Annotated in this window: 49 protein-coding genes and 1 tRNA gene (1 of these 50 only partly in view); 25 read left to right on the forward strand and 25 right to left on the reverse strand. The window is 67.2% G+C overall.

The features are described 5' to 3' along the window. Window positions 1-2 precede the first annotated feature (2 nt). The 4 genes from ACWDPV_RS07180 (at window position 3) to ACWDPV_RS07195 (ending at window position 4,825) form a co-directional block, all read left to right on the forward strand. Entirely contained in the window at window positions 3-2,453 is a 2,451-nt protein-coding gene (locus ACWDPV_RS07180) for a penicillin-binding protein (RefSeq protein WP_449742341.1), read from the forward strand. Between the two features lie 130 nt (window positions 2,454-2,583). Continuing rightward, window positions 2,584-3,525 (forward strand): metallophosphoesterase, encoded by a 942-nt coding sequence (locus ACWDPV_RS07185; RefSeq protein WP_449742452.1) that lies wholly within the window; start codon window positions 2,584-2,586, stop codon window positions 3,523-3,525. A 79-nt stretch (window positions 3,526-3,604) separates the two neighbouring features. Continuing rightward, complete coding sequence (locus ACWDPV_RS07190) at window positions 3,605-4,318, forward strand: haloacid dehalogenase type II (protein WP_449742453.1); 714 nt, start codon at window positions 3,605-3,607, stop codon at window positions 4,316-4,318. A gap of 96 nt (window positions 4,319-4,414) precedes the next feature. Next, complete coding sequence (locus ACWDPV_RS07195) at window positions 4,415-4,825, forward strand: DUF7144 family membrane protein (RefSeq protein WP_449742342.1); 411 nt, start codon at window positions 4,415-4,417, stop codon at window positions 4,823-4,825. A 236-nt stretch (window positions 4,826-5,061) separates the two neighbouring features. On the opposite strand, the gene ACWDPV_RS07200 is transcribed toward ACWDPV_RS07195, so the two are convergent. Then, window positions 5,062-5,511 (reverse strand): hypothetical protein, encoded by a 450-nt coding sequence (locus ACWDPV_RS07200; protein WP_449742343.1) that lies wholly within the window; start codon window positions 5,509-5,511, stop codon window positions 5,062-5,064. A 215-nt stretch (window positions 5,512-5,726) separates the two neighbouring features. Next, window positions 5,727-5,800 (reverse strand) — tRNA-Pro (locus tag ACWDPV_RS07205). Window positions 5,801-5,972: 172 nt separating this feature from the next. On the opposite strand from ACWDPV_RS07205, the gene ACWDPV_RS07210 reads away from it, so the two are divergent. From ACWDPV_RS07210 to ACWDPV_RS07220, 3 genes are all read left to right on the forward strand, one after another. Beyond that, window positions 5,973-6,392, forward strand: coding sequence for a DUF7144 family membrane protein (locus ACWDPV_RS07210; RefSeq protein ID WP_449742344.1), 420 nt, complete (start codon window positions 5,973-5,975; stop codon window positions 6,390-6,392). A 139-nt stretch (window positions 6,393-6,531) separates the two neighbouring features. After that, window positions 6,532-7,158 carry a lipocalin family protein gene (locus tag ACWDPV_RS07215; protein ID WP_449742345.1) on the forward strand — a complete coding sequence of 209 codons (627 nt, stop codon included), beginning with the start codon at window positions 6,532-6,534 and terminating at the stop codon, window positions 7,156-7,158. A 74-nt stretch (window positions 7,159-7,232) separates the two neighbouring features. Continuing rightward, window positions 7,233-8,273: an acyl-CoA dehydrogenase family protein gene (locus ACWDPV_RS07220; protein WP_449742346.1), complete on the forward strand. Its 1,041-nt coding sequence runs from the start codon at window positions 7,233-7,235 to the stop codon at window positions 8,271-8,273. A gap of 65 nt (window positions 8,274-8,338) precedes the next feature. On the opposite strand, the gene ACWDPV_RS07225 is transcribed toward ACWDPV_RS07220, so the two are convergent. The 12 genes from ACWDPV_RS07225 to ACWDPV_RS07280 form a co-directional block, all read right to left on the reverse strand. After that, on the reverse strand, window positions 8,339-9,703 hold the full coding sequence (locus ACWDPV_RS07225) for a M20/M25/M40 family metallo-hydrolase (RefSeq protein ID WP_449742347.1): 1,365 nt from the start codon (window positions 9,701-9,703) through the stop codon (window positions 8,339-8,341). Window positions 9,704-9,870: 167 nt separating this feature from the next. Then, window positions 9,871-10,416 (reverse strand): histidine kinase, encoded by a 546-nt coding sequence (locus tag ACWDPV_RS07230; protein WP_449742348.1) that lies wholly within the window; start codon window positions 10,414-10,416, stop codon window positions 9,871-9,873. Window positions 10,417-10,489: 73 nt separating this feature from the next. Then, window positions 10,490-11,032 carry a CbrC family protein gene (locus tag ACWDPV_RS07235; protein ID WP_449742349.1) on the reverse strand — a complete coding sequence of 181 codons (543 nt, stop codon included), beginning with the start codon at window positions 11,030-11,032 and terminating at the stop codon, window positions 10,490-10,492. Between the two features lie 144 nt (window positions 11,033-11,176). Further along, a complete protein-coding gene (locus ACWDPV_RS07240; RefSeq protein ID WP_449742350.1) occupies window positions 11,177-11,662 on the reverse strand; it encodes a Dps family protein in 486 nt (161 codons plus the stop codon). A gap of 94 nt (window positions 11,663-11,756) precedes the next feature. Then, window positions 11,757-12,188 carry an organic hydroperoxide resistance protein gene (locus ACWDPV_RS07245; protein ID WP_348806107.1) on the reverse strand — a complete coding sequence of 144 codons (432 nt, stop codon included), beginning with the start codon at window positions 12,186-12,188 and terminating at the stop codon, window positions 11,757-11,759. Between the two features lie 153 nt (window positions 12,189-12,341). After that, on the reverse strand, window positions 12,342-13,817 hold the full coding sequence (locus tag ACWDPV_RS07250; RefSeq protein WP_449742351.1) for a catalase: 1,476 nt from the start codon (window positions 13,815-13,817) through the stop codon (window positions 12,342-12,344). Window positions 13,818-13,955: 138 nt separating this feature from the next. Continuing rightward, window positions 13,956-14,411: a Fur family transcriptional regulator gene (locus ACWDPV_RS07255; protein WP_449742352.1), complete on the reverse strand. Its 456-nt coding sequence runs from the start codon at window positions 14,409-14,411 to the stop codon at window positions 13,956-13,958. 84 nt (window positions 14,412-14,495) lie between these two features. Next, a complete protein-coding gene (locus tag ACWDPV_RS07260) occupies window positions 14,496-15,155 on the reverse strand; it encodes a hypothetical protein (RefSeq protein ID WP_449742353.1) in 660 nt (219 codons plus the stop codon). A 75-nt stretch (window positions 15,156-15,230) separates the two neighbouring features. Beyond that, on the reverse strand, window positions 15,231-16,595 hold the full coding sequence (locus ACWDPV_RS07265) for a hypothetical protein (protein ID WP_449742454.1): 1,365 nt from the start codon (window positions 16,593-16,595) through the stop codon (window positions 15,231-15,233). A gap of 507 nt (window positions 16,596-17,102) precedes the next feature. Then, complete coding sequence (locus ACWDPV_RS07270; RefSeq protein WP_449742354.1) at window positions 17,103-18,389, reverse strand: lipase family protein; 1,287 nt, start codon at window positions 18,387-18,389, stop codon at window positions 17,103-17,105. Between the two features lie 100 nt (window positions 18,390-18,489). Next, window positions 18,490-19,878, reverse strand: a complete 1,389-nt coding sequence (locus ACWDPV_RS07275; RefSeq protein WP_449742455.1) for a GntP family permease — start codon at window positions 19,876-19,878, stop codon at window positions 18,490-18,492. Beyond that, window positions 19,878-20,411 (reverse strand): gluconokinase, encoded by a 534-nt coding sequence (locus ACWDPV_RS07280; RefSeq protein ID WP_449742355.1) that lies wholly within the window; start codon window positions 20,409-20,411, stop codon window positions 19,878-19,880. The genes ACWDPV_RS07275 and ACWDPV_RS07280 overlap by 1 nt, the downstream gene beginning before the upstream one ends. A 155-nt stretch (window positions 20,412-20,566) precedes the next feature. On the opposite strand from ACWDPV_RS07280, the gene ACWDPV_RS07285 reads away from it, so the two are divergent. Next, window positions 20,567-21,283 carry a FadR/GntR family transcriptional regulator gene (locus tag ACWDPV_RS07285; protein WP_449742356.1) on the forward strand — a complete coding sequence of 239 codons (717 nt, stop codon included), beginning with the start codon at window positions 20,567-20,569 and terminating at the stop codon, window positions 21,281-21,283. Between the two features lie 103 nt (window positions 21,284-21,386). After that, window positions 21,387-22,352: a glutaminase A gene (gene glsA, locus ACWDPV_RS07290; RefSeq protein ID WP_449742357.1), complete on the forward strand. Its 966-nt coding sequence runs from the start codon at window positions 21,387-21,389 to the stop codon at window positions 22,350-22,352. An 83-nt stretch (window positions 22,353-22,435) separates the two neighbouring features. Here the strand turns inward: glsA and ACWDPV_RS07295 are convergent, their stop codons facing one another. Genes ACWDPV_RS07295 through ACWDPV_RS07305 form a run of 3 tightly spaced genes read right to left on the reverse strand, consistent with a single transcriptional unit; the run spans window position 22,436 to window position 25,806 of the window. Further along, on the reverse strand, window positions 22,436-23,464 hold the full coding sequence (locus tag ACWDPV_RS07295) for a fused (3R)-hydroxyacyl-ACP dehydratase subunits HadA/HadB (protein WP_449742358.1): 1,029 nt from the start codon (window positions 23,462-23,464) through the stop codon (window positions 22,436-22,438). A 45-nt stretch (window positions 23,465-23,509) separates the two neighbouring features. Beyond that, on the reverse strand, window positions 23,510-24,538 hold the full coding sequence (locus ACWDPV_RS07300; protein WP_449742359.1) for an aspartate-semialdehyde dehydrogenase: 1,029 nt from the start codon (window positions 24,536-24,538) through the stop codon (window positions 23,510-23,512). Window positions 24,539-24,540: 2 nt separating this feature from the next. Further along, the gene (locus tag ACWDPV_RS07305) at window positions 24,541-25,806 is read right to left on the reverse strand and encodes an aspartate kinase (RefSeq protein ID WP_449742360.1); all 1,266 of its coding nucleotides are present in this window, start codon (window positions 25,804-25,806) and stop codon (window positions 24,541-24,543) included. A gap of 182 nt (window positions 25,807-25,988) precedes the next feature. On the opposite strand from ACWDPV_RS07305, the gene ACWDPV_RS07310 reads away from it, so the two are divergent. Continuing rightward, entirely contained in the window at window positions 25,989-27,305 is a 1,317-nt protein-coding gene (locus tag ACWDPV_RS07310; protein WP_449742361.1) for a hypothetical protein, read from the forward strand. A gap of 139 nt (window positions 27,306-27,444) precedes the next feature. On the opposite strand, the gene ACWDPV_RS07315 is transcribed toward ACWDPV_RS07310, so the two are convergent. Together ACWDPV_RS07315 and ACWDPV_RS07320 are read right to left on the reverse strand one after the other, a co-directional pair. Beyond that, entirely contained in the window at window positions 27,445-27,894 is a 450-nt protein-coding gene (locus ACWDPV_RS07315; RefSeq protein WP_449742362.1) for a hypothetical protein, read from the reverse strand. A 173-nt stretch (window positions 27,895-28,067) separates the two neighbouring features. After that, window positions 28,068-28,763, reverse strand: a complete 696-nt coding sequence (locus ACWDPV_RS07320; protein WP_449742363.1) for a TetR/AcrR family transcriptional regulator — start codon at window positions 28,761-28,763, stop codon at window positions 28,068-28,070. A gap of 208 nt (window positions 28,764-28,971) precedes the next feature. On the opposite strand from ACWDPV_RS07320, the gene ACWDPV_RS07325 reads away from it, so the two are divergent. The 8 genes from ACWDPV_RS07325 to ACWDPV_RS07360 all read left to right on the forward strand — a co-directional run bounded on the left by ACWDPV_RS07325 (window position 28,972) and on the right by ACWDPV_RS07360 (window position 39,249). Beyond that, window positions 28,972-30,507 carry an MFS transporter gene (locus ACWDPV_RS07325; RefSeq protein WP_449742364.1) on the forward strand — a complete coding sequence of 512 codons (1,536 nt, stop codon included), beginning with the start codon at window positions 28,972-28,974 and terminating at the stop codon, window positions 30,505-30,507. A 10-nt stretch (window positions 30,508-30,517) separates the two neighbouring features. Continuing rightward, entirely contained in the window at window positions 30,518-31,090 is a 573-nt protein-coding gene (locus tag ACWDPV_RS07330) for a nitroreductase family protein (protein ID WP_449742365.1), read from the forward strand. A 27-nt stretch (window positions 31,091-31,117) separates the two neighbouring features. Next, window positions 31,118-34,090: an ATP-binding protein gene (locus ACWDPV_RS07335; RefSeq protein WP_449742366.1), complete on the forward strand. Its 2,973-nt coding sequence runs from the start codon at window positions 31,118-31,120 to the stop codon at window positions 34,088-34,090. Between the two features lie 66 nt (window positions 34,091-34,156). Further along, window positions 34,157-35,146 (forward strand): ATP-binding cassette domain-containing protein, encoded by a 990-nt coding sequence (locus tag ACWDPV_RS07340; protein ID WP_449742367.1) that lies wholly within the window; start codon window positions 34,157-34,159, stop codon window positions 35,144-35,146. Then, window positions 35,143-35,964: an ABC transporter permease gene (locus ACWDPV_RS07345; RefSeq protein ID WP_348806124.1), complete on the forward strand. Its 822-nt coding sequence runs from the start codon at window positions 35,143-35,145 to the stop codon at window positions 35,962-35,964. Before ACWDPV_RS07340 ends, ACWDPV_RS07345 begins: the two co-directional genes overlap by 4 nt. A gap of 73 nt (window positions 35,965-36,037) precedes the next feature. Continuing rightward, window positions 36,038-37,369, forward strand: coding sequence for a hypothetical protein (locus tag ACWDPV_RS07350; RefSeq protein ID WP_449742368.1), 1,332 nt, complete (start codon window positions 36,038-36,040; stop codon window positions 37,367-37,369). A gap of 255 nt (window positions 37,370-37,624) precedes the next feature. Continuing rightward, window positions 37,625-38,143 (forward strand): hypothetical protein, encoded by a 519-nt coding sequence (locus ACWDPV_RS07355; RefSeq protein WP_449742369.1) that lies wholly within the window; start codon window positions 37,625-37,627, stop codon window positions 38,141-38,143. Continuing rightward, window positions 38,137-39,249 carry an HNH endonuclease signature motif containing protein gene (locus tag ACWDPV_RS07360; RefSeq protein WP_449742370.1) on the forward strand — a complete coding sequence of 371 codons (1,113 nt, stop codon included), beginning with the start codon at window positions 38,137-38,139 and terminating at the stop codon, window positions 39,247-39,249. The genes ACWDPV_RS07355 and ACWDPV_RS07360 overlap by 7 nt, the downstream gene beginning before the upstream one ends. Window positions 39,250-39,345: 96 nt before the next feature. Here the strand turns inward: ACWDPV_RS07360 and ACWDPV_RS07365 are convergent, their stop codons facing one another. Genes ACWDPV_RS07365 through ACWDPV_RS07375 form a run of 3 tightly spaced genes read right to left on the reverse strand, consistent with a single transcriptional unit; the run spans window position 39,346 to window position 43,050 of the window. After that, window positions 39,346-40,683 (reverse strand): glycosyltransferase, encoded by a 1,338-nt coding sequence (locus tag ACWDPV_RS07365; protein WP_449742371.1) that lies wholly within the window; start codon window positions 40,681-40,683, stop codon window positions 39,346-39,348. A gap of 7 nt (window positions 40,684-40,690) precedes the next feature. After that, window positions 40,691-42,094, reverse strand: coding sequence for a hypothetical protein (locus ACWDPV_RS07370; RefSeq protein WP_449742372.1), 1,404 nt, complete (start codon window positions 42,092-42,094; stop codon window positions 40,691-40,693). Then, entirely contained in the window at window positions 42,091-43,050 is a 960-nt protein-coding gene (locus tag ACWDPV_RS07375) for a glycosyltransferase family 2 protein (protein WP_449742373.1), read from the reverse strand. The genes ACWDPV_RS07370 and ACWDPV_RS07375 overlap by 4 nt, the downstream gene beginning before the upstream one ends. A gap of 752 nt (window positions 43,051-43,802) precedes the next feature. Between ACWDPV_RS07375 and ACWDPV_RS07380 the strand changes: the two genes are divergently transcribed. The 3 genes from ACWDPV_RS07380 to ACWDPV_RS07390 are packed head-to-tail and all read left to right on the forward strand — an operon-like array spanning window position 43,803 to window position 47,970. Further along, window positions 43,803-45,308, forward strand: coding sequence for a condensation domain-containing protein (locus tag ACWDPV_RS07380; protein ID WP_449742374.1), 1,506 nt, complete (start codon window positions 43,803-43,805; stop codon window positions 45,306-45,308). Continuing rightward, window positions 45,305-46,687, forward strand: a complete 1,383-nt coding sequence (locus ACWDPV_RS07385) for a condensation domain-containing protein (RefSeq protein WP_449742375.1) — start codon at window positions 45,305-45,307, stop codon at window positions 46,685-46,687. The genes ACWDPV_RS07380 and ACWDPV_RS07385 overlap by 4 nt, the downstream gene beginning before the upstream one ends. Next, window positions 46,687-47,970, forward strand: a complete 1,284-nt coding sequence (locus ACWDPV_RS07390; RefSeq protein WP_449742376.1) for a hypothetical protein — start codon at window positions 46,687-46,689, stop codon at window positions 47,968-47,970. Before ACWDPV_RS07385 ends, ACWDPV_RS07390 begins: the two co-directional genes overlap by 1 nt. A gap of 91 nt (window positions 47,971-48,061) precedes the next feature. Here ACWDPV_RS07390 and ACWDPV_RS07395 read toward each other — a convergent pair whose 3' ends face one another. Next, window positions 48,062-48,454, reverse strand: a complete 393-nt coding sequence (locus tag ACWDPV_RS07395) for a hypothetical protein (protein WP_449742377.1) — start codon at window positions 48,452-48,454, stop codon at window positions 48,062-48,064. A gap of 256 nt (window positions 48,455-48,710) precedes the next feature. On the opposite strand from ACWDPV_RS07395, the gene ACWDPV_RS07400 reads away from it, so the two are divergent. The 3 genes from ACWDPV_RS07400 (at window position 48,711) to ACWDPV_RS07410 (ending at window position 53,384) form a co-directional block, all read left to right on the forward strand. After that, a complete protein-coding gene (locus tag ACWDPV_RS07400; protein WP_449742378.1) occupies window positions 48,711-50,342 on the forward strand; it encodes an FUSC family protein in 1,632 nt (543 codons plus the stop codon). Window positions 50,343-50,752: 410 nt separating this feature from the next. Then, window positions 50,753-52,603 (forward strand): 2-isopropylmalate synthase, encoded by a 1,851-nt coding sequence (gene leuA / locus ACWDPV_RS07405; protein ID WP_449742456.1) that lies wholly within the window; start codon window positions 50,753-50,755, stop codon window positions 52,601-52,603. Window positions 52,604-52,973: 370 nt separating this feature from the next. After that, window positions 52,974-53,384, forward strand: a complete 411-nt coding sequence (locus ACWDPV_RS07410) for a DUF6325 family protein (protein ID WP_348808412.1) — start codon at window positions 52,974-52,976, stop codon at window positions 53,382-53,384. Between the two features lie 30 nt (window positions 53,385-53,414). Here the strand turns inward: ACWDPV_RS07410 and ACWDPV_RS07415 are convergent, their stop codons facing one another. Next, the gene (locus tag ACWDPV_RS07415; protein ID WP_449742379.1) at window positions 53,415-56,105 is read right to left on the reverse strand and encodes a LuxR C-terminal-related transcriptional regulator; all 2,691 of its coding nucleotides are present in this window, start codon (window positions 56,103-56,105) and stop codon (window positions 53,415-53,417) included. 172 nt (window positions 56,106-56,277) lie between these two features. Here ACWDPV_RS07415 and ACWDPV_RS07420 point away from each other — a divergent pair, with 172 nt between their 5' ends. Further along, a complete protein-coding gene (locus ACWDPV_RS07420) occupies window positions 56,278-56,433 on the forward strand; it encodes a hypothetical protein (protein WP_348806143.1) in 156 nt (51 codons plus the stop codon). Between the two features lie 43 nt (window positions 56,434-56,476). On the opposite strand, the gene ACWDPV_RS07425 is transcribed toward ACWDPV_RS07420, so the two are convergent. Continuing rightward, on the reverse strand, window positions 56,477-57,671 hold the 3' portion of the coding sequence (locus ACWDPV_RS07425) for a DUF2252 domain-containing protein (protein WP_348806144.1). It continues 224 nt past the right edge of the window; the window shows 1,195 of its 1,419 coding nt (coding positions 225-1,419); the start codon falls outside the window, past its right edge — the gene reads right to left on this strand; it ends in the stop codon at window positions 56,477-56,479.

A 57,671-nucleotide genomic window follows, 5' to 3' on the forward strand; every position in this document is an offset into this window, starting at 1 on the left:
TGGTGCCGATCTCGAAGAAGCTGGGGCCACTCGCCGCGGCGTGTGTGCTCGCCGGTGTGTTGGTCGCCGGACTCCTCTACCCCGTGGCCACCGGAATCGGAGTCGTCTCCAATCGGGCGGCGTCGGCGGTGGAGAACGTCTCCTCCGAACTGCTCAACGGCACCCTGCCGGAGGTCACGACGATGACCGACGCGGCGGGCAATCCCATCGCGCTTCTCTTCGATCAGTACCGCTATCAGGTCGGCTACAACGACATCTCGCAGAACATGATCGGCGCGATCATCTCGATCGAGGACCGCCGCTTTCTCGAACACGACGGGGTCGACTGGAAGGGCACGATCCGCGCGGCCCTGAAGAACTCGTCATCGGGCGAGGTGCAGCAGGGCGCGTCAACGCTGGACCAGCAGTACATCAAGAACTATCAACTGCTCGTGCTCGCCCGCACCGAGGCCGACCGGCAGGCCGCCACCGAGACCACCCCGGCCCGCAAGCTGCGTGAGGTGCGGATGGCGCTGACGATGGAGCAGTCACTGATCGAGCAGGCCAAACGCAAGGGCCTCTCGGACGCCGCCGCCAAGCAGGAGGCGAAGAAACAGATCGTCACCCGCTACCTGAACGTCGTCCCGTTCGGCAACAACGCCTACGGCATCGAGGCCGCGTCGCAGGTGTATTTCAACTCGCACGCCAAGGACCTGACGGTCGAGCAGGCGGCGCTGCTGGCGGGCATGGTGCAGTCCAGTAGCGCACTGAACCCGTACACGAATCCCGAGGCGGCGTTGGCACGGCGGAACACCGTGCTCGACACGATGATCCAGAACTTTCCGGATCGCCGCGACGAACTCATCGCCGCCAAGGCCAAGCCGCTGGGCGTGGTACCCAACCCGAACATCCCGACCCAGGGGTGCATCGGCGCCGGGAACAACGGTTTCTTCTGTGACTACGCGCTGCAGTTCCTGGCCGAGAACGGCATCTCGCGGGACTCGGTGATGCGCGGCGGCTACATCATCAAGACCACGATGGATCCGCAGGTGCAGCGGTCGGTGCAACGCGCACTGCAGACCCAGGCCAACCCGCAAGCCGACGGCGTCGCCAGCGTGATGAGCGCGATCCGACCGGGCACGACGTCGCACCCGGTGCTGGGCATGTCCTCGAGCCGCAACTACGGCCTGAACCAGAACGCCGACGAGACCGTGCAACCGCAACCGTTCTCCCTCGTCGGCGACGGCGCCGGGTCGGTGTTCAAGGTGTTCACCACCGCGGCGGCCCTGGAGAAGGGCGTCATCGGCACCGGCTCCAACATCCCGGTGCCCGCCTTCCTCGCCGTGCAGGGCATGGGTAACAGTGGTGGTTCGTTCGGGTGTCCGGCCAACAGTTACTGCGTGAAGAACGACGGCCGGTATCCGGCGACGATGTCGGTGTCCCAGGCGCTGGCGCAGTCCCCGAACACCGCGTTCGTCGGGTTGCTGCAGCAGACCGGGGTGAAACCGACCGTCGACATGGCGGTGCGGCTGGGTCTTCGGTCCTACAACACCCCGGGCACGTCGGGCAGTGGCGACAAGTCGATCGCCCAGTACGTCAAGGACGGCAACTTCGGTTCGTTCACCCTCGGGCCGTTCCCGGTCAACGGCCTGGAACTGTCCAATGTCGCCGCGACGCTGGCATCCGGCGGTGTGTGGTGCCCGCCCAATCCGATCGGGTCGATCAACACGATCAAACGCGACGAGAACCTCAACGCGGTCCCGGGACCGGACGGCAACCCGGTGCTCAACGCCGTGCCGTTCAACCCGCCGGCCTGTGATCGCGTCGTCGAGGAGGGGCTGGCCAATTCGCTGGCCGTGGCGATGGGCCAGGACGATCGTGGGGGCGGCACGTCGGCCGCCGCGGCCGGGGCCACCGGATGGAATCTGCCCGTCTCCGCCAAAACCGGTACCACCGAGGCGCATCGCTCCGCGGCATTCCTCGGCTTCACCAACAACATCGCCGGCTCGGTGTACGTCTACAGCGACGGACCCAACCCGGAGGGCATCTGCACCAGCCCGCTGCGGTCCTGCTACGACGGAAATCTGTACGGCGGTTACGAACCGGCGCGCACCTGGTACTCGGCGATGCTGCCGGTGGCCAACAACTTCGGCCCGACGGCTCTGCCGCCGTCGGATCCGCGGTACGTGGCCGGCACCAGCCGTGGCCGCATCCCGAACGTCACCGGACTGACCGCCAGTGACGCGACCTCGCGCCTGCAGGCCGCCGGATTCAAGGTCACCCAGCTCGAGGTCGACTCCGCCCGCCCGCAGGGCACCGTGCTCTTCACCGCGCCGTCGGATTCCGCGCAGCCGGGTACCACCATCACGATGTACGTGAGCAATGGTCGCGCCGAGGGCGGCAGCGGTGAGCCGACGCAGACCACCGTGCAGGTGCCCGGCGTCGGACCGGTGATCATCGACCTGCCCGGCTGAGGCGCGTGTCGGCGTGTCCGGTGAACACGCCGACCGGCGTGTCGGGCTTCGGGTGTGCGCGTATCGTGGGGTGATGCCCATCCTCGATGCGAACCTGGTTCGGCAGCTCGAACGCCACCTCCCGACGTCGATGACGGCCCGCTCGGTGGCAGCCGGCACCGGACTCGCGGCCGCCGGACTCTTCTACTCGACGGTGATCGAACGCAATGCGTTCACGCTGCGGCACACCACCATGTCGGTGCTCGAGCCGGGCGCCACGCCGCTGCGGGTGCTGCACATCAGCGATTTGCACATGATGCCCGATCAGCGGCTCAAGCAGGCGTGGGTGTCCGAACTCGATGCGCTCGAACCGGACCTGGTGATCAACACCGGTGACAATCTTGCTCACCCGCAAGCGGTTCCGGCGGTCATCCAGTCCCTCGGCGGGCTGCTGTCGCGGCCCGGCCTGTTCGTCTTCGGGTCCAACGACTACTTCGGCCCGAAGCCGAAGAACCCATTCAAGTACTTCCGGACCGAACACAAGCGGACCCACGGGGCGCCCCTGCCGTGGCAGGACCTGCGGGCCGCGTTCGTCGAGCGCGGCTGGCTCGACGCCACCCACACCGTGCGCGAACTCGAGGTCGCCGGCGTCCGGGTGGTCGCGGCGGGCGTCGACGATCCGCACATCGAACGAGATCGCTATGACACGATCGCCGGTCGCCCCAATCCGCTCGCGCAGCTGCGGCTCGGGCTGACCCATTCGCCCGAGCCACGGGTGCTCGACCGCTTCGCCGCCGACGGCTACGACCTCGTGCTGGCCGGGCACACCCACGGTGGTCAGCTCTGCCTGCCCTTCGTCGGCGCCCTGGTCACCAACTGCCACCTGGATCGTTCCCGGGTGAAGGGCCCGTCCAATTGGGGCTCGACGATGAAGCTGCACGTCAGCGCCGGCCTGGGCACCTCGCCGTATGCCCCGGCCCGGTTCTGCTGCCGTCCCGAGGCCAGCCTGCTCACCTTGACACCCGTCTCTCATGGGGACGCGACGTTCGACGAAGATCATTCCCTGCCCCAGTTGGCCACCGACGCGCACTGAGACGCCACGCGAACCGATCCGCCGACCCCCGACGACCCCGACCCCGACCCCGATCCCGACGACACTGGGTGTGACCATGATGAGCGGCGACGGCGCACTCGCCGAACAGATCTCGGTTCTCGCATTCGACACGTTCGGCACCGTCGCCGATTGGTTCACCGGTATCCGCACCGCGGTGGCCGAAGAGATCCCCGATGTCGACGCCACCGAGTTCACCCGAGAATGGCGACGTCGGTACGCTCCCATCCTGGCCCGCGTCGAGTCGGGTGAACTGGGCTGGCGGGGCCTCGACGACCTGCAGGCCGACACTCTCGGCGAGGTGGCCCGAGAGTTCGCCGTGGCCCTCGACCCGGCCGCCTCGACACGACTGGTGCACGCCTGGTGGACCATTCCCGGCTGGCCCGATTCCGCACCCGGCCTCGCTCGTCTACGCACCCGATTCACCGTGTGCGCGTTGAGCAATGGCAGTGTGGCGCTGCTGACCGCGATGGCCAAGCACAACGGGTTCGGCTGGGATGTCGTCGGCGGCTCCGATCTCTGGCGGCACTACAAACCCCACCCGGCGACCTACCTCGGAATTGCCGGTCTCCTGGAGGTGCGGCCCGATCAGGTGATGATGGTCGCGACCCATCAATCCGACCTCGATCACGCCCGTTCATGTGGCCTTCGCACCGCATTCATCGAACGTCCCCTCGAATGGGGCGATGCATCGTTGAAAGACGATTCCGGCTCGGTGCACAACGACATCCATGCACACGATATCCGTGATCTGGCAACCCAACTTGGCTGTTGATCGAATGAGTCAGTTCATCCTTTTCGGGCGATGCCCATCCCGGTGACCCGCCACGAGAATTCTCTTCGGAAACACGTTTACCGAAAGGGCATTGTCATGTCGGCACCCAGACCTGTTCAGGACCAGCATCCGGTTCGCCAGGGATTCGCGGGCGGAGCCACCATCGGCGCCGCAACTCTGCTGCTCGTCGCCGGTGTCCTCGGCTTTCTGTCGGGACTCTCGGCCATCGTCAACGACAAGCTGTACGTCGCCGGACCCGAGTACATCTACCAGTTCGATCTCACCACATGGGGCTGGGTTCACCTCATCGTCGGCATCATCGCGATCGCGATCGCCTTCGGGATGTTCGTCGGTGCCACCTGGGCCCGCGTGAGCGCCGTGATCATCGCCGCGATCTCGATCGTCGCCAACTTCCTGTGGCTGCCCTACAACCCGTGGTGGTCGGTGCTGGTCATCGCCCTCGACCTGTTCGTCATCTGGGCCGTGTGCACCTGGAAGACCGACTGAGAACAGGGCACCGTCGCTTCCGGTGATACGACGACGACCCGGCCGAGTTCACACTCGGCCGGGTCGTGTCATGCGGGCGTCCGCTCTGACGGTGGTTATCTGCGAATCCAGGTGACTCCCTGTCTCGCAACACTATTCAGTCCTCGGCTAAAACCCCTTGTGCGCCCTGCTGTTTCCGCAACAGACCAGGTACTCCGACTTCTTGACGGGACGGGATACCTGATTGCGAATGTCACTCAAGGCTGCTCGGCAGGGACCGGGGAGGTCGTGATCTCGGTGCCATCACCAGGAGTGAACCCGGCAGCATAGGCCGCCGCGGTTCCCCGCCACGCGTCGTACTCATCGAGCAATCGCTGATAGATCCCGAGTTCAACGGCGCTCCACAGCAAGCTGTCGATCTCCGCAGCACATTCCCGCTGCTCGTCATCGTCCAACTGTCCGAACCACGCGTCGGCAGCGCGAAGAGCATCGATCACATGCCCGTGCGCATGGGTGGCACGCATGAGCCGCGACGCCAAAGCAATCCCCGCCTCACGGCTTTCGAGGTCACCAGCCCGCATCAGCACAAGGTCCGCAGCATCACGACGCGTGATACGGACAGCACCGTGCTCTGCCTCTGCGGTCACCTCATTGGGGTGGCGCAGCAGGTCGGTGAGGGTGTGAGTGGTGCCCATGGTGTCGATCATAGTGCACATCAGATAAACCTCTGATGTTCCTTCCACAAGCCGCGCAGCCCCCAAGATGGTGCCGTCCGAGCCCCTATTCGCGAGGAGTCCACCGCGTTTCGGATCTGTCGGCTCAACACTGCGACCAGCGGGCCGGCCGTTCCGGCCATACGGACAAGTAAGGCGCTGACCCGGAAAATCCAGGTCAGCGCCCTGCTGTCGTCTCAACCAACGAGTCGGGGTGGCGGGATTCGAACCCACGACCTCTTCGTCCCGAACGAAGCGCGCTACCAAGCTGCGCCACACCCCGTGTGCAACCTGCGATAGCTTACCCCCGGACTCTGCCAGGAGTTAAATCGGCTGGTCAACGCGCCAAACCACGACTCAATATGAGTCCAATCCCGCCCAACGGGTTCCCTGCGGACTCAGGTTCGCGTAAGGATGGCATCACGCATGTCACTCTAGGAAAGGACCCGCGCGTCATGAGCAGTTCCGCCGAGGATCGCCAGATCAACTCGTCCACGAAGACCGGCTTCGCACTCGGGATCTCGATCGTCGCCGCAGCGTTGCTGTTCGTGGCCGGCATCGTCGCGATCTTCGAGGGGATCGCCGCCCTCAGCAACGACGAGATCCTGGTGGTGGGCGCCGAGTACACCTTTGAGCTCGACCTGACGTCGTGGGGCTGGATCCACATCATCGTGGGCGTCATCGCCGTCGTCATCGCCGGCGGTCTGGCCGTGGGCACGGCGTGGGGCCGGGTGGCGGCCATCATCATCGCGTCGTTGTCGATCATCGCCCAGTTCCTGTGGCTGCCCTACTATCCCGCCTGGGCCATCCTCATCATCGTTCTCGACATCATCGTGATCTGGGCGGTGGCCACCTGGAGTCCGGCCAACGCCTGACCGGCGCTCGGGTGTCGATGGGCTGGGCTGCCTCGTGGTGGCCCAGCCCATCGTCGTCTCCGGCGGGCACGGCTCACCCATCCGGATCACCCGTTGGTGGCGAATGGCTGGCGTTCACCGAACGAAAGGGAGTCCCACCATGCCGCTCGTGCGCCACATCATCCGTCTGTTGCTCGTGCCCCTGGCCGTCATCGGCGCGGCGGTGGCGATGATCGTCGCCCCCGCCACCGCCGACGCCGCGCCACTGAAGCCCGTTCCGAAGCTCGACGTGCAGCGCTATCTGGGCACGTGGTGGCAGCAGGCCACGATCCCGTCGTTCTTCGGTATCCGCTGCGCCAAGGACACCAACGCCACCTACGGCATCATCGATGCGACCACGATCAGCGTCGACAACAAGTGCACGTCGTTCACCGGGCAGCCCGATGGCATCAAGGGCAAGGCGACCGTGGTCGATCCGGTGAGCAACGCCCAGCTCATCGTCACCTTCCCGGGTGTCCCCAACACCATCGATCCCGGCAAGACCCCCAACTACATCGTCTCGTGGGTGGCCGACGGCGCGACACCGGATGCCCCCTACGAGTATGCGGTCGTCGGCGATCCGTCACGCCTGTCGGGATTCGTGTTGTCCCGCAAGAAGGTCCTGACCACCGCGGAACTGCGGATGCTCAAGGATGCGACAGAGAAGGTCGGCTTCAATTCGTGTACCTTCCTCATCTCGCCGACCACCGGTGGGCGCAGCGACTATTCGCCACTCTGCACGGTCTGAGCACGGTCTGACGACCGGCGATCGGTTCGGTGCGGTTGCGCCGGTGCCGACCTGATCGGTCGTAGCCTGATCAGGTGAGCACCCGCCGTCCGCCCGAAGCGCTGTTGACCGACGCCTACCGCATCGCCGACGAGATCCTCTATCCCGCCGCCGGTGAGGTGGACCGCACCGGGATCATCCCCGAATCCCATTGGTCTCACCTCGCCGGCGCCGGACTGTTCGGGATCGCCGACGCCGACGCACGTCTCGATCTCACCGCAGTCCTGGAGATCCAGGAGGTCCTCACCAGCGGTTGCCTTTCCACCGCCTTCACCTGGCTGCAGCACCACGGCGTTGTCATCGCCCTGTCCTCGACATCGAATGCGGCCCTGCGTTCGGAGTTGTTGGCCGATACGGTGAGTGGACGGCTACGCGCCGGAGTCGCCTATGCCGGCGTGGTACCCACCCCGCCGCGGATGACGGCCAACCGCACCACCGACGGCTGGATCATCGACGGCTACGCCCCGTTCGTCAGTGGCTGGGGCATCATCGACCTCCTGCAGATCTCCGCGCGCGACGTCGAGACCGACGACGTGATCGCCGCAATCCTGCCCGCGCGTCGCACGATCCCCGAGATCGCCGCGAGTCCCATGCACCTGTCGGCCGGAAACGCCACCAGCACAGTGTTTCTGCGCGTCGAGGGCCTACGGGTGAGCGACGCACAGATCGTCAGTCGCGTCAGCCTCGACGACTTCTTCGCGAGCCAGAACATCGGCCTGCGCATCAACGGCACGCTCCCCTTCGGCCTCGTTCGGCGCGCCACGGCACTGTTGGAGCGACTCGACGACGTGCACGCCGCCCGAGCACTACGCGAACGAGCCGGTGTGATCCGCACCCGCCTCGACGAATCCCTTTCCGACACAACGGCACTCCTCGACGCTCGTGCCGACGCCGCCCGACTCGCCGTCGAGGCCACCTCCGCGCTCGTCGCCGCCGACGGCGGCCGCGCCCTGGTGACCGGTTCCACCCCGGAACGCCTGGCCCGCGAGGCGATGTTCACCCTGGTTGCCGCGAGCCGGCCCCAAGTGAAAGACCTTCTCGTCCAACGGTTCAGCGGAGCCGATGACCCGAGTTAGGACGCAGTCCCGTTGACAGTGCTCCCTATTCCATTGACAGCGCCCAGACGTCGGCCCGTTCCGCGTTACTGACCCGTCGATTCGGTTCGGGCACCGAAGTCCCGCAGGAACAACGCCTCGGCCACGGCGAGATTCTCGATCTCGGACGGGTCGACGCTCTCGTTGGGTGCGTGGATCAGGCAGCTCGGCTCCTCGACGCCGAAGAGCATGATCTCGGCGTCGGGGAAGGTCTCCTGCAGCACCGTGCACAGCGGGATCGACCCGCCCTGGCCCTGCTGCACCACCTCGTGGTCGTAGGCGCTGCGCAGCGCGGCCGATATCGCCTCGAAGGCGGGCCCTTCGGTGGAACCGGAGAACGGCTTTCCGATGGCCTCGCGTTCGAACTCCACCCGGGCGTTCCACGGCGTCACCGCTCGTAGGTGTTCGATCAGCGCATCCTGCGCCGCGGCCGGGTCCATGCCCGGGGGTACCCGGAGATTGATCCGCGCCCGAGCCTTCGGCGTCACCGATGCCGACGATCCGACCACCGGCGAGCAGTCGATGCCGAGGACGGTGGCTGCCGGTCGCGCCCAGACCATTTCGGCGATGCTGCCCGAACCGACGACGTCCACCCCGTCGAGAACCGTTGCGTCCTTGCGGAACTGCTCCTCGGAGTAGTCGATACCGGACCACTCCTGACTCGCATCGACGCCGCGCACCGTGGTGTTGCCGTCGGCGTCGCGCAGGGTGGCGAGCATCGCGATCAGGGCCGCCAGGGCGTCCGGAGCGGCACCGCCGAACATGCCGGAATGCATGGCCGACGACAGGGTTTCGACGCTGACGACGACATTGGCGATCCCGCGCAGACTGGTGGTCAGGGTGGGGCGACCGACGCCGATGTTGCCGGAGTCGAGAATGAGGATGGCGTCGGCGCTCAGCAGTTCCGGATGTTTGGGCACGAAGTCCTCGATGCCGCCGGAACCCTGTTCTTCCGAGCCCTCCCCGATGATCTTGACGGTGACGCCCAGATCTTTGCCCAGGGCCCGCAACGCCGTGAGGTGGACGGCGATGTTGCCCTTGCAGTCGGCGGCACCACGCCCGTACCAGCGTCCGTCGCGTTCGGTGAGAGTCCACGCCGGCGTCGTCCAGGCCTGTGAGTCGAGAGGCGGCTGCACGTCGTGGTGGAAGTACAGCAGCACCGTCGGCGCTCCCGGCGGGCCGGGAATGTGTCCGGTCACCGCACGAGACCCGTCGGATGTGACATGTGCGGCCACGTCGGACACCCCGGCCTCGGTGAACGCCTCGATCAGCCAGTCGACCATGCGGGCGCATTCCGGCGGTTCCGGCTGGGACGGATCGAAGACCGACTCGAAGGCCACCATCTCGGTCAGATCCTCACGAGCCCGGGGCATCAGCGCGCTCACCCGTTCGCGAATCTCGTCCACACTCACGTCAGTTCTCCTCCGATGCAGTAGGTGAGCCGGTCGGCTGCGGTAACCGAAGCCTCACACCATTGTCGCAGCAACCATGCGAACCGACCTTGCATGCCCGAATCCCGGATGCACGCAATGCATTCCGTGTGTGTGGGAGCAGCGCACGCAACTTCCGACGAAAGAGGTCAGCGTCCGTCGTCGGTGGTCGTGTCGGCGGGGGTCGGGTCGGCGGGGGTCGGGTCGGCGGTCACCGAATCCTCGCCGGTCGACGCGTCACCGCCGGCGACGGCCGCATAACTCTCGGTGAACGACACCCGTGGCGTCGTCGCGGCGTGGAATGCGGCGAGTCCGGCAAAGAACAGTGCGGCCAGCCCGAAGACACCGGCGAGTACGAGTGACGCCGCGTGCAGGACCGTGAGGTACAACCCATCGCCACGAGTCGCAAGCCCCCCGGCCGCCGCCAGCACCGCCCCGAGCAGCGCCCACACGGCGCTGCGCACCCGCGGCGACACCGTCGAGACGAAGAAGAGTCGCTGGTAGAGGGCGGTCTCGTATTCGTCCACCGCGGCCAGGCGCACCGGGTCGTCGGCCCCGAGTTCGCGCAGTTCGCGCGCCAGCGACGCCCCGCGCCGCAGCTGCTCCGGCTCCCGCTCGCGAGAGCGGACGAAGGCGACGGCCGCAACGACCGCGGCCACGAGGAAAATCCCGACCATGACACCCCAGTACTCCACACCGCGAGGCTACCGTCGCCTCCGACGGGCGGGTGCGCCAGGTCACAGCGCGCCGGGCGGCGGCCCCTCTCGGTCAGGAGAGGTCCAGGTATCCGCCGTGGGCACCGCAGTGCAGGCACCGGAACAACGCGACCGCGGCGTCGCCGTCGGCACGCAGGATCGGCAGCAGCTGTCCCCACTGGTCCACCGCCACCTCGGCGGTGGTGCGTATCTGCTCGATGGCCTCATCGCCGAGGGCGGTCATCTCGTCGGTTCCGGCCATGCCGACGAATGCGGCGCCGTCGTCGCAGTGCGTCCACCATCGTCTGTCCTGCCAAGTCGGGAACCCAGGTGTGCGGTGGGCGATCACGTCGATCACGTCGCGGGGGACATCCCACCGTGGGAGGCCCCATCCGATGTCGGCGGTGAACTCACCGTCGAACCTCGCCGCCGCCGACCCGTCGGCGATGCACCACGGGCACAGGTCGTCAATCTCCTGCTCGGAGTAGAAACTGCCGTGGTAGATCCAGCCGCGAGAGCGTTCGCAACACTGACAGACGTCGTCGGCGGGTGCGACGGCACCGGCGGCCACCGGATCGGGAAAGTACCGAAATGTGGGCAGTTCGGAAGCGGGCATCGCGCCAGGATAGCCACCGGAGACGACAAGCCCCAACGCCAACGAGCCCCGCCGAAGGGGCGGGGCTCGTCACGGGGTGGGAAAGCGAGGACCAGGCTGTCGCCCTCGCGTCCCCCGGTGATGCGGTGCTCAGGGGCGTAACGCTCAGGCCACCTGGGCCTGCCACATCCAGTGCAGCTGCTCGAGCTTCGAGGCGAATCCGATGAGCAGATCCTGGGTGACCGGATCGGTCGACTCGGTGACGTCGATCCGCGCCCGCAGACCGGCGATGACGGCCTTGAGGTTGTCGACCACGGCGGCGACGACGTCGGCGTCCTTGGTCCAGCCCTCACCGAATCCGGTGGTGCGGGCGGTCTTGGCGACCGTCTCGGCCCGCCCGTCGGGGCTGACACCGATGGCGGTGGCGCGCTCGGCCGCGGCGTCGGTGAACTCGCGGGCGACGGCCACCAGCTCATCGAGTTCGAGGTGGACCGAACGGAACTGTGCACCAACCACGTTCCAGTGGGCCTGCTTGGCGATCAGTGACAGGTCGATCAGATCGACGACGGTCTCCTGCAGCGCGGTTCCGGTGACCGACTTCTGCTCCTCGGAGAGCGTGCTGGTGATCGGGGTGTTCAGAGTGGAGGTCATTGTGTGACGTCCTTTCTTCTTTCTTGGCGGCACCGGGCGCTTGTGGCGGGTGCCGCGTGGATATGTCTCGTGTCGAGCAAACGGTGACGCGGGGTCAGACCCGGACGGTCAGCGTGTGCTCGATGTTTCCCTTGGTGGCCTTCGAGTAGGGGCAGAAGGCGTGTGCCGCCTCGGTGAGTTCCTTGGCCTTGGCCTCGTCGAGGCCGGGGAGGTAGGTCTCGATGGACACCTCGAGACCGAAACCGTCGTCGGCCGGGTCCTTGCCGATGCCGACCGTCACGGTGACCGTGGAGTCGTCGGGTGCGGGCGTGCCCGCCTGCTTGGAGGTCAGACGGAGGGCACCGAGGAAACAGGCCGCATAACCCGCGGAGAACAATTCCTCCGGGTTGCTTCCCTCGCCGCTGCCACCGAGTTCCTTGGGCGGCTGCAGGTCGAGGTCGATGCGTCCGCTCTCGGACACGACCTCGCCGTCCCGGCCGCCGCCGCTGGCCTTGGACGAGATGGTGTATGCGGTCTCGATTGCCATAGTGCTCTCCTCACTGATACCACCGGGGTCGACGGTGGAAGATGATCGAACGTCTTTGCTGTCCAACGATTCTCGACGATGAATGCTTCCCGATTCGGGTGAACGGTGAAAGAACTTCTCGGTTAACGGAATTCGCCGCCGAGCCGGTGCACGTCAGTCCTGTTGACCGTTGCGCACGCCCTCCTCGACCTTCTTGCCGAGTTCGGCGTCCACGTTGCGCCAGTACTCGAACACCCGCGAGAGCACCGGCTCTTCGACGCCGTCGAGGACGTGGCCGACGATGTTGTTCACCAGCCGCTCCCGGGCGTCGTCGTCGAGGACCTCGCGCACCATCGTTCCGGCCTGCGCCCAGTCACTGTCCTCGGGGTGTTCGATGTAGCCGGCGCGGTCGGCCTCGTCGCCGAAGGTCCACAGCCCCTCGTCGCCGGCGGCCGCGGCGTCGGCGTGCGGGCCGCCGTAGGAGTTGGGCGCGTAGACCGGGACGTCGGAGCGGCTGAAGTCATACGCCATCGCGCCCTCCTTGGAGTAGGAGTTGACCTGTGCGGCCTTGGCCGAATTGACCGGCAGCTGAGCGTAATTGGTTCCGACCCGGTAGCGATGCGCGTCGGCGTAGGAGAACACCCGGCCCAACAGCATCTTGTCGGGCGAGAATCCGATGCCCGGAACCACATTCGACGGTTCGAAGGTGGCCAGCTCGATCTCGGAGAAGAAATTCTCCGGATTGCGATCGAGTGTCCACTTGCCGACCTCGATGAGGGGGTAGTCCTTCTGCGACCACACCTTGGTCAGGTCGAAGGGATTGAACCGGTATCCCTCGGCCTCGTCGAGCGGCATGATCTGCACCTTCAGTGTCCAGCTGGGGAATTCGCCTCGATCGATCGCCTCGTAGAGGTCCTGACGGTGGTAGTCGGGGTCACTGCCGGCGAGGGTGTCGGCCTGTTCCTGGGTGAGGAACTCGATTCCCTGATCGGTCTTGAAGTGATACTTCACCCAGAAGCGTTCACCGTCGGCGTTGACCCACTGATAGGTGTGCGAGCCGAATCCGTCCATGTTGCGCCACGACTTCGGGATGCCGCGATCGCCCATCAGCCAGGTCACCTGATGTGCCGACTCCGGACGCAGGGTCCAGAAATCCCACTGCATGTTGTGGTCGCGCAGGCCGGACCCGGGCAGTCGCTTCTGCGAGCGGATGAAATCCGGGAACTTGATCGGATCCTTGATGAAGAAGATCGGGGTGTTGTTGCCGACGAGGTCGTAGTTGCCGTCCTCGGTGTAGAACTTCACCGCGAAACCACGGGGATCACGCCAGGTGTCGGGGCTGCCCTGTTCGCCGGCCACCGTCGAAAAGCGCACCAGCGATTCGGTTGTCGCACCGGGCTGGAAGAGCTTCGCCTTGGTGTAGCGCGAGACGTCTCCGGTGATCTCGAGGTGACCGAACGCGCCGGCCCCCTTGGCGTGCACCACCCGCTCGGGGACGCGTTCACGGTTGAACTGCGCGAGTTTCTCCAGCAGGTAGTGGTCGTGGAGCAGGATCGGGCCCTGTGTGCCGGCGGTCAGGGATTCGTTGTCGCTGGCGACCGCGATGCCGGCGTTGGTCGTGGTGCGCGGGGTGTTCTGAGACGAAGTCATGCGTGGCTCCCAATCGTGAGTACGTCAGGTCGCGGCACCGGGCTGTGGCACCGTCGCCATGTGGTCGATGTCGTGTGGTCTATCTGCGAATTGTCTTGTCGCCGTGCATTTTCAAGTCCTGTAACTTCTTCGGACCGCTCACCCTGCGGGGTCGGACTCCGCATCGTGCGCGTCGGTGTCACGGCACGCCGGGCACCTTCCCCAGAACGTCACCTCTGCTTCGTCGATCTCGTAACCGTGATCGGCATCCGGAGTCAGGCACGGGGCCCGGCCGACGACGCAGTCGATGTCGATGATCTCGCCGCAGGACCGGCACACCAGGTGATGGTGATTGTCCCCGGCGCGGGATTCATACCGCACCGGCGAGCCCGCCGGTTCGATCCTGCGCACCATGCCGCGTTCCGAGCACGTGCGCAGAACGTCGTACACGGTTTGGGTAGACACGCCACCCAGCCGGTCCCGCACGCCGGCCGCCACGAAATCGGCTGTGGAATGCGGATGGTCATGCAGGATTTCGAGCACCGCGAGCCGCGGCGCGGTGACCCGGAGACCCGCGGCGCGAAGCGCGTGGGTGAGCTCTGTCCGATCCGGCATGACTTCACCATACGCACTTATTTGGAATGAGTCCAGTATTTGGAAGAATTCCAGTTTATTAGGTGAGCCTTGCCCCGCGCCGGTTCAGCTCGACCGCAGCATCCGCGTCGGACGCATCCGGGTCGATTCGGGCAACCATCGGTTGACGGCGCGCCGCAGCGTCATCACCGCGGCGATGACCAGCAACGCGAACTCCAACCACCCGAGCACGACCACACCCGACCACAACTCCGGATACCGGAAGAACAGATCGAGCCCGACCGGGATGCACATCAGGTGCAGCGCCACGATCGCCAGGAAGAAGTTGCGGCAGTTGCGGCTGTGGTGACTCGCCGCGGCGACCAGAAAGGCGTATTCGCCCACCAGGAACAGGACCGCGATCACCAGTCCGGCTACCGGGAGGACATCGGCGAAGGTGGTGATCTGATCCCCGGTCGGCTGCCCCTTCGGCGTGGTCACCGCGTCGACGAGCATCCGATCACGCAGTGCGTCACGGGTGGCGCCCAGTTCGATCGTGCCGTAGACGATGCAGATCAGCCCACAGATCGCCGCCCCCCACCAGGCCACCCGGGCGTGCAGCACGAGGGCCGCGGGAGCGGGTCCGGGCGCGCCCGGACGCTTCGGGTAGAGGTTCGCGCGGTCGCGGTCGGCGGAATTGCGTTTGCGCAGTTCGGCGAGATCCTCCGCGTCGAGTTCGGCCTGCGTGGGAGTGCGGTCCGCATCGTCGGGAGTGGCGTCGGTCATGGTCGCATTGTCGCACTCACCACAACCGGATCGGCCGACGACCGGTTTCGGCGCCGGTACACCCACGACCAACGCTCAGGAGCCGACCTTGAGCATCCGCCCCACCGTCGCCTGCCAGAGCGTTCCGTCGGCGGCGATAGTCCCGGTCAGTTCGAGCGGTTCGTCGACGGGCGCGCCGCCCACCGGCAGCGTCTCCACCCGAGCGCCGGTCGCGAAATCGGTCGCGATGTAGTAGACCGGCCCGAGTTGCTGCACCGCACCCGCGTCGTACGGACCGTAACCGAGACCGTGGATGAGACCGTCGGCGCGCGAGAGTTTCGGCAACGACGCGAGGCGGTCGCCGTTCTCCCACACCCGCCGGCAGCCCTGAGCCGACACATCGATGCGCGTGGAGCCGCCGACGAAGCCCGCGTCGACCGGAACCGACGGTCCCGAGACCGCCATCGGCGGGTACTGATAGCCGTAGGTGCTGGGGATGACCAGCGAATTGCCCCACGCCATCGGCGAATTCTCGGTGCCCTGCCCCGAGGTGGCGAACGCCGGCATCCGGCAGACCAGGCGGCCGGTGTCGGACTCCCGCACGATCAGCGACGGACGCGCATCGGCGTTGTCGACGATGGCCACCCATCCGTCGCCCCTCGGACCGAAATAGGTGGGTGTGGTGCCCGACCCCCAGGTGAGCTGACCGGGTTTGCGTGCCGAGCCTCGATCGTAGGGCTGCCGCCACACGATATGCGGCGCGGCCCCGGGATGGGCCCACATCTCGTAGAGCGCGTGCGTGGTGATCACCGAGACACCACCTGGGCGAACGCTGAGCCCGTTGCCGAGGTCCTCCCCGGCCGGTAGATGCGCGGCATGCACCGTCCGATCGCGGGCGAGGACACCGATGACACCGTGGGTCGTGGCGAACCAGACCCGCCCGGTGGCGTCCGGGGCCAGTCCGGTGATCGCGTCATTGGCCGGGATCTGCCGCGACACGTCGATCCGCTCGTCGACATACACCTGCCAGCCGGTCGGCGTATTCCGGTGCGCCACAAAGAGAATCGAGTTCGAACCGTCGGCGACCACCACCCGGTTCCGGCCATCGAGGTATCCGTACACCCCGCCGAGCAAGCCGCCTTTGCGCAACTCGGACCGGGCCAGCGGTTCGGCCGTCCGCGGATCGAAGAGGACCACCGAGGGCACCGCGACGCCCCCCGCACCCACGAAGCCGGTGCACAATGCGACCGGCATCCCGTCGGTACCGATGAAGGTCGCCGCGCACGCGCCGCCCGGCACCGACGACGCCAGCAGTCGCGCACCCGGTCCCGGGCCGGGATTCGGTGTGGAGTCGGTGGACGCGAGATCGCCGTGCATCAGCGACGTCCCGGCCGGGCCGAGAATCGGTGGACCCGGATCGGGCAGGGGATCCGCCGTCGCGGGAGCGACACCGATCAGCATCGTCACGACGACGCCGACCACCAGCAGCGCCGACCGCACCAGCACCGACCACCACCGTCGCACTCCCCCGCGATCACACATGCGCGACAGCACATCACATCCGCCGTGATCCGACCAGGGTTTCACGCGGCCCCGTTGACAGCGCCCGCCCTGACACTGACCGCGCCCGACTCCCCGTTGACAGCGCCCGGCTCCCCGTTCACAGCGCCCGACTCTCCGTTCACAGCGCCCGACTCCCCGTTTACAGCGCTCAATCCCCCACTGACAGTGTCGGGCTGAGCGCCGTCAACGTCGGAGCAAGCGCCGTCAACGAGCGCCGTCAACGACATGGCGAGCGCCGTCAACGCTGCTGGGTCCCAACGGCTTCCCGCTTCACGACAGACCTCACGACAAACGTCCCGGTGGGCGGGATCCGCGGAGTGATCCGCGAGCCGCCCACGGGGACGTCTGTGGTGATGAATTATCGGTGGTCAGGACGTGTGGCGACCGATGAACAGTGCGCTCCGATCAGCGGTTGAACTCGCTCATCAGGAAGCTCGTGGCCGGCAGCAACGTGGTGATCATCGGCAACGCGTGGTTGACGACGAGACCCGGGAAGATCGGCGGGATCGGGTTGGTCACCAGTTGCACGTTGGCGCCCTTGGCACGCCAGTCCTGATACAGCTGATGCACCTGGCCGTACGGGATGACGTCATCGTTGATGCCGCCTTCGAGCAGCACCGGCGCGTTCGGGGTGAGCCGGCCGATGCGCTGTTCGTCGACGACCGCCTTGACGTCGGGGTACTTAATGATAACCGCCGACAACGGCTTTCCGCTGCGCGTCCACTGACTCGTCCGCTGGAACCCGAACGCGAGTCCGGTGTCACCGATGCACTGGGTCGACAGCGTCTTCAGGGCCGCGCGGCCGTTGGCGTTCGTCTCACGGTCGACGACCGTCTTGAGCGCCGGGTATCGGGCCTCGAGGCCGTTGATCGCGTAGCCGATACCACCGACGATGAACGTCCCGTCGATCTGATCGATGACCTTCGACAGATCCGCGGGCGGAGCACCGGCGTAGGTGGCCTTCACATTCAGATCCGGGGCGTAGGTCGAGGCCAGTTCGGCCGCCGATGCCGCGGCGCCACCACCCTGGGAGTAGCCGGAGAAACCGACCGGCGAATCGGCCGGTGCGCCGGCGACCTTGAGCGCGGCCCGCGCGGCATCGAGCATGGCGTGCCCGGACTCGGCGCGGTTCACGTATGTGTGGATGCCCGGGGTGCCCATCCCGATGTAGTCGGTCATTGCGACCCGCACACCGTTGAGGAGCAGCAGGTTCATCTCGAGAGCGGAATAGTTGATCGCGATGCTGGGCTTGCTCGGGTCGATGGCGAGCGGGAAGCTCATCAGCTTCGAGCCGGCACACTGATCACCTTGGCCTACGGTGCCCGGACCGAGGACCACCGTCGGGCGCGGGCCCTTGCCCTGCCACGGGGCGGTCGGTTCGACGACGGTGCCGGTCACCGGCGCGGGCGATCCGTCTTGATAGGTCGAGGTGTACATGATGCGCTTGGCGGTCCCCGGCCACTGATTCGGGACACCCGGGATCTGCAGCAGGAGCGGCGACGCCTCGCTGCGGATGATCGAGCCGGGCGTCGAATTGAACGACGATGGCGGGGTATAGAAATCGGCCGCCTGCGCCGTCGGCGCGGCCAGGCTCAGGCCGGTGCCCACCAGCGCTCCCGCGGTCACGACGCTCGCGATCCGAGCGGTCCATGAAGTTTGCCGAGATGAGTTGAATCCCCGAATGTGTCTCATGCCGAGGTAACCTACCGCACGGTAATAAAGATGCGTGGCGGGGGTCACGAATCGTAACGGTGACGTGATGATCCACCAGCACGCGCCGCCCGCCGTCGCCTCAGATCACCACCCCGAGCGCCGACACCACGATCAGCCCGGTCACCGACAGGATCGTCTCCATCGCCGACCAGGTCTTGAACGTCTGGCCGACACTCATCCCGAAGTACTCCTTGACCAGCCAGAATCCGGCGTCGTTGACGTGCGACAGGAATACCGAGCCGGCGCCGATCGCGAGCACCACCAGCGACACCTGACCGGACGACAGGCCGTCCACGAGTCCCAACATCAACGACGACGCGGTGATCGTCGCGACCGTGGCCGAGCCGGTGGCGACGCGGATCAGCGCGGCGAGCACCCACCCGAGCAGGATCACCGAGATGTTCGCCGCCGACGCCCAGTCCGCGAGCAGGGTGCCGATACCGGTGTCGACGAGGACCTGTTTGAACCCGCCGCCCGCCGACACGATCAGCAGGATGCCGGCGATCGGCGGCAACGCCGATCCGACGCAGGTGGAAATGGTGTCGCGGTCCATCCCCGAACCCCGTCCGAAGGTGACCATGGCGACCATCACCGCGACCAGCAGGGCGATCAACGGCGTTCCGAGCACGTCGAGGACCTGCCGGATCGGATTGCCGTCGTCGGCGACGACGATCTCGGCGATCGCCTTGCCGAGCATCAAGACCACCGGCAACAGAACGGTGGCCATCGTGATACCGAATCCCGGGCGGCGCGAGGTGGGGCCGTCGGCCGGGTCGGCGTCGAAGGTGCGCGGGGCGTCGAGGGGCACCCACTTGCCCGCCAGGGTGCCGAACAACGGACCGGCGACGATGATGGTCGGGATGGCGACCGCGACGCCGAGCGCCAGGGTCAATCCCAGATCGGCGCCCAGTGCGTCGATGGCGACCAGCGGTCCCGGATGCGGCGGCACGAATCCATGCATCGCCGACAACCCGGCCAATGCGGGAATTCCGATGGGGATCAACCCGATTCCTGATCGACGGGCGACGAGGTAGATCACCGGCATCAGCAGCACGAGGCCGATCTCGAAGAACATCGGCAGACCGATGATCGCACCCACGAGGGCCATCGCCCACGGCAGCATCCGCGGACTCGCATGCCCGACGATGGTGTCGACGATCTCATCGGCACCACCGGAATCGGCGAGGAGCTTGGCGAACATCGCACCGAGCGCGATCAGGATGCCGACCCCGGCCGCGGTAGAACCGAAACCCTTCGTGAAGGATTCCAACACCGTCGGAATCGACTCGCCGGCAACCACTCCCACGGTCGCGCCACCGAGGATGAGGGCAAGGAACGGATGCAGTTTCACCCAGGTGATGGTCACGACGATGACCGCGATTCCGGCCACGGCGGCCAGCACCAATTGCCAGCCGACGGCGACCGGTTCGGGCAGGTCCGCATCGGCGGCGAGCAGCATCGGCGACATCATGAGCGATCTCCCTCGGAATCATCCTCCCCGGCAACAGCATCGGTATCGATGGCTGCCGACACCCGGTCAACGATCGCATCGACGCCCTGGTCGACGTCGACGGCGAGTCCACGCTCGTCGGACCCCAGTGGCTCCAGGGTCTCGAATTGCGATGCGAGCAGCGAGGCCGGCATGAAGTGCCCCGGCCGCGACGCCTGACGACGCCGGATGACCTCGATCGAGCCCTCCAGGTGGACGAATCGAACCTCGGGACAGTGTGCCCGCAGCCGGTCGCGGTAGATTCGCCGCAGTGCCGAACAACTCATCACCCCGCCGTCGGTGTGGTCGGCCAGCCAGACACCGATCTCGTCGAGCCACGGCCCGCGATCGTCGTCGGTGAGTGGTTCACCGGCCGACATCTTCCCGACGTTGGCCGCCGAGTGAAAGTCGTCGGCGTCGGCGAACGGCACCCGCAGACGCTGCGCAAGCGCCGCTCCCACCGTCGACTTACCCGATCCCGACACTCCCATGACCACCACCGGTGACCCCATGAGCTCTCCTCATCACTTGTGCTTCCGATCACAGAGTGTGCCTCATACGTAGTATCAATTCAAGCTGTTCTGTGTAGTAGTAGTTTTATACAGAACGAATCAACGTACTCACCCGATCATTCATCACACTCCGCAATCAATGAGAGGATGTGTGGGTGAGTCAGGAAACAGGCCCGAATGACCGGCACGAGCAGGTCCTCGGCACCATCGGCGCCCGGATCGCCGCCGGGGATCTCCCCGTCGGGGCCGTACTGACCCTGGACGGGATCTGCACCGAGCACACGGTGTCGCGGACCGTCGCACGCGAGGTGATCCGGGTACTCGAATCGATGGGGATGGTCGCCTCACGCCGCCGCGTGGGCATCACCGTGCAGCCGCGCACGCGGTGGAGCGTCTTCGATCAACGGCTCATCCGGTGGCGCCTCGACAGTGACGAACGCGAGGATTTCCTGCTCACCCTGTCCGAGCTGCGACGCGGAATCGAGCCGGCCGCAGCCGCTTTGGCGGCCGTTCGTGCCGACGAGCACCAGTGCCGCGTGCTGGCCGCCGCCGCCTCCGACATGGCGGTGCACGGCCGGACCGGCGACCTCGACGCATATCTCCAGGCGGACAAGATCTTTCACCGCGCACTGCTGGAGGCGAGTGGGAACGAGATGTTCTGTGCGCTCACCGGCGTCGTCGGTGAGGTGCTGTCCGGGCGTACCCACCACGGCATGATGCCGGCGACACCCAATCCCGTCGCCATTGCTCTCCACGACGACGTAGCGCGGGCGATCCGCCTCGCCGACCCCGACACCGCGGAAGCCCGGATGCGCGCCATTATCGACGAGGCCGCGTCAGCGGTCGCCGATCACGATCCGGCACATCGCTGATCTGGCACGAAACCGCAACGTCTCGACCCGGATTCGCCGCCGAGTCCTCATATACTGGGCCCACCAAACCAGCATCCGGATGACGTATCGATCGGTGGGCCACGTGACCGAACCATTGACCCGCGTGTCGATTCAACGCGCGTTGGACACCTCGTTCCTTCGCAACCGCGACAACATGGACGGAGCAAACGCCGACTACATTCCCGCTCTCGCCAACGCAGACCCGACCCTCTTCGGCCTCGCTGTGGTCACAGCGGCCGGTGACGTGCTCACCGCCGGGGACTACACGCATCAATTCCCGATCGAATCGGTCTCCAAAGTGTTCACCATGGCGCTGGTGATGGAACAGATCGGTGCCAAAGAGTTTCGGCACAAAATCGGCGCCGACCCCACCGGGTCACCGTTCAACTCGGTGATGGCTCTCGAACTCAACAATGACAAGCCGTTGTCTCCGCTGGTCAATGCCGGCGCCATCGCCACCACGAGCCTCGTCCGCGCGGATGACTCGGCACATCGGTGGGAACTCATCGTTGACGCCTACGCAGACCTGGCGGGCCGTCGACTACAGATGAGCGGGGAAATCTACGCTTCCGAGGAGCAACACAACGCGCACAACAAGGCGATCGCCTGGCTGCTCGCCAGCGCGGGCAACATTTACTGCGATCCGATGGAGGCGTGTGATGTCTATACACGCCAGTGCTCGATCCTGGTGTCCACCGCCGATCTGGCGACGATGGGTGCCACGCTGGCCAACCACGGGACCAACCCGGTCAGCGGGAAGCGGGTTCTCGCCGAGGCGAATGTGCCCCATCTGTTGGCCGAGATGACCATGGAGGGGCTGTACACCCGCTCGGGTGACTGGGCCTACAAGGTGGGACTGCCGGGCAAGAGTGGCGTCGGCGGTGGGCTTCTCGCGATCGCCCCGGGCGAACTCGCGATCGCCGCCTACTCCTCACGGCTTGGTCCGGCCGGGAACAGTATGCGGGGGTGGGCGGCCATCACCGATGTGGCCGTCGAACTCGGTCTCGGCCTCTACCAGGACCGGCGTCATGCCGGCACCGCGGGCTGATGCCCGCCGACGCGACACAACCGCGACCACCCCGGCGCAGAGTCGTTCCGGTGCCGGTGATCGACGGGCGTGAATGATGCGGATCAGCTGAAGCGGACGTTCATCGTCGCCAGGCCGAAGATCTTGCGGCCACCGGACTTCGCGATGAGGAGGACCACACCGCTTCGGGTTTCCGGATCCAGCGACTTGATCTTGCCGGAGAATTCGATGTCGCCGCCCTCGGCCGCGGAAACGGCGGCCACCTGCGACAGCCGCACGGCATAGCGAGTGACGGCACCGGGATCGCCCGACCACGCCGAGACAAAGCCTGCGCCGAGGCCCATGGTGAGCATCCCGTGCGCGATCACGTCGGGAAGCCCGGCCGCCTTGGCGATCGACTCGTCCCAGTGGATCGGATTGCCGTCACCGGAGACACCCGCGTAGTTGACCAGATCGCCGCGAGAAAGCCGGGCGTGCCGCAGCGGCAACTCGGCACCCACGACCAGGTCGTCGAACCGTAGCGAACCCGGCGTCCGCTCGACACCGGCACTCGAAAACCGTTGCGGGACTTCGGGCCGAACCGTCTTGTGATAGTCGGCGCCGATCGCGTCGGTGGACAGCACGGTCACGTCGTGCACCACGAGACTGCGCGCCATCGCCGTCATCGACGGGTCGACCTCGTCGCCGCCGACACCGACGACGGTGGTGTGCATGGAGTGCACGGTCTCGCCGGCGGTATCGGTGAACGTGTTGGTGATGGTGAACATGTCGCGGCCCGCGATCCGACGCACTCCGGTGAGTTCGACGTCGGTGGTCAGTTCATCGCCTTCGACGATCGGCCGATGCTGCTCGAACACCTGCTCGGTCTGCACGTAGGTCTCGTAACCGACGACGACGGTTTCCAGCAGGGAACGGTTGGCCGACATCGCGGGAATCGACGTGAACGTCAGCGGTGTCACCAGTCCCGAGTAACCCAGTGCGGCCGCGGCAGATTCGTCGCGGTGCACCGGGTGGAAGTCCTGCACCGCCCGCGCGTACTCGCGGATCTTCTCGCGGCCGACGAGATAGGTGCCGTCGACCTGGTAATAGTGACCGAGCCGATCGGCGATCGCCGGGGCATCAGGAGTGGACATTGAGGGACTACCTAACGGTGGTGAGGGAAGGCGCCGGTCGCAGCGTCAGCCGACGAGCAGCTCGGCGATCTGAATCGTGTTGAGTGCAGCACCCTTCCGGAGGTTGTCACCCGAGATGAACAGCGCCAGCCCGCGACCGTCGGGAGCTCCGGGATCCTGGCGGATGCGCCCGACCAGAGAATCGTCCTTGCCGGCTGCTGCCAGTGGCGTCGGCACGTCGACCACCTCCACACCCGGTGCGCCGGAGAGGATTTCGGTGGCGCGCTGCGGCGAGAGCGGCGCGGCGAACTCCGCGTTGATCGACAGCGAGTGACCGGTGAACACCGGTACGCGCACACACGTACCACTCACCAGCAACTCCGGCAGACCGAGGATCTTGCGGGATTCGTTGCGCAGCTTCTGATCCTCGTCGGTCTCACCGGAGCCGTCGTCGACCAGCGCACCGGCCAACGCGACCACGTCGAAAGCGATGGGCGCAACATACTTGACCGGTGCCGGGAAGCTCACCGAGGAACCGTCGTAGACCAGTTTCTCGACCTCGTCGATCACCGCACGGGACTGGGAGGCAAGCTCTTCCACACCGGCCAGTCCGCTACCGGACACCGCCTGATAGGACGACACGATCAGCCGTGTCAGGCCGGCCTCGTCGTGCAGCGGCTTGAGCACCGGCATTGCGGCCATCGTCGTGCAGTTCGGATTGGCGACAATGCCTTTCGGCGGGTTCTTCGCCAACTCGCCGTTGACCTCCGACACCACCAGCGGCACATCGGGGTCCTTGCGCCAGGCGGAACTGTTGTCGATAACGGTCACACCCGCGGCGGCAAACCGCGGCGCCTGCGCCCGCGACATGGTGGCACCCGCGGAGAACAACGCGATGTCCAATCCGGACGGGTCGGCGGTCGCGGCGTCCTCGACGACGATCTCGCCGTCACCCCACGGCAGTTTCTTGCCCGCCGACCGCGGTGAGGCGAAGAAACGCACCGAGTCGGCCGGGAACTTGCGCTCCGCCAACAGGGTTCGCATGACTCCGCCGACCTGACCGGTGGCGCCGACAACTCCGATACTCACGCTCATGATCAGCGTCCCGTTCCTGCGTAGACCACGGCTTCCTCGTCACCACCGAGTTTGAAGGCCTCGTGCAGGGCACGCACCGCGTCGTCGAGTTCGGTGTCGCGGCACAGCACCGAGATCCGGATCTCGGAGGTCGAGATGAGTTCGATGTTGATGCCGACGTTGCTCAGCGCCTCACAGAAGGTGGCGGTCACACCCGGATGGCTCTTCATTCCGGCACCGACCAGCGACACCTTGCCGATGTGATCGTCGTAGAGCAGATCGGTGAAGCCGATCTCGGACTGCAGCTTGGTCAGTTTCTCCACGCCGAGCGGACCGAGTTCCCGCGGCAGGGTGAAGGTGATGTCGGTCTTGCCGGTCTCGACCTTCGAAATGTTCTGCAGCACCATGTCGATGTTGATCTCGGCGTCGGCGACAGCACGGAACACCTTGGCGGCGTAGCCGGGTCGATCATCGAGGCCGACGACGGTGATCTTGGCCTCGCTGCGGTCGTGTGCGACACCGGTGAGAATTGCTTCTTCCACGGGAATGTCCTCCATCGATCCGGCGACCAAGGTGCCGGGTTTGGTCGAGTACGACGAGCGCACGTGAACGGGAACGTTGTATCGGCGGGCGTATTCCACACACCGCAGCATGAGCACCTTGGCGCCGCACGCGGCCATCTCGAGCATCTCCTCGAAGGAGACGGTCTCCAGCCGACGCGCGTCGGACACGATCCGCGGGTCGGCGGTGTAGACGCCGTCGACGTCGGTGTAGATCTCGCAGACATCGGCCTCCAGCGCTGCGGCCAATGCCACCGCGGTGGTGTCGGAGCCGCCGCGGCCCAGCGTGGTGATGTCCTTGGTGTCCTGCGACACTCCCTGGAACCCGGCGACGAGCACGATCTTGCCCTCGTCGAGCGCGGCCCGGACCCGGCCCGGCGTGACATCGATGATCTTGGCCGCGCCATGGCTGCTGGTGGTGATCACGCCGGCCTGTGAACCGGTGAACGACTGCGCCTGCGCACCCAGCGAGCTGATCGCCATCGCGACCAGCGCATTGGAGATCCGCTCGCCCGAGGTGAGCAACATATCCATCTCGCGCGGCGGAGGTGCCGGGTTGACCTGCTGGGCGAGGTCGAGCAGTTCGTCGGTGGTGTCACCCATCGCCGACACCACCACAACCACGTCGTTGCCCTGCTTCTTGGTCTCGACGATGCGCTCGGCGACACGGCGGATACGTTCGGCCGAGGAGACCGAGGATCCGCCATACTTCTGCACCACGAGTGCCACGTCGGCTGCCTCCCTGCATGGTTGTCGTCTGTGTTTGCCATGGCAACCTTACCGGCGGCCGATCTCGTGCATGCGGGCGCCGGTCGTCGCCGGAGACCGGCACGCCTCGCCGGTTGTCGGAGTGTGGCGGGTTCGTCACGACCCCTGGCCCGGTCTGGCCGTCACTGCCCTACCATCTTGGCGTGTCCACCACGAGCGCGCGTCGTGCGCATACCGAGCCCACGAGCCCGGACGACGACGCGTCCGCGACGTCCGGACAGGTCCCCGAATGGCGCTCCTGGATCCCGCCGATCGCCATCTACCTCGCCATCCGGGCCATCGGGATCGCCGTCCTCGCGCGGTTCGACGCCCTGCGGGGGACGTCGTTACACGACTCACTGTCGGCGTGGGACGGCAAGTGGATGCTGGCGATCGCCGAGCACGGCTACGGCGACGTACCGATCGACCTGACCGACGCCAGGGGCATCCATTCCGCGGATACCGCGTACGCGTTCTTTCCCGGCTATCCCTACGCGGTGGGCCTGATCGCGAAGATCCCGTTGATCTCGCCGTTCGCGGCCGCGGTCCTCCTCAACCTCGTGCTGGGGTGTGTCGCAGCGGTCGGCGTCGCCCGACTGGGAGCGCTCTGTGTCCGCCGGATGGCCGGACGGTCACCAATGGTCGACGGAGTCACCGGACCCGACGACACCTTGCCGGTGACGGCCGAGACCCGCGGCGAGCGCGTCGTCGATCCCGCTCGCGCCGGCCTGTATCTGGTGGCGATCTTTGCCGCGACACCGATGTCGGTGGTGCTGAACATGGCCTACACCGAGGCCCTCTTCTGCGTGCTGAGCATCTGGGCGCTGGTCGGTGTGCTGGAACGCCGTTGGCTGCTCGCCGGGATGTGCGCGTGCCTGGTCGGCACGGTCCGTCCGACGGCGGTGGTGGTGATCGGAGTGGTGATGTTGGCTGCGCTGATCGATCTGTTCCGGACTCAGCGATCCCCATTCGCCGGATGGCCTGCGGCCAGGGCATGGCTCGCCGTCGTCGTCAGTCCGTTGGGGTATCTCGGATACCTCGCTGTCGTGTGGGCGCACACCGGCTCACCGACGGGGTGGTTCACCATCCAGACGCAGGGCTGGGACACCCGATTCGATTGGGGCGTGGCCGCATTCGACTTCGTCAACGACATGCTGGTGAACTCCGGCGAGATCGCCCCGGTGGCCACCTCCTGGATCATCGTCGGCACCCTGTTGCTCGTGTGCGTCGCGATCTGGGCACGGCTGCCGTGGCCGATCCTGACCTACGGCATCCTCGTCGTCGCGTCGATCGTGTTGTCGAGCGGGCTGATGATGAGCCGCCCCCGCCTTCTGCTGCCGGCGTTCGTGCTGCTGATCCCGCTGGCGATTCTGTTCGCGCGCGCCCGCCCCGCCGCGGCCATCGCCGCGCTCATCCCGATCGTCGTCGGCAGCGCCTGGTTCGGTGCGCACATGCTGACGGTGTATCCGCACGCGATGTGACGGCCGGTCGCCGGTCCGCAAAGCCTGCCGAAAGTGGGGGAAGAACGTTCGTCCCCCAGAAACCTCATCGTCGGCGAGGAATGTCTACCGGACGAATCAGCTTCTGGGGGACGAACTTGTCGGATTTACGACGTCTCCGTCAGGCGAGCGCCGAGAACGTGCCGTCGAGACCCGAGTCGCGCGGTACCGTCGTCTGACTCACCGACGGCACCTGCCACGGGCAGCGGTCGAAGCCGGTACCGATCAACGACGTCACCGGCGTCCCGCGGTCGATGACCTGCAGTTCAAAACACGACCCCGGTCCGGCGTCCTGGGTGATCCAGTCCGCCATCACCGTCGCCAAGTACGCATTGATCGACGCGTCGACCACTTCCGGTGGCAGCACCTCGTCATTGTCGATCGCGAGGTCGGATATGGCGTCGGTGAGCTCGTAGGCCTGGTCGGTGGCCAGGAGTCGGGTGGTGCCGGCGTCGAACCGGAATACCCACGCGTGATCGCCGGCCGGCGCCGCAGAGGCCGCCGGAGCCAGCGCCATTCCCATCGAACAGGCCGCCAGCGCGGCAAGCATCAGTCGCCCAACCATTTTCATGTGTTCCCCCAACCCTTATCGGAAATCATCTGTGACCGCGATGCGGCTTCTGCACTATACAGTATGACTGGTTTAGCATAGCGGCGAGATATCAGATATGCGTGTCGGCGGGTGGGCACGCTCGACGGGGAACAGCGCCCAGTCGACGGGAAAGGACGCACACTCGACGGGAATCAGCGCCCACTCGACGCCGCGAATCCTGCGCACAGGTACGCAACACCCGAGTCGAGGATGGCGCGCGGCGACAACAAGCGCCCGACGTCGGTGTGGGCGGCGACCGACGACACGATGGGCAACGACGCCAGTCGGTCGTCGTCGTCGCGCTCGGTCCAGCCGCGGAGCAGGTCGCCCAACCCGCCACCGGGGTCGGTGGCCGCCCCGTCGGCGCGCAGGATCTGCTCACTGACACCGACCAGGGCGACGCCATTGACGTAACTCCAGAACGTCAGCACCATCTCGACGGCGCGTGCGGGTTCGACGCCGAGTTGCCCGAAGCCGTCGGCCAACCACTCGAGGCCCTCGAGCGAGTCGTCACCGAACCCATACCGCGGCACCGAGTAGGCCAGCACAACCCACGGATGGCGCTGGTAGAGCTGCCAGTCGATGTCGGCGGCGATGGCGATCCGCTCGCGCCACGTCGGTGCCGGGTCCATCTCGACGGGATAGGGAAAACGTCGTCCGACCTCGGCCGCCATCGCGGCCAGCAGCGCATCCTTGTCCGCGACGTGCCGGTACAACGACATCGCGCCGACGCCGAGGTCGTCGGCGATCCGGCGCATCGAGAGCGCGTCGAGTCCGTCACGGTCGGCGATGGCGATGGCCGAATCGACGATCGCCGACGTCGTCAGCTTCTGCGTCTGTGGGGCCACCGTTTCTCCCTCCTGACCGACCGCCGGGTCAACACAAGTGACATTCACCGGGAATAACCCACTTGCGTACAGCGTACTCATATCCGTACCGTCAGTGAGCGTACGACGTACGCGTCGCTTCTACGAAAACCGTCCACACCGAGCACAGTCCACACCGGGCACCATCCCCACGAGCACCATCCCCACGAGCACCACGGAGAGTCGCATCATGTCCACCCAGTACCGCCCCGTCGATCAGCGTCACCGCGAGCCCGCGCGCGCCGATCGCCGAACCTGGCTGGGTCTGGCCGTGCTGACCCTGCCGGTGCTACTGGTGTCGATGGACTTCTCCGTCCTGTACCTGGCCATCCCGTCGATCACCGACGCCATCGAACCGACGGCCGCGCAGCAGTTGTGGATTCTCGACATCTACGGCTTCCTCATCGCCGGCCTGCTCATCACCATGGGCAACGTCGGTGACCGACTCGGACGTCGACGCATCCTGCTGGCCGGCGCCGCCGTCTTCGGTATCGCGTCAGTGATTGCCGCGTTCGCACCGAGCGCCGGCATCCTCATCGCCGCGCGTGCCCTGATGGGGATCGGCGGCGCGACGCTGATGCCGTCGAGCCTGTCGCTGATCGCCAACATGTTCCCGAACGCCCGTGACCGCGGTCGCGCCATCGGCGTGTGGACAGCCGCTTTCGCCGGCGGCTCGGCCGTCGGACCGGTGGTGGGAGGCGTTCTGCTGCATCACTTCTGGTGGGGCGTCGTCTTCCTCATCAACGCGCCGGTGCTGGCCGTGCTGTTCCTGCTCGCCCCGCGCCTGGTGCCCGAGTACCGCGCCCCGTCGACCGACCGCTTCGACATTGTCGGCGTCGCCCTGTCACTGCTGGCGATCCTGCCGATCGTCTACTCGATCAAGACGATGGCCGCCGAGGGCGTCACCCCGCTCGTCGCGATCATCGGCGTGGTGGGTGTGGCGATGTTCGCGGTGTTCATCGTGCAGCAGCGCTCCGCGCGGGCACCGCTGCTCGATCTGAAGCTCTTCGCCAATGCGCAGTTCAGCTCCGCCGTTGCGGTGGCGCTGGTCGGCATGATGGCCCTCGGCGGCACCTCGTATCTGACCGGGGTCTACCTGCAGTCGGTGATGGGTCACGACGTGCTCGCCGCCGCCCTCGCCGGTCTGCCGATGGCCATCGCCGTCGCGGTGTTCTCGATCGGCGCGAGCCGGGTCGCCGCCTGGGTGGGTGTGCGTACCGCGTTCATCGGCTCGGTGGTCCTGGCCGCCGCCGGCAACCTGGGATTGCTGTGGCTGACCACCGACAGTTCGCTCTGGATCTATCTGGTGGCGACGTCGATCGCCGGTATCGGCTACGGCATCCAGTTCAGCTTGGTCTCCGACATCGTGGTCGGCTCGGTTCCGCCGGAACGTTCCGGCGCCGCGTCGGGCATCTCCGAGACGAGCTTCGAACTCGGGACCGCGCTCGGCCTGGCCCTGCTGGGGTCGCTGGCCACGTTGGTGTTCCGTGAGCACACCGACGGCCGGAACTTCGGCGACACCCTCGGCGAGACCCTGCACGACGCCGGGCAGCTGGGTCCCGACGGCACCGCATTGGCCGACGCCGCACGCAGCGCCTTCGTCGACGGCATCCACGCCGCGTCGCTGGCCGCGGTGATCACGTTGTCGGTGCTGGCAGTGGTCCTGGCTGTGGTACTGCGCACACCGGTCGCCGACGACGACGATGCCGCCGACAGGACACCGTAGGCTCGTCGGGGTGCACGCACCGATCGAGAATCGCTGGAGCGCCCGCGGCTACGACCCCGAGGCGACGCTCACCACCGCGGAGGTCACCGACGTCCTCGAAGCCGGCCGGTGGGCACCCACCTGGGGCCGTATCCAGCCGGTCCGGTTCATCGTCGGACTCCGCGGTGACGACACCTTCGCGCGTCTGACCGCAACCCTCAACCGCGGCAACAAGAGTTGGGCACCGGCCGCCGGCGCCCTGATCCTGCTGAGCACCAGCAACAATCCCGACGACGCCATGGTGCACGAGTACGGCGCCGTCGACCTCGGATTCGCCGCCGCACAGATGAGCATCCAGGCCGTCTCGATGGGGCTCAACGCGCATCCGATGGCCGGATTCGACCCCGCCGCCGCGCGGGCGGAGTTCGACATCCCGGCCGAGTCCCGACCGATGCTGATGCTCGCCCTGGCCCGACTGGCCGCCGACCCGACCACCCTCGCCCCGGAAGTGGCCGAACGAGACGCCTGGCCCCGGGAACGACTCCCCTTGCACGACATCACCTTTGCCGGGCGGTGGGGCACGTCCTTCTACCCCACCGACTGACCACAGCCGGCCGCCGATCGATCCCCGATGAGTTCCCCGCCGACGACGACACATCCCCGTGTCGGACTGCTGGGTCCCATCACGGTCATCGACGGTGACGACGAGACACCCATCACGTCCGGGCGCGCCCGGGCACTGCTGACCGCCCTCGCACTGGCCCATCCGCGGCCGATCGGCGTCGCCGCACTGGTCGCCGACGCCTGGGGAGACCGGCCGCCACAGAATCCGGCCGGGGCCGTGCAAACGCAGATGTCCCGCCTTCGGCAGATCCTCGGCGCCGGGGCGATCGTGGGCTCGGCCGCCGGATATCGACTCGACCTCGCCGTGCCGGTCTCCGATCTCGCTGTGGCCGAATCACTGTCTGACCTCGATGACGACCCGGACGGGGCCGACGCGACGCGGGTGCTGGCGCTGTGGCGCGGCGACGCCGGCGCCGACCTGCCGGCCGGTGAACTCCGGGATCGCCTGCGCGCCCGCGCCGATCGCGCCCACCGTGCCGCGCTCGAACGGGATTGGCATGCCCGTCTGTCGCACGACCCGGCCGATGTCGCGGCCGAGATCGCCGACCTCCGTGGCGATCTGCCACTCGACGAGCATCTCGCCGCGCTCGGGATGCGGGCCCACCTGGCCGCGGGCGATCCGAACGCGGCGCTCCGCATCCACGCAGAGATCGGTGCCGAACTCGCCGAGCGGCTGGGCGCAGATCCCGGTCCGGCACTTGCCGCCGCCCACAGCGCCGCCCTCGCGTTCGCTCCGCTGCCCCACACCCCGTCACCACCGGCCGACACGTACCTCGCCGACGCGGACACGAATGCCGAACTCGCCGAGGCGATTGAGCGATCGTCGCTGGTGACGATCGTCGGTCCCGGCGGCATCGGCAAGACCCGGCTGATCACCGAGTACATCGCGTCGACCCGTCCGGCCGAGGTCTTCGTCGACCTGTCGGCGGCCCGCCATCCCGACGACGTCGCGGCCGCCGTCGCCATCGCGCTGGGACGCGGCTCCCTGCCCGAACAGGACACCGCGACGGCCACACCGTCGGTCACCACGGGCGCCGTCCTCGCCCAGCTGAGTCCCGTCGGTGCGCTTGTGGTGCTCGACACGTGTGAACACCTGGTGGCCTTCGTCGCCGACCTCGTCGACCACATCCGTTCCCACCGTGACGATCTCACCGTCGTGGCCACCAGCACGACGCCGCTGGGGGTGCCCGACGAGCGCATCGTGACCGTCGGCCCGCTCGACACCGACCGGGGCGTCGAACTCGTCACCCGGCGGGCCCGCGAGTTGCGGTCGGACGTCCACCTCGATCGCGGCCTGCTGATCGAGTTGTGCCGACGCCTCGACGGTTCGCCATTGGCACTGGAACTTGCCGCGGCACAACTGCGTTACCTGTCGCTGGCCGATGTGGTCGGGCGACTCGACGCACGTTTCGGGCTGCTCGCCGTCGTCGGCGGGGGTCGTCACCAGCGCATCGCCGACGTCGTCGCCGCCAGTTGGGACCTGGTGAGCCTGCCCGCACAACGCACCCTGGCGGTCCTGGCCCTATTCCCCGCGGAGGTGCGTATCGATGACGCACTGGGTTTCGAGGCGGTGACGCTGTCCGCGCTCGCCGAACTCTGTGATCACCACATGGCGAGCGTCGTCGAGTTCGACGACGGCCGCACGCGGTACCGGATCACCGAGACGGTACGGGAGTTCGTGCGGGAACGCACTCGGCTGGACCCGCCGGTCGATCGGGCCCTGCATCACGAATTTGTCTCCTGGGCAGCCGATGTCGTGACATCGACGACGGATGATCTGATCGCCGGCCGGGTCGGTGACGCTGCCGGGCGCCTCGACGAGAGCACCGACGCGGTGTTGGCCGCCCTCGATGATCCCGCCACCGCCGCCATCCCGGGTGCCGTCACCCGATTGCTCCCCATCACCCTGTGGCGTCTGGTGCGCACCGGTGGCTATCCCGACGCCGAACGGCTCGCCGTGATCGCTCTCGATCACCCCGGAAGTCCCGACGATGTACTCGGATTATTGTGCGCCACCGCCTATCTCATGGTTCGTGGACGATTCCGAGAGGCCATGCGGGCACGGACACGGCTGCGCGCCGCGGTCCGCCGGGCACCGGCGACCGCCGGGCCCATCGCACTGGCCGTCGGAATCGTCACCGGATCGCCGCACGCGACCGCGCGCAACCTCGCGGACGCGACCCGCTCGCCCGACGCCGTCGTCGCCGCACTCGCCGAGATCGTCCGATCCGATATCGCCGAATTCTATGCAGCGGTGCACTTCTCCCGACGCTGCGCGCTGGCGGCGCTGGTGTGCGCCGAGCGGTCGGGGCACCCGTGGCTGATCGCCGCCGCCCGCCAGCGACTCGGCCGCGGGCATGCCCTGACCGGGGACCGACCGGGTGCGGCCGCCCTGTATGCCCGCAGCGCAGACGACTTCGCCACGATCGGGTTCTCGGACGAGTCCACGGGTATCCGCATCCATCAGGCCCTGGCCCTGTCACCCTCGGATCCGGCCGCGGCCGCCGAGATCCTCGAGGCGTGCCTGCTCGCCGCCGGTGATTCGCGGCGCCCGCACATCGCCACCGCCCACATGGCCCTGTCGGTGCTGCGTCTCCCGGAGAACCCGCAGGCGGCGCGGCGCTCCGCGGACACCGCGATCGCCATCATCGGAGCGCCGCACGACGGACACTCGGCCTACCTGCACGGGGTGCGTGCGGTGATCCTGGCCCGGTCCGGCGCCAACGTGGCCGCACGACTCGCGGCCGACGCACTCGGCGTCGCGTTGCGGTTTCTGGTGGCCGCGCCGACCGTCAATCTGCCGGCGCTGGCCGGGGCGGCCGCGGCGATCTGTCTGGTCGAGAATCGCGCCGCCGACGATCCCCTCGCCGCCGCCGCGCGGGGCGCCCACTACCGGCGCGACTTCGCGGTGATCGACCTCGGCGAGGGACCTCGGTCACACCGACGGAGTCTGATTCGGCTGATTCGGCTGGTCGGATAGGTTTCGAGACGTCGTCGGCGCGCGTGTGAAAGGGAGATGAAAGGGAGGCCGGGCACTGTGGTCGGCATGCTTCCCGACATCGCGATCAACGCGGAGCACCTGCGCAAGACATTCGGTGACGTCGTCGCCGTCGACGACGTCTCGCTCACCGTGCCCACCGGCTCGGTCCTGGGTGTCCTCGGACCCAACGGGGCCGGCAAGACCACCACGGTCCGTATGCTGGCGACCCTGATCCGGCCGGACTCGGGCCACGCCACCATCTTCGGACGCGACCTGGCCGGCGATCCCACGGCCGTGCGGTCGCTGATCTCCCTCACCGGGCAGTACGCATCGGTCGACGAGGATCTCACCGCCCTGGAGAATCTCGAGTTGTTCGGTCGGCTCCTGGGTTTCAGTGGTCGCAAGGCCCGCGCCAGGGGCAGCGAGTTGATCGAGCAGTTCGGGCTCGCTGCCGCGGCGAACCGTCCGGTCAGCGGATTCTCCGGCGGCATGCGTCGCCGCGTCGACCTGGCCGCCTCGATGATCCGCACACCGGCCCTGCTGTTCCTCGACGAACCGACCACCGGACTCGACCCCACCACCCGCACCCAGGTGTGGTCGGTGGTACGCGATCTCGTCGATCAGGGCACCACGGTGCTGCTGACGACCCAGTACCTCGAAGAGGCCGACCAACTCTCCGATTCCCTGGTCGTCATCGACTCGGGCCGCGTGGTCGCCTCCGGTGACGCCGACTCCCTCAAGGACCGCGTCGGCACCCGTTCCCTGGAGGTCGCGGTGGAACCGGCCCGGCTCGACGACGCCGCACGGGTTCTGCGCGACGTACTCGACGCGACGGTGACCGCGACCCCGGAGAATGGGCGACTGGTGGCACCGATCGCCGACCCGTCGCTCTCGGCGCGGGCGGTGGTCGCACTCGAGGACGCGGGTATCACGGTCGCCGAGATCTCGGTCCGCCGACCGAGTCTCGACGACGTCTTCTTCTCCATCACCGCTGCCCCGGCGGCGCCGCCGGCATCCGATACGTACTCCGCCACCGAAAGCGAGGCCGCGGCATGACCACTGTCGCCGAAACCCCGTCACCCGGAATCGACTTCGGTCCGGTCATCGAACGCATCGGACCCGGCAAGGTCGTCGCCGACACGTTGACGATGACCCGCCGTGGTTTGCTGCGGCTCAAGCACACCCCCCAGCAACTCTTCGACGTCATCGTCATCCCGATCGTCTTCACCGTGATGTTCGCCAACATCTTCGGGGGCGCCATCGCCGGCAGCGTGGATGCGTATCTGCCGCAACTGGTTCCGGGCGTGCTGGTGTCGGTGGCGATCACCAGTTCGGTGGTCACCGGTGTGCAACTCCGGGAGGATATGGACCGCGGGGTGTTCGACCGATTCATCTCCCTGCCGATCGCCCGGATCTCTCCGCTGGCCGGATCGCTGATCGCCGACGTGGTGCGCTACTTCATCGCCTCGGTGATGTCGATCGGCGTCGGAATGGTGATGGGGTATCGACCCAACAGCGTGCTGGGCACCGTCGCCGGGGTGATCCTGACCATGTTCGCAGCCTTCGCGATCAGCTGGATCTTCGCCCTCATGGGCGTATTGATGTCCAAAGCATCTGCGGTGCAGGGTGTCTCGATGCTGGTGCTGATGCCATTGACGTTCACCTCCAACATCTTCGTCCCGGTGACGACGATGCCCACCTGGATGCAGAACCTGGCCGACGTCAACCCGATCTCGCATCTGGTGTCGTCATTGCGGTCGTTGATCAATGACGGGGCGGTGACCGGCCACGTCGCGTGGACCCTGCTCGGGACGCTGATCATCATCGCCGTTTTCGCGCCGATCACGGTGCGCGCGTATCTGCGTAAGGCCTGACGACGCCCGTTCCTCCCCACCCGCACGACAAGGACGAAAACTGTTGGTGACCAACGCCGCACACCCCACATCGATGTCTGCGGCACCCGGCCGCCCGGAACGGCTCACCCCCGACGACGACCTCTTCGTCCGGATGGAACACGCGATGGGGCTACCGGTGATCAATCAGGCCGTCTGGCGCCTGCCGACCCGCCTCGACCCTGCCCGCTTCACCGAACTCGGCGCGGCACTGACCCACGGACGTATGAGCAGACTCGTTGTCCGGTGTGCATTTCCGTTGCGAGACCGATGGGTTCACACGCCGGATGCGGGACGTCACGCCTTCGCCGACGAGCAGATCGACGCCGCCGACGGTGCCGGGTGGGCGCTGGCGCAGGCCAACCTCGGGATCGACAGTGTCACCGGGCCGTCGTGGCGCATGAGTGCGATCTCCACGCGGGACACCGACGAGACGTTCGTGTCCTGGGTGTCGTCGCATGTCATCGGCGACGGGGGCGCGGTGATCACCGGCATCGGTGAGGTCCTCGACGGCATCGGATATGACGCCACGGATGCCGACCCCGGCATGCTGGACACGGTGCGCGAGGGTGCCGATGCGCTGCGCACCAGTGCCGTCGCCGCCTATCGACTGGCGCGACACCGCACTCGCCCCGCACCACTTCGACGTCCGACCGCGCCCGATCCTGCCGTGTCGGCCGAGGACTGGGGCGGAGTCAGTCCGACCGTCATCGTCACCATCCCCGAGGGCACCTTCGACGCCGTCGCCCAACGCGCCGGCGGTACCGCCAACACCCTGTTCACCGCCATCGTCATCGGCATCCTCGAAGCCTCCGGAGCGGTCGCCGACGGTGACGAGATTCCGGTGAATCTGCCCGTCTCAACCCGCATCCCGGGCGATCGACGGGCGAACGCGAGTACCGGCGTCACCGCCCGCGTACGGGTGAGCCCCGCCCTGCGCGCCGATCTGACTCCGCTGCGCACGGCCAGCAAGACCGCGTTCGCCTCGGCAACAGGTGCACCGAGTTCACTTGCGCTGCTGGGCCGCCTGGCGCAGCCACTCGGCGACTCCATCGTCCGGAGACTGGCCGCCGACTCTCGTGCACCGCTGTGTCTCGCATCCAACCTGGGCACCCTCGACGCCGGATTCGCCGGCCTCGGAACCGGACTGCCCGGTTCGGTGGCGATGCGCTCGATGACCGTCGGCGCCTCACGCGACGTGTTGCGCCGGATGGCCGGCGGCATCAGTGGCTGGTCATCACGCAGCGCCGGACACATCACCCTGTGCATCACCGCGCTCGATCCCGACCGCGTCGCCAACACCGCAACGCTCACATCCCTGGTCGCCGAGGAACTCTCACGGTGGGATCTCCGTGGATCGTTTTGGGGCACGGGGCCGAAAGAGTAGGAACCTCAGCGGCAACCCCCGGCCGACCGAGTGCCGACGAGCTTGCGGGTAGGTGTATCCGCCGCGCCGAGCTCGTCCAGGTCGAGGCCACCTCCGCAACCCGACAGCGAAACCAGCCTGCTACCAACCAAACACAGCTCGGCCGATACCGACATCGTTCATCCCCAACCGATTCCGCGCCGAAGAAACTTGTCGGTGGTCGTCGCTACACTTGAGTCAGTTCAGTTGGAGCGACCGATCAAGGGGGTGAACATCATGGCCGACACCACAATTCGCACGACTACCGCGCCGGAACTGTCGATGACCGCCGCCGACGCCGCCATGATCGATCACCTCCCCGCCGAGCAGGCCACCGCTCTGGCCCGATCGTTGCAGCGCCAGGAACGACAACTGACCGCCCGGAAGGTGCTCTCCGCAGCCCGGATCGGGCATGCCGTGTACGACGAGATGCTGCTGTCGGGTCACGTGACCAACGTGCACACCACCGGTGGCGTCGACAAAGCTGCGACCGGCAAGGTCTCGACCGCGTTGGGTGTGTCGGTGCCGCACGCCACCGCGTGGATGACGCTGAGTTTCCTGCTGTCGACGCTCCCGACGGTGACGCGGCGTTCCTGGCCGGTGACCAGTCCCTGGAACGTATCCGCATCATCGCCGACGAGATCGTCGTCCTATCCGATGACGATGTGCGCGCGTTCGCCGAAACCCGTGCACTGCAGCTCGCTGGACGTAATCAGGCGGACACGACGTTGCGGGATCAGGTTGCCGAGATGGTGATCGCCCTGGATCCCGACGGTGCCGCCGACCGCCGGGAGGAGGCCGCCGCACGCGATCAGAATGTGCGGGTCCGTCGGGACACCAACGGGCACTGCAGCATCTCCGTCTACGCCCCCGGGGAGATGGGTGCGCATCTGGCAGCGCGGATCGCGACGATGATCAGTCAGCGGATCTGCCCGCGTGATCGGCGTCGCCGCGGTCAGATGCAGGTCGCGGCATTCGCCGAAATCCAAGGCCTACCCGGTGCGTACCTGTCGTGTGAATGCGGGCGGGGTGACTGCTCGCGGGCGATCCCGTTGCCGGAAGAACCCACTGGTCTGACCGACCGCGACATCGACCCCGACGACGACGCGGCTGATCTGTTCGACGATGTCGAAACCGAGCGTGGTGAGGCTGACGAGATCACCGAACCCGAGACGACCGACAATCCCGAGACGATCACCGAGGGCGACGCTGACTGTGTGGCAGCGGATACCGCCGAGGCGCAACCCGACACCGACACAGACACCGAACCCGATACCGACAGTGATTCGCAGTTGTCGCTGTCGTTGATCACCGACCCATCCGGGCAGCGGGAAGCCCGGCTGGAATACTTCGGCGTGATTGACGAAGCTCACGCCAGAGCGTTGATCAGTTCGGGACAGTTGGTGACCGTCACCGAGTGTCCCACCCTGGACATATCCACCATCAGCACCGCCACCTCGCTGGAACGGATACCGGCGGCGTGGCGTCGCCTCGACGACCCGTTCCCCGCAACCCCGGTCGACCCGTCCGGGCACGGCGGCTATCTCCTCCCACCGCCGGGTGCGTTGACGTATCGGATACCGGCGTGGTTGCGGGAGAAGATCATCGAGTTGGATGGCACGTGCCGGTATCCGCAGTGCGGCCGGCCGGCCGGTGACTGCCAGATCGATCACCTGGTGAAGTTCGTGCACCGCGATCCGATCACCGGTGGCTGGACGGTGGAGTTCAACCTGATGCCGCTGTGTACCCCGGACCACCAACGAAAACACATGGGGCTGTTGATCCCCACCATGCTCGCCGATCGGGCGGTCATCTGGCGCGACCCCGTCACCGGGGAAACCATCACCACCTATCCGCGGTAAGCCTTGGGCTGGTGCCATTGTCGGCATATGGAAGTGGTCTCGACGAGTGCCTCGACCTGCGCGATGAGTGGTGTTGCCCCGCAACCGGTTTTCGGATCACTCCCCCGCCGGCACCGGCAACCGCACCTCGACGATGTCGGCGGCAGCGGCCACGGCACGCTCCGGTGGCACCATCCGCTGAGCGAAGTCCGCTGCTACGCAACGGACCTTCTCCGTCAACGCCACTGACAGGTCCGCGCGGATCGACTCGTCGGTGAGTGCCGAGAACGCACGGCCGGTACCGACTCCAAGCGTGCGGATACGCTCCGCCCAGAACGGCTGCTCGGCGGTGAACGAATACACCGCCGATGGCACACCGGCCCGCAATGCGGCGGCCGTCGTCCCTGCTCCCCCGTGGTGAACCACAGCTGCGCAGTGCGGAAACAGCCACGCGTGATTGACCGCACCCACGTGATAGATGGACGTGTCGTCGGCGTCGACCCCGGGCGAGGCGCCCAGGCCGAACACACATCGGACACCGAGTTCGGCTGCAGCCACGCCGATCAACGACCGCACCCGCTGCGGGTCGGTCACCGGCATCGAGCCGAATCCGACGAACACCGGCGGGTCTCCCGCGTCGAGCCACTCGGCCAGTTGGGCATCCCCGTGCGAGGTCTCCGCGAGATGATCGCGGGCACCGGCGGGCAGGTCGAGGAACCCGATGATGGGTTTGACAGCGTGCCCGGCCTTCCATTCGGCAACCAACCCCGGAGCGATGGCCGGGTCGTAGGCCTGGATCTGCGGAACCCGCAATACCCCGAGACGATCCGGGCAGCCGGTGCGCGCGGGGGGTCTGCCGATCCGTCGGCGAAATCCATTCTCGCTGTATCGCGTTGCCCACCACACGATGCGGTCATAGGCCCGCCAGCTGCGTCGCTTCCACTCCGGCGACCACGAGTCGGTGACGCCGGGTAGCGGACCGATCACCCCGCTCTCCGACATCGGCGCATAGCGCAGGACCGTCAATGGCACGCCCAACCGCTCGGCGAGCGCGAGGCCCCGTGCCTGACACAACGGGGCCGCGATCAGCATATCGACATCGGTGATCGCGGCGTCGTCGCCGAGGAAGGTCTCGACCATGGCCCGGTCGAAGGCCGAGATGCCGTCCCGCACCGTGGCGAGCGCGAATCGCGCACGCGTCCAGGGGTTCCGGGACCGCTGGGCGTCCAACGCTTCATCGGAGGACCACTGCGTGCCGGTGTCGCGGCCGATGGCCACCACCGTCGCCAGTCCCGCGTTCCGCGCGAAGCCCAGCATGTTGGGCGGTACCGCGACACTGACCCGATGGCCACGTCGCTGGAGTTCGACGGCCAAAGACACGCCGGGCTGCACGTCGCCGCGACTGCCGTAGAGGATGACAGCAACATGCGCGCCGCCGGATCGGCTTGTCATCATGAGTAATTCACCAGAATCTATGATCGAGGCCCCAGGCCGACAGTTCCGCACTGAGCAGCTTCGCGAAATGATCCTGGTCGCCGTAGTACTCGGGACTGAAGGCGGCAAACGACAGGGTGACGGTGGAGCCGTACTCGACGATCCACGCCGAAAGCCCCGGGCCGGGCATCACCAGATCCTCACCCGCGGTGTCCTGCACCATCAGTCGCAGCACAAACGACGAGGCGGGCACTCCGGCGATGGTGCGTACCCGATCGTCGAGCACTCCGAGATTGGACACGCTCACATCGGGGGCGGGCACCGACCGCAACGCCATCGTCAGCACCCGTCGCGGCATCAATCGCACCAGCGACTGGAGATCGTCGGGCACGTCGGTGCCGGTCTTCGCATACTCGGCGAAGGCCTGCCGGCTCAGACCACGGAGGTAGCCAAGGTCGGCCGGCGACTCCTGCGGTTCGTCGACCCGCAGCCAGATCCCACCAGACGCGTTGGCGCGCAGGTCCTCTGGTCCACCGCGTTTGCTGACGGCGACGCTGACACGCATCTGGTCACCGACGGGATAGCCCGATCGGCGCACCAGCCCACACACCAGCGCGGTGAAGAGGGTGTTCCCGGTACCGCCGTACTGCCGGGCCTGGGCATACCAGAGGTCGCGGTCGACGTCGACGATGCCCAGGGTGGCGCGGTACGGGTCGTAGGTCGGCGGTGGTGACGGCGGGCGGTTCGGGGCCACCGGCGCGGTGCCCTCGCGACGTTCGCGCCGCCGCTGCCGGGCATCGCGGGCCACGGCGCGGACCGATCTTGCCGCCGAACGGATCTGTCGTGCGCTGTCCCGCGCGTCCTCGGCCAGCGCGCGCGCACCGTGGGCGGTGTCGGGATCGGCAAGTGCGGTCGTCTCATCGTCGGCAGCGGCGACGAGGGCGCGCATGATCGCCTCTCCGTCGGCGATCAGGTGCGACAGCAGCAGCACCACGACGCGGCGTCCGCGGGTGGTGGTCGTCGTGTGCACCCGCCAGCCCAATCCCTGCGCGGGACGCAAGTCCGCCGAACGCAGCAGATTGTCGGCCCACGCTCCGATCTCGGCATCGTCGATGCGGGCGCCGACGATGACCCGCGGTTCCACCCGCGAGGACACCCAACGCCGACGCGCAGCCGGGAAGCGTCGGCGCGAAATGGCGCGGTGGAGCAGGCCGGTACTCAACGACCCCGCGTACCGATCGATGGCCTCAAGCCCCGGGTCGTCGTCGAGGACCCAGCAGAACTGGATGGGTGTGCGGAATCCGAGTTTCTCCTCCGCGAGCAGAAACGCCTCGTCCGGACCCGACACCCGCAGGCCCGTCGTGGACGAACCATGCACCACGGCATCGGAAGGCGCACCCACGGCCTCGTCGGTCACACCGCGCTCGGTCACGGAAGTCCCCGCTGGGAGGTCTCCCGAAGGAGATTACGAACGGAGAAGGTGGAGGTCTGCTCGTCGTGTGCGCGGATGAGCACGAGGCGGGCGGCATGCACGACGATCAGTGGCGGCAGATAGCCGAACACCACCACCGCGGCCAGTCCGTATCGCCGGTGCATCAGCAGGGTCCGCGGCAGGAAGCTCATGTATTCGACGAACGCCGGCAGCGCGGTCTCCATCCGCCGCGGCGACACGCCCACCGTGAGCGAGGAGAGAAAGGCATTGCGGCCGTGTGCGTCCTGGACACACAGTCCCATGTCGACGTCCTCGAAGATGTCGCGGCGCATGCTGACCCGAGTGCGGATCACCTGCCACATCTCCCGCCGCACCACCATGTTCGATCCGTACAGCACCGGAATGTCGCGTGGCGCCACCGTCCCGTCGGTGTCACTCCCACGTCCCCGCTTGGGGATTCGACGCAACAGCGGATCGATCAGCCTGCGGACGCGGCTCGTGGAGCCCTCCAGCGGAAGTCCGTAGGCGGCGCCGCGGCCGCAGAGTGCCGACCAGTGGCCCGCGGTGTCCGTGGTGAAGAACTCGACGATCGTGGCGGCCCACGTCGGCGGAACGCGGGTGTCGGCATCGATCCTGGCGATCACATCTCCTGTTGCCGAATCCATCCCGGCGTTCCGCGCAAAAACCAAACCCTGATTCGATTCATTGACCACCCGGACAATGCGCCATTGGTCGATGAATTCCTGAATGATCTCGGCACTGCGATCCGTCGAATTGTTGTCCACCACCACGATCTCGGCGATGTGGTCGGCCTGCTCGAGCAGCAACGTCAGGCAGGTACCGATGGTGTCTTCCTCGTTGTAGACCGGGATGACCACGGACAGCCGCACCTGCGGGTCCGTGGCGTCCTCTCCGGCGGCATCTACTGCGAGGCTGGCCACGTCTGAGGTCGTCACCGCAATCCTTTGCTATGTCGAGTTGATCTTTCGCGATGGTGACATTGCTTTCGGCACATCGCATTTCGGATGCACCACCGGCACGCCCCGGGTGCGCTCACACCCGGCGACCGGTGAGCACAGGCACCGTTGCCTCACCTGGGACGGCGGCATCCGCCGTCGGCGGTGGCCGCGGGAAATTGAACAGGGAGCACGATACGTGCGATCGCAACAGCGACTCGACCTCAGAACGTGACCCCCGTGCAGGTTCCTCCCGCGGAGTCTAGGACACCGGCAACCACCTGGCAATAATTGGCGCCACCGTGACATATGCGGGCGGACTGATGAATCATAATTCGGTTGCCGTTTCACATCGAATTCACAGAAATCAAGGCGGCGTTTCCGTCGATTCTTCAAATCGGCACATCCGACATTTCGCGTCAGTAACTACCGACCCCGGAGGGTTGCCCACATCTCATCGCGCAGGGCTGGCGGGAGGGTCGAAATGCCGCTAATGTCATCGCTTGTCGACCTTCATGGTTGGGGATGGGGGACGACGAAAACACGAAGGCGCATTCATTGTGTCGTCGAACACTGCTCGCGGAAGATGCATGCTCTGTCACTGCGTAGTCGGCTTTGGTGTGATGAAATACTCACCGTCGCCGCATTTCCGCGGGTGGTACCTGTCATCCTCCCCCAACAGCACCGGGCGTTCGGAACGGGGACCACACGCTCGAGCTGACCAGCCTTCGCCTAGTCACCCCTGGGATGTCATGGAGTACACGGAGCTTGCGGACTATCCGGTGCCGACCGGTCGGATCACCGAGTGGATTCCGACCGTCGAGGCCGATCGGTGGCAGTCGGACGGTCGTCCACTCTCACCCAATCACGCTGCGCACCTCTACCATTCGGCCACGTCGTCGACCGCCGACGATTTCGGGCTCGGCTCCTGGATCGGCACCGCCTTCCGCCTGCCCGGAGCCTTCGATCCCGACACCTTCGCCGAGGTCCTGCGCATCTGGATCGCCCGGCATGACGCGTTCCGCACCACAGCGCAGCACGACGGACACGGCCACGCGCGCTACGTCGTCGTCCCGGACTCGGTGACCATCACCGCACGTCGCCAGGAGGCGCCCCCGGAGGGGGTGAGCGTCGACCACCACATCGAGCGCTTCTTCGCCCGCGAGGTCAGCGCGCTGCGGTGGCCGCACGTGGTGGCCACCACCATCGAACCCGACAGCGCCCTCGAGGCCGCCAAGGGTGTCATCGTCATCGTCGGCGCCGATCACTCCGTGATGGACGCCTACACCCAGTTGCTGCTGATCGCCGAGTTCCGGGAGATCTACGGCGCGCTGACCGACGGCCGCGACCCGGTCCTGCCGCCGTGCGGATCCTTCGTCGACCACTGTGCCCACGAACATCGCACGGCCGAATCGATCACCGCCGATCACCCGGCGGTGACCACCTGGCGATCGTTCCTGGAGGGCGACTCCGGCCGGCTGACGATGCCGCGATTCCCGTTGCCCACACAGCCTTCGGCCACCACCGCGACCACCGCGGCGGCTCCCGGCTGGCAGTCGAGCCTGTCGCTGTGGCTGCTGGACGCGCAGGAGACCGCCGCGTTCAACGCCGCCTGCAAGCAGCACGGCAAGTCACTGTCCGGTGGCGCCTTCACTGCCCTCGCGGCGGCGATCGAGCGACTCACCGGTGAGCGCACCACCCGCTTCGTGATGCCGATGCACACCCGCACCGATCCGGAATCCCTGGCCGCCGCCGGGTGGTACGTCGGACTCGTGCCCGTCGAGATGTCGTTGGGTGAGGCGAACACCTTCGCCGAGGCCATCGACATCGTCGACGCGGGCGTACGTCGCCACGCCGCGCTCACCCACGTCCCGCACCCACGGATCGCGGAGTTGCTGGCCGTGACCGAGGCGCCACGATTCGCCGTGTCATTCGTCGACGCACGTTTCGTGCCGGGCGCCGACTCGTGGGACGAGCGGGATCGCGCGCTGCGCAGCCGAATCCACAATCTCGACGAGGTCTACCTATGGGTGAATCGCACCCATGAGGGCATGAACGTCTCGATGCGCTTCCCGAACAACGAGGTCGCCGCGGCGTCCCTGCACGCACTGATCGGCGAGTACACAGCGGTGCTGCGCGAGGTCGCCGCCAACGGTGATCTCGCCTTGTGCGGCGCACCCACCGACGCCGCACCCACCGATTCCGCCGACACCGACTCGGCCCCGAGCCCGACGGTCACCTCGACCGAGGTTCGATGAGGCTGGGTCCGGACACCTACTGGTGCCCGAGCCCCGGGCGGCTGGTGGATTTCGTCCCCGCGCCGTCGACGATGCAGGCGGCCGAGTCCGCACCGGAGCACCCGCTGGGCCCGTCGCTGCTGCAGGGTGACCACATCTCCGGTGTGCTCGCGCAGCGCGCCGCCGGTCGCGAGCACCGTGGGTACACCTGCAGTGCGATCACGGTGGACGCCGACCTCGACGAGGACCGGATGGCGGCGGCGCTGACCGCGTTCGTACGGGCCCACGAGGGCCTGCGGTCGTCCTTCCGGGTCGACGAGGCCGCCGGCATCACCCGCTACGTCGTCGACCCAGAGGCGATCGACATCGTGGCCGCCGAGGTCACCGAGACCGACCCGCATCGTCATCTGGCCCAACGCCTTCCGCACACGGCCGTCTTCGATGCGTTCCCCGGATGCGCGTTCGGGGTGGTGACGCGACCGGGATCGTTCGACCTCTACTACGGCATCGATCACGCCTACGGGGACGGCAGTTCCCAGGTGCTCGGGCTGCTGGAGATCCTGGCCCGCTATCGCGGCGAGCAGAACCATCCGCTGGTGTCCGCACGGCACGGCAGTTACCTCGATTACGCCGTCGAGGAGTTCACCCGTGCCACCGCGCTCACCCCGGATTCGCCCGGCGTCGTCGAATGGCGGCGAGTCCTCACCGAATCCGGCGGCACCATCCCGGTTTTCCCGCTGCCGCTGGGGCTCGGTGACGATCCGCAGCAGGTGGTCATCCACTGTGAGGATCTCGCCGACGCCGCCACCACCGAGGCGCTCTCGGTGATCGCCAAAGCTCATGGGACGAGCCTGATCTCGGTGATCTATGCGGGACTCGCACTGGCGCACAAGGCATTGTCCGGTGCCGGGCGGTATGCCACCGCCACGGTGCTGTCCACCCGGGGGAACGCGGAGCACCGCGGTTCGCAGGGCTGGTACTGTAACTTCGCACCGGTCGGATTCGAGATCCGAGGCTCGACGGTCGAGGAGGTCATCGACGACGCGGCCGCCGCCGTGGAGGCGTCGAAGCGCGCCGTCGCCGACCCGGTACACGGTGCCCTGGCGATCCTGCTGGGCGAGGGGGCCATTGACCCGTCGGTGGTCGCGAGCCCACAGATGGTGACCTACTTCGATTTCCGCTGGTTCCCGGCCCCCGAGGGTGCCCGCGACATCGTCGTGTTCACCGGCGAGGGACGCACCCGCAATGCCTCCCTGTGGATCTCCCGCGATCTCGACGGTCTGCGCATCAACACCCAGCGTCCGGACAATCCGGTGGCGGCCGAATCGGTGGTACGGTACTTCGCCACCGTCCGCGACATCCTCACCGCCGCGGTGGCCGTCGACGCCGGAGCACGCTGATGCACGTCACCGCCGTCGACCTCGCCGACCTCGCCGGTCGACTCACCGAGATCGAGGTCACCTGGGATGCGGAGCCGGCGCAGTGCGATGTGCCGGTCACCTTCAATCAGGGCAACCATGTTCGCGCCCAACTCACCGGAAGCGGGGCCTGGCTGGCCGGCACGGTGACCCTGCCGGATCGGTATCCCGACCGGTCGCGGATCGTCGAGGCCGTCACCCGCCTGCTGGTCGAGCACGACGCGCTCCGGGCCCGAATTCGGCCGTGCGACACTCCTCGTCAGGACGTGTACGCCCCCGACCAGTTCGAGGTTCGGTCCCGGACCGTCGGCACGGTGTGGCACGGATTCACCACCGCCCTGATCACCGAGCGGTGTCGAGCGGGCGAGGTCCCCGGATTGTTCTTCGGCATCCTCGCCGATCGGCTCGTCTGCGCCTTCGATCATGCGCACGCCGACGCTCTCACCATCGATCTCGTCCTGCGACGGCTGTACGAGCTCTACGCCGATCCCGGCACCGCCGCCCGCACCACACGCAGTTTCGCGCAGCGGTGCGTCATCGAGGAGACGGGCGCGTCGGTGTCGGGTGGACCGCACTCGACCGACCCCACGCGTCTGATGCAGGTGTGGGAGGACTTCTTCACGATCACCGACGCAACCCTGCCGGTCTTCCCACTGCCACTCGGATCGGGATCGGCCCCACAGCGCACCGTCGTCGTACCGCTGCTGAACTCCCCGGAATGCCATGATGTACTGGGTCGTTCGGCGTTCGCCCACATCCTGGCGACGCTGACAACAGCGGTGGCATCGGTGGGCGGGCCACGGCGACTGGCGACGCTGATACCCGTGCACACCCGCGGGGCGCGCGATTCCGGCTGGCACGACACGGCGGGCTGGATGGTCTCCAACGCGCCGGTGGTCGTCGACGCCGGAGATCCGGACAGCGCCACGCAGTGGCTGACACACGCTGCGGCACTGACGGATCTACCGCTGGATCAGGTACTCGCCCACTGTCGGCCGAGTTTCGTCACCGAGGGCATCTTCATGGTCTCCTACCTCGACTACCGCAAGCTGGGTCCGGCATTGCCCGGAGCACAGCACATCTCGGCGGTGACGAGAACCGACACCGCGCAGTTCTGGTTCAACCGTTCGGAGTCCGGACTGGATCTGCGCGTGCGCTACCCCGGCCGACCCGAGGCCGACGCCGCAATGGCCGAACTGCTCCGGGTGCTCACCACCGAACTCCGGGAACCGCTGCGCCACAGCGCGTGCCGCACCAGCGCCTGAGCACTCCGCGCGCAGTTGCGCGCTCGGCTCCCACATGCACGCCATGCATTCCGTGCGTGTGGGAGCTGCGTGCGCATCGTCGAGTGAGCCCCTACGCGCGGCAGGTGGTCGCGGCGGTGTCGATGGCCGCCTCGGCCGCGTGGCGTTCGTTCTCCGACCAGCCATGGACCCCGAGGAACATCTGACGGTTGTCGGCGTCGGTGGGCCGCACCTGATCCCAGTAATCGGCGCGGCCGGCGGGACTCAGGGCGAGAACGTTCGCCAGTTCCGCCGACGAATCCGAGTACTTCATGATCTTGGCGTAGTCGGCCGGGTCCTGTGCCGCCAGCGTCGCCTCGGCCTGCCCGACGGTGCAGGTGCTTCCCGGCACCGCCGACGACGTATCGGCGGCGGATGCGACACCGGCCGCCAGCGTTCCGGCGATGCCGATACCGACGACGACGATGCCGATCCGGACACCGACGGTCTGATTCACGAGTTTCATGGGTCCACCTTTTCTCCCGCACCGAAAACCACCTCCGGTGTGACAGTCACCAACACTAGGAATCCACCTTGGGAGTGGGCTGTGATGAACCTGCCAATACTGAATGATTTCCATAGCGCGAGAACGCTTTTCACCATTCGTCGCCATTGCCCGGATTGGCGGGTGCACCCGCCGCCCGGATCAGCCGCCACCCCCACCCGGGCGCGAACTAAAGTGGATCCGATCCGTTCCACCCCACCCCGACACGATCGCAGCGATGGACACCGACGACCCACGCCCCCAACCGCCGGCACGACCATCGATGTCGGGCGCTCTGTTCGCGGTCCCGGACGTGCGGGGCCGCTGGCCCGCGGCCATTCGGGCCGGCCTCGCCTTCGCGATTCCCGCCGCCGTGCTGTATCTACTCGGCTTCGACCGCGATTGCCTGCTGGCCACCCTCGGCGGCTTCGCCGCACTCTACGGCGAGAAACGTCCGTACCGTGTGCGGTGGCGGGCGGTGAGCACCGCAGGCGCTGTGCTGGTGGCGACCACCGCCGGGTACGGCGCACTCGGGGCCTGGGCCGGGCCGTCGGCGACGTCGCCGGAGAATCTCGTCGTGATCATCGCGCTGGTCGCCGGTGCGGCCGTCACGGCGTTCTGCCTGAACGCGCTGCGACTCGGGCCGCCGGGCCCGTTCTTCTTCGTCCTGACCGCCGCGATCGCCTCCGTCGTGACCCGGCACGGCGTCGATCTCACCCCACTGGTCCTGGCCTCCGGCGCCGGCGCCGTCGCATCCCTGGTGGTATCGATGGCGCCGGCCCTGTGGCGCCCGCACGGCCCGGAGACCGCCGCCACGGCCGCGGCGATCCGGGCGGTCGAGGACTACCTCGACGACAATCGCAGTACCGCACCCGCACATCGTCACGGGGTGGCCCTGTCCACCTTGCATGCGTGGTCCGTGCTGCACGACGCGGCCGCCACCAACAGCGCTCTGGCCCAACAACTCTGGGAGTCCATGCGCCGCTGGCACGGCGCCCGGCAACCCGTCGACCTGGCACCGCCACTGCCCCGCCCGTCGGTCGCCCACCGGCTGCGGATCGCCGCCCGGCGGTTCAATCACGCCGAGGTGACCACGGCACGGGTCGCGTCAGCCGCCTTCGCCGCGGGCGCGATCTCTATCGCCACCGGACTCTCGCGTCCCGACTGGGCGATCCTCGGCGCGGTGCTGGTTCTCCAGTTGGGGCCCGACCGCATCCGCGGTGTGGTGCGCGGTGCGCACCGGCTGATCGGAACGGTCGCCGGACTCGGCGTGTTCGTCGCCCTGCACCTGCTCGACCTGGGTGTGCCGACGCTGATCGTGGTGATCGCGGCGCTCAATCTGCTGATCGAGTTGACCATCGTGGGCAACTACGCCGTGGCGGTCACCTTCATCACTCCTCTCGCCATGCTGATGGGTGACCCCGCCGTCGACATCACCATTCCGGTGCGTGACCGCTTCCTGGAGACGTTGCTCGGCGTGGTCTGCGCCATCGCCGCCATGTGGCTGGTGCTCGGGCGTGCGCATCGCCGCACCTGGCGGTATGCCGACGAGGCCGTCGTCGGCGGTATCGACGACGTGCTCGACGGCGCCGCGACCCAACCCGTCGGTTCACCCCGATCGATGACGCTGCGCCGCGACCTGCAGTGGTCGCTGCTCGAGGCCGAGATGGCCGCCACCGATGCCGCCGGGAACGAACCCGGGTGGGCGCGACGACGTTGGGCCGCCCACGTCGCGCTGTGTCAGGTCGGTCATGAGGTACTCACGTGGTGCTGGCGTGCCGATCCGGACCGGCCGCTCGACACGGCGATCGCCGGAATGTTGTCCGAACGTCGACTTCTGCTCACCGATCACGCACCTCCCGGCCGCTGACTCCCTGGCGTCCGGTGCATCCGGGCCGACCCCGACCTTCGTCAATTACCTCGAGGCCGCGTCTGCGGTCACCGGCCAACTCGACAGGCAGCCGGTATCGGGCCGCGCCTACGCCGAGGTCAACCCGTGCCAGGTCAACCCGTGGGAAGAGCCCTACACGTCACTGCCGTGACCGGACTTCTCACCATCTGAGGCGACGACGCCCGTGCGGGCCCGCTCACGCGCATCACGATCGGCAGGCTCAGGACCGGCATTTGATCCCGACACGCCCCGGGGAGTACATTCGACGTCATGCAGCGCGCGCTCCTTCTCGGTTGCCGCGGCGGGGTCTGATCTGACCGGCCCTCCGTCGCGGGCCTTTCTATGCGCCGGTCATCTTCCCCCTCTTTCACTCTCGGAGAATGACCATCATGGCAGCAGCAGACACCTTCACCTCGGGCGCAAGCCGGATCGTCGAGCCCACTGGCCCGATCCCCGCCGACCAGCCCGCATGGAACACCCAACGCAACTCCGCGATGCCGGTACACCGCTATCGCCCCTTCGCCAACGAGGTCGAGACCGTCTCGGTGCCCGACCGCACCTGGCCCGACAAGGTCATCGACCGCGCACCCGGATGGTGTGCGGTAGACCTCCGCGACGGCAACCAGGCCCTGATCGATCCGATGAGCCCGGCCCGCAAACGCCGCATGTTCGACCTGCTGGTTCGTATGGGCTACAAGGAGATCGAGGTCGGATTCCCCTCGGCCAGCCAGACCGACTACGACTTCGTCCGCGAGATCATCGAGGACGGCGCCATCCCCGCCGATGTGACCATCCAGGTGCTGACCCAGTGCCGTGACGAACTGATCGAGCGGACCTTCGACGCGTGCCGCGGCGCCGCCAACGTGATCGTGCACTTCTACAATTCCACCTCGATCCTGCAGCGCCGGGTGGTGTTCCGTGCCGACAAGGACAAGATCACCGAGATCGCCACCCTCGCCGCCCGCAAGGTGCTGGAGGTGGAGAAGAACTACCCCGACACCAATTGGCGCTACGAGTACTCCCCGGAGTCCTACACCGGCACCGAACTGTCCTACGCCAAAGAGGTCTGCGACGCGGTCACCGAGATCATCGCGCCCACCCCGGAGCGGCCGATGATCATCAATCTGCCGGCCACCGTCGAGATGGCCACCCCGAACGTCTATGCCGACTCCATCGAATGGATGCACCGCAACCTGGCCCGCCGGGACTCGATCATTCTGAGCCTGCACCCGCACAACGACCGCGGCACCGCGGTCGCCGCGGCCGAACTCGGCTATCAGGCCGGCGCCGACCGCATCGAGGGATGCCTGTTCGGCAACGGCGAGCGCACCGGCAACGTCTGCCTGGTGACCCTCGGCATGAATCTGTTCAGCCGGGGCGTCGACCCGCAGATCAGTTTCTCCGACATCGACGAGATCCGTCGGACCGTCGAGTACTGCAACCAGCTGAACGTTCCCGAGCGTCATCCCTACGGCGGCGATCTGGTCTACACCGCGTTCTCCGGCAGCCATCAGGACGCCATCAACAAGGGCCTCGACCAGATGAAGTACGACGCCGATGCCGATGACGCCGACGTCGACGACATCACCTGGGCGGTCCCCTACCTGCCGATCGACCCCAAGGACGTCGGCCGCAGCTACGAGGCGGTCATCCGCGTCAACAGCCAGTCCGGCAAGGGCGGCGTCGCCTACATCATGAAGACCGACCACGGCATGAATCTGCCGCGACGCCTGCAGATCGAGTTCAGCCGCGAGATCCAGAAGCTGACCGACGGCGAGGGCGGCGAGGTCGCACCCAAGGAGATGTGGGACGTCTTCGCGCAGGAGTATCTGCTGCCGATCCGGCCGCTGGAACGCATGCGCCAGAAGGTCGATGCGGCCGAGGTCGACGGCGGCGAGGACCGCATCACCGTCGTGGTCAAGGTCGACGGCGTGGAGAAAGAGATCTCCGGCTCCGGCAACGGTCCGCTCGACGCCTTCGTCGATGCGCTGGGCACCGTCGGATTCGACCTGCGCATCCTCGACTACAGCGAACACGCGATGACCGCCGGCGGTGACGCCAACGCGGCCTGCTACGTCGAGGCCGAGATCAACGGCGAAACGGTATGGGGGGTCGGCGTCGCCTCCTCCATCACCACCGCATCACTGCGTGCCGTCGTCTCCGCCGTCAACCGCGCACATCGGGTGACGACACCGGCCGACGAGGCCGGCGACACCGCACCACGCACCTGGGCACCGTAGACCCCAGGTCACACCCCAAGTCCCCAGGGCACACCCCAAGTACCCAGGTCACGCCGAGATCCCGGGTCACATCGAGATCCCGGGTCACATCGACCTTCACATCAGAAACCACCGGCGCGGGCGATCCCCGACGTCGGAGCCACCGAGCGCGGTTACGTCGCCGTCATCGCGCGTGGCACGGAATGGGCCGGACACTGCTTGCGCGAGAAACCCTCGCGAATGTGTCCGGCCCTTTGCCGATGCTCCGGGATCGATCCCGGGTTCTCATCCCTTACGCATGACGACCCACGACCGCCCCGACTCCACACTGGAACGAGCACATTCCCCGTTCCCCTGCCCGTGAGGAGCCGGACCATTGCACGCTGCGGACATGGGCCCCATCGACTACCTGGTGATCGAATTGGCACCGGGTACCGAGGAACTGCCCACCCGGATCGGTGAGACGCTGGCGCGGATGATCGCCTCGGGCATGGTGCGGATTCTGGATCTGCTACTGGTCCATCATGATCGGGACACCGGGTTGTCGGTCCGCGAGTACGAGGACGTCGGCGCCACGCTCCCCGCGGAACTCGGTGGTTCACTCGCCGAGATTCTCGCGCTCGAAGATCTCGACAATCTGGCTCCCGCGATCGAACCGGGCCGCAGCGCGGCAATCCTGGTGTGGGAGTACGTCTGTGCCCGGCAACTCATCGACGCGGCCGCCGCGTCGGATGCCCAGTTGGTCGCGCAGGGACGAATCCCGTTGCGCGCCATCGTGTCCTCGCTGTCCTGCGATGAGTGACAGGTGGGCCGCGCCCATCTCGGACCGCGGTCAGAGCAGGCGACGCTCCCGCGCCCGGTCGACCGCGTCGCGCCGGGTGGACACCCCGAGTTTGCGATAAATCGACTGCTGGTGGGTCTTGACGGTGTTGACGGAGACGAAGAGGTCCGCGGCGATCTCGGATGCCTTGTACATCGTCGGGAGATACCTCAGCACCGCCAACTCACGCTCGGTGAGCAGTTGTTCGGGCGCCACCGCATCCGGATCGGCCGGTGGTGGGGACGCCGCGGCGGTGTCGTCGCCGCAGAGTTCGAGGATGCGATCGACCACCTCGACATGTTTGCCGGTCAGCAACCGGTATCGCGCCACGATGGGGCCGATGTCGGCGGACCACGCCGCGAACGGGCGCACCGATCCGGTGGTACCGGCGACCGCGATCGCCTCCCCGATCCGGTCGAGGGCCTGGGCGTCGCGACGGCACCGGGCGGCCGCGACGGCGGCGACCACCATGGCCTCGCACTGCTGGATCGGATAGTCGCGGTACTTCGTCGACGGCCCGAGGATCGCTGCGACGTCGTTCGGCTTCGCCGACGCCAATGCGACCTCGGCGGTGACGACCCGTTCGAGGACGCCCGCGAGTCCCCAGTCCTGCGGCATCGGTGGCAGGCTTTCCCGGGCACCCTCGACGTCCCCGTGGACCAGGTGCAGCCGGATGAGGACCACGCACATCCACCGCCGGAGCAGGTCGGGCAGCGCGCCGGCGCGCGACCGCAGGACGGCCAGGCGATCGGCGGCGGTCCGGGCGGCGTCGGCGTCACCGGCGGCCACCGCCACCCAGATCGCGTAGATCTCCACGATCATCAGGGCGGCGATGTCGGTGACCGGTTCCCCGGCCACCCGCGCGCGCCGCACATGCTCCCACGCCTCCTCGAGGTGTCCGGTGTGCAGGGCTGCGGCAATGCACACCGCATGCGAGATGAGCACCTGAGGTTGCCTGCTCCAGCCCCGTCGGCCGGCCTGCTCCAACGTGGCGCGCGCCCGCCGACCGGCCTCGGCCAGATGACCGTCGATCAGATCCAGCAGCGACAGGTAACCCGACGCCGCGATGGCCACCAACCCCATGCCCTGATCGACGGCCTGATCTCGGCAGCCTTCCAGCATCCCGCGTGCCTCGACCAACCGGCCCTGCAGCAGGTTCCCGATCCCCAGGTTGTTGGTCGCGAGCACCAGGTAGGCGGGCGCGGCCGGGATGTGACCCGGTTCGACCTCGCCGATGACCTGCCGGATCTGCTCGGCCCGCACCGTGAGATCAGCGATGGTGTGGAACCGGGCGAGCACCATCCGGGCCACCGCGACCACGATCCGGGCGCTCGACACGAGTTCAGCGTCGGGATGAACCGCGCCGTCGGCCAGCATCCGCTCGACGGCGTCCGCGTACTGGCCCATCAGCAGGTAATCGCGTCGGTGATAGGCCAGCACGACGCCGATGATCTGCTCCGCCACGGTGGCCGGGAGGCCCGGCTTGTCGTCAACCTGCTGGAGCGTCGCCGCCAGATCGGCCGCGCGCGCGGTGAGCATCAGGGGAATTGCATACCCCCCGAGCACCCGCGCCGCCTGGGCCCGATCGTCAGCCGCGATCAGGTGCCCGACGGCGGCCACGTGATCACCGTGGTCGAGATACCAGTGCGCCGCGCGGCGATGCAGTTCGGGAACGCTGTCGGGCACTTCGGTCTGCAGCCGATCGCCGAGCAACTCCCGGAGCAGCGGGTGGTAGCGGAACCAGTCCGGGCGGTCGGCGAGGCGCACCGTCAGCGCGTTGTCGGCCACCATCTGTTCGAGAACACGGCGGCCGTCGTCGCGGCCGGTGAGGGCATGCGCCAGCGATGCATCGACCTCCGGGACGAGCGAGGTCGCCAGGAGGAATCGCCGGTCGCTGGACGACAGCCCCGCCAAGACCTCCTCGAGGAGATAGGCGGCCACCAGGCGGTTGTGACCGCTGAACTGCCACAGCGCGTCTCGACTGGCCACCTCGACCGGTGAGCCGCGGCCCAGCAGCGCCAGCCGCAGACCGGCGGGCCACCCCTGGGTGCGTTCGCCGAGCACACCGAGTTCGGCCTCGGACAGACCCATCCCGTCGCACAGCTGCCGGGTCTCGGCACTGGTGAATGCCAGGTCTTCGGCGGTGATCTCGGTGACGGCACCGTCGAGCTGACGCCGTCGTAGGCGCAGTCTGGGCCAGGTCCGGCCGATCAGGATCAGCCGCAGCCGATGCTCACACGCGTCGAGCAGCCGGATGATCGATTCGTTGACGTCGGGATCGGTGATCAGATGGACATCGTCGATGACGACGATCACCGGGGTGCTGCCCGCCGCCAGGACATCGCTGATCCGATCGACGTCGCCGAGGCCGAAATCGGGGCCCGGGGCGATCAGGTCGAGACCGTCGTCGTATCCGGGCACTCGGGCCACCCGGAAGGCCGCGAGCATATCGGTCCAGAACGACGGCAGGTCGGCGTCGGGATCGGCGGTCAACCACACCACCGGCCACGGCGCATCCTCGGCCCACGCGGCCACGGCGAGGGTCTTGCCGTAGCCCGGCCCGGCGCAGACCACGGTGATCGGTCCCTCGATACCGGCGATCAGTGCGGCGTCGAGGCGGGGCCGGTCGACCAGAACCGGCGGAACCGCCGGACGCGACACCCGCAAGCGCGAGCGGGCGCCGCCGATGCCAGTTTCTGTCACAACCCGTCCCGAGGAGATCGCCGGATACTTCCGGCCAGATCTTACGCACCGACGACCACATCCACCCGGGTTCATCAACCTCGCGGGTTCATCCACCTCGGATGACGACCCGATCCGGGCATCCCGCCCATGATGGACACACCAGCACGATCTCATCAGTCGAGGAGAACCCATGACGATGCGTCCCTCACGAGGCACCCGGCATGCGGTGATCGGCCATCCGGTCGGCCGGGCACGCCCGGTTCCCGCCGCCGGCGACACGATCGCCAAGGCCATCGAACGTCGTGCCACCAGGGTCGACGGAGCATCCCGGGGTGCGCCCACCTGACGGGTGCGCCCAGGAAGGACAGGACCGGAACCGATCGTCCGGCTCAGACGTCGGCGACCGCGGTCACCTCACCACGCTCGATCGCCGCGACGAACGCAGCGTGATCGCCGGTATTGACCTTGGCGTACCGGGTGGCGAACCGACGGATCGCCTTGTCGAACTCGGCGGTCTCGCCGAGGTATGCCGAAATCGCGACGGCGTCGCCGGATCGGCCGTGGCCGTAGGCGAGCACCCGGGCACACACCCGGCCGTAGGCATACAACCCCTTCTGGTCCAGGGCCTCGATGACGAAGGAACCCTTGCCGTCGCGAAGTTGACGGAGGTAGAAGTCACGCTGCGTGCCGTCGAGGCCGGGCCCACCGTTCCACCCCAGGAAGACATCGCTGACCGCCTGGATCAGCTTTTGCCCGTGAACGACGCGCTGGCCCTCGTTGTCATAGGTCGGCCCGTCGAGATATCCCGCGAGCACCGAACGCTGGGCCTCCTTGGCCTGCAGTAGCAGCGGATCGCCGGAATCCTTGCCCTGCAGCAACAGAACCCACGCCTGCGTGCCCACACTGCCCACCCCGACGACCTTGCGCGCCATGCGCACGAACTCGAAACGATCGAGCAGGACCTGATGATGCGGCTCCATCGTCGCCCGGAAGTCGACGTACCGGCGTGCGATCTCGTCGTAGAACCCCGGCGCGGACTCACCGAGCAGATTCTCGATGGGAACGATCAACGGGGGCTGATCGACGAACTCGAGGGCGCCGTCGACGACGGTCGTCAGCTTGCTCAACGCCTGCAGGCTGTCGCGCCGCCACGCCTTCTTGATGGTGCGTTGGACCTCCTTGGCCGACTTCGGATCCAGATAAGGGCTCAGCAGTGCCAGATCGGGCGTCGGAATGGCATGGCTGTACCACGCTTTCAGCGTTCCCATGGACGCCAGTCCGGCCATCGTCGTGCGGTATTCGGTGGCGCAGCCCTGCGCGATCTCCTTGGCGATCTTCGGCGTGAACCCATTGCCCAGCGCGGCGACGACCAGGCTGGCGGCGAGCCGCTTCACGTCCCATTCGAAGGGGCCGGGGTAGGTTTCGTCGAAGTCGTTGACGTCGAAGGTCAACTGCCGTTCCGGGGTGGCGTACAGCCCGAAGTTGCTCAGGTGCGCGTCACCGCAGAGTTGCACGGTCAGACCGGAATTCGGGGTCCGGGCGAGGTCGTCGGCCATCACCAGGGCGGCACCGCGGTAGAAGGTG

The sequence above is a fragment of the Gordonia sp. NPDC003504 genome (genome assembly GCF_053587995.1).

Excerpts from the sequence above, each read along its gene's own strand:
- ACWDPV_RS07280 (WP_449742355.1), bottom strand. The coding sequence starts at position 20,411 with ATGGGGTCACCGGTGGTGGTCATGGGAGTGTCGGGATCGGGTAAGTCG.
- ACWDPV_RS07325 (WP_449742364.1), top strand. The coding sequence starts at position 28,972 with ATGTCCACCCAGTACCGCCCCGTCGATCAGCGTCACCGCGAGCCCGCG.
- ACWDPV_RS07350 (WP_449742368.1), top strand. The coding sequence starts at position 36,038 with ATGTCTGCGGCACCCGGCCGCCCGGAACGGCTCACCCCCGACGACGAC.
- ACWDPV_RS07400 (WP_449742378.1), top strand. The coding sequence starts at position 48,711 with ATGGACACCGACGACCCACGCCCCCAACCGCCGGCACGACCATCGATG.
- ACWDPV_RS07275 (WP_449742455.1), bottom strand. The coding sequence starts at position 19,878 with ATGTCGCCGATGCTGCTCGCCGCCGATGCGGACCTGCCCGAACCGGTC.
- ACWDPV_RS07265 (WP_449742454.1), bottom strand. The coding sequence starts at position 16,595 with ATGCTGATCGGTGTCGCTCCCGCGACGGCGGATCCCCTGCCCGATCCG.
- ACWDPV_RS07345 (WP_348806124.1), top strand. The coding sequence starts at position 35,143 with ATGACCACTGTCGCCGAAACCCCGTCACCCGGAATCGACTTCGGTCCG.
- ACWDPV_RS07200 (WP_449742343.1), bottom strand. The coding sequence starts at position 5,511 with ATGATCGACACCATGGGCACCACTCACACCCTCACCGACCTGCTGCGC.
- ACWDPV_RS07410 (WP_348808412.1), top strand. The coding sequence starts at position 52,974 with ATGGGCCCCATCGACTACCTGGTGATCGAATTGGCACCGGGTACCGAG.
- ACWDPV_RS07210 (WP_449742344.1), top strand. The coding sequence starts at position 5,973 with ATGAGCAGTTCCGCCGAGGATCGCCAGATCAACTCGTCCACGAAGACC.
- ACWDPV_RS07185 (WP_449742452.1), top strand. The coding sequence starts at position 2,584 with ATGACGGCCCGCTCGGTGGCAGCCGGCACCGGACTCGCGGCCGCCGGA.
- ACWDPV_RS07255 (WP_449742352.1), bottom strand. The coding sequence starts at position 14,411 with ATGCCGGATCGGACAGAGCTCACCCACGCGCTTCGCGCCGCGGGTCTC.
- ACWDPV_RS07215 (WP_449742345.1), top strand. The coding sequence starts at position 6,532 with ATGCCGCTCGTGCGCCACATCATCCGTCTGTTGCTCGTGCCCCTGGCC.
- ACWDPV_RS07240 (WP_449742350.1), bottom strand. The coding sequence starts at position 11,662 with ATGACCTCCACTCTGAACACCCCGATCACCAGCACGCTCTCCGAGGAG.
- ACWDPV_RS07245 (WP_348806107.1), bottom strand. The coding sequence starts at position 12,188 with ATGGCAATCGAGACCGCATACACCATCTCGTCCAAGGCCAGCGGCGGC.
- ACWDPV_RS07385 (WP_449742375.1), top strand. The coding sequence starts at position 45,305 with ATGAGGCTGGGTCCGGACACCTACTGGTGCCCGAGCCCCGGGCGGCTG.
- ACWDPV_RS07390 (WP_449742376.1), top strand. The coding sequence starts at position 46,687 with ATGCACGTCACCGCCGTCGACCTCGCCGACCTCGCCGGTCGACTCACC.
- ACWDPV_RS07250 (WP_449742351.1), bottom strand. The coding sequence starts at position 13,817 with ATGACTTCGTCTCAGAACACCCCGCGCACCACGACCAACGCCGGCATC.
- ACWDPV_RS07360 (WP_449742370.1), top strand. The coding sequence starts at position 38,137 with ATGGTGATCGCCCTGGATCCCGACGGTGCCGCCGACCGCCGGGAGGAG.
- ACWDPV_RS07340 (WP_449742367.1), top strand. The coding sequence starts at position 34,157 with ATGCTTCCCGACATCGCGATCAACGCGGAGCACCTGCGCAAGACATTC.
- ACWDPV_RS07295 (WP_449742358.1), bottom strand. The coding sequence starts at position 23,464 with ATGTCCACTCCTGATGCCCCGGCGATCGCCGATCGGCTCGGTCACTAT.
- ACWDPV_RS07335 (WP_449742366.1), top strand. The coding sequence starts at position 31,118 with ATGAGTTCCCCGCCGACGACGACACATCCCCGTGTCGGACTGCTGGGT.
- ACWDPV_RS07270 (WP_449742354.1), bottom strand. The coding sequence starts at position 18,389 with ATGAGACACATTCGGGGATTCAACTCATCTCGGCAAACTTCATGGACC.
- leuA (WP_449742456.1), top strand. The coding sequence starts at position 50,753 with ATGGCAGCAGCAGACACCTTCACCTCGGGCGCAAGCCGGATCGTCGAG.
- ACWDPV_RS07395 (WP_449742377.1), bottom strand. The coding sequence starts at position 48,454 with ATGAAACTCGTGAATCAGACCGTCGGTGTCCGGATCGGCATCGTCGTC.
- ACWDPV_RS07420 (WP_348806143.1), top strand. The coding sequence starts at position 56,278 with ATGACGATGCGTCCCTCACGAGGCACCCGGCATGCGGTGATCGGCCAT.
- ACWDPV_RS07195 (WP_449742342.1), top strand. The coding sequence starts at position 4,415 with ATGTCGGCACCCAGACCTGTTCAGGACCAGCATCCGGTTCGCCAGGGA.
- ACWDPV_RS07260 (WP_449742353.1), bottom strand. The coding sequence starts at position 15,155 with ATGACCGACGCCACTCCCGACGATGCGGACCGCACTCCCACGCAGGCC.
- ACWDPV_RS07380 (WP_449742374.1), top strand. The coding sequence starts at position 43,803 with ATGGAGTACACGGAGCTTGCGGACTATCCGGTGCCGACCGGTCGGATC.
- ACWDPV_RS07300 (WP_449742359.1), bottom strand. The coding sequence starts at position 24,538 with ATGAGCGTGAGTATCGGAGTTGTCGGCGCCACCGGTCAGGTCGGCGGA.
- ACWDPV_RS07315 (WP_449742362.1), bottom strand. The coding sequence starts at position 27,894 with ATGAAAATGGTTGGGCGACTGATGCTTGCCGCGCTGGCGGCCTGTTCG.
- ACWDPV_RS07365 (WP_449742371.1), bottom strand. The coding sequence starts at position 40,683 with ATGATGACAAGCCGATCCGGCGGCGCGCATGTTGCTGTCATCCTCTAC.
- ACWDPV_RS07235 (WP_449742349.1), bottom strand. The coding sequence starts at position 11,032 with ATGCCCGCTTCCGAACTGCCCACATTTCGGTACTTTCCCGATCCGGTG.
- ACWDPV_RS07190 (WP_449742453.1), top strand. The coding sequence starts at position 3,605 with ATGAGCGGCGACGGCGCACTCGCCGAACAGATCTCGGTTCTCGCATTC.
- ACWDPV_RS07355 (WP_449742369.1), top strand. The coding sequence starts at position 37,625 with ATGGCCGACACCACAATTCGCACGACTACCGCGCCGGAACTGTCGATG.